This window comes from Pseudomonas sp. DF5, assembly GCF_058148225.1.
Window position 1 is genome coordinate 285,926 of record NZ_JBYVYM010000003.1, and the last position, 55,845, is coordinate 341,770.

Here is a 55,845-nt window from a genome sequence, read left to right on the forward strand (position 1 = left end):
GCCGTTGTTGTAGGCAACGTTATTGGTGAGCGTGAAGTCGTGGGTGCTGGTCACGATATTGAAACCGTGCCGGTCGTTGTCGTAGGCGACGTTGTTTTCGAAGGTGCTGTTGCTCAGGAAGTCAGCGACGAAACCGTCCAGGCCGTTGCCGTGGGACACGCTGTTCTTGATGACCATATTGACGGTCTGCTCATGGGGGTCGAAACCGTACCCGGAGCAATCCTTGATCTCGACGCTGTCGAGGGTGACGTTGGAGTCGTAGCCTGCTTGCCCGGGAATGTAGCCGTTGAACCAACCGTCGATCTTGCCCGTGGTGTTGTCACGGTTGCCGTCGATGGTGAGGTTGCTGACGCCAAAATCGTGGGTTTGCTCGCCATAGGCGGAGCGGATGACTCCGGTGATCTTGGTGTCGGAGCCGTCAGCCACCTTGACGGTGGTTGCCCCCATGCCGTCGCCGTACAGGTAGACGTTGCTCTTGAGCATCAGGCAACCGTCGGAAGGTTCCACTCCTCCCGAAACGATATAGGTCCCGGTCGGCACGTAAACCTGCCCCCCGCCTGCGGCGGCCGCCGCATCAATTGCACGTTGTATCGCCGCTGTGTCGTCAGTGATGCCATCTCCTTTGGCGCCAAAATTTTGTACATTGAAAATCATGAGCTTATCTCCGTATCAGGCAAGAACCTCGGAAGATGCCAATATTCCATCGACAGCCAACGGTTATGACCGAGCGGAGAGCAAAAGTGTGTGACCACATATCGGGGATGTGTCAAAAAACCGGACTAACTGATTAGCGGTTGAGAGGGTGTTTCAAAAAAGTAACAGATTGTTGACGCTCACTCTGGTAGCGAGCGATGCCTGTGTGGGAACGGTGGGCTGGCAGTAGACAATGCGCGCTCGAGAACCTGGGCGTTTTGTGGCTGACTGAGCGCAGCAATATAAGCGCAAAACATATCCGCCATCCCATTGGCACACACCGTAACTTCCACTTCGGTACGCGGATTTCCTGAAAAGTCTTTCCCCACTGAACTGAGCGTTCTACGGATCAGATCACAGGCCTGTGCGCGGATTGGCTCGCTCGCCTCGGGCAGCAATTCGAGCATAAAGGTTTCAAAGATTTGCTTCCCCGCCGCGCGCACTTCGTGGGCTTCGGGTGCATCGCGATAGAGCGGGGCGGCGTCATGCAGCGCACCGCGCATCTGCGCCTCTTCGCACTCCGAGCGGATAAAGGCATGCACCAAGGTGCGCAGACGATCCTGCGGCGGCTCTTCCAGATTTTCCAGAATCCGCCGCAGCATCCCGGTGGTCTGCTGCCACTCATCACTCTGCAACCGGAACAGAATCGCCGCCTTGTTGGGAAAGTACTGGTACAGCGAGCCGATACTCACGCCAGCCTTTTCCGTGACCCGCGCGGTGGTGAATCGGGTCGCGCCTTCCTTGGCCAAAACCTGAATAGCGGCCTCCAGAATTGCGCTCACCAGCTCAGTGGAGCGTGCCTGCTGCGGCTGTTTACGTGAGGAAATACGGGCAGTCTGGCGGTTGGTCATGGGCAGCTCGGGCGTCAGGGGAGAACGCGAATAGCGAAGGTTGCGAATCACTCGCATCATTTAAATGTGACGAATCAGTCGCATCTTAGCCCTCAACGGATGGAAAACAATCATGACAACCCTGACCACCGAGCCATTGGCAACCCTGATCGAACGCCTCTACACCCAGGCCAATGCGGCTACCAGCCCGGCTCTGGAAAACTTTTCTGGCGAAGAACGTGAACGCCTGATGCACAGCAAGACCGATTACCTGAAATTCTACGGGATGCTTAAAGACCTGTGGCTGCCGGTCTCCCGCGACACCGGCAAGCTGCTGTATATGCTGGTGCGCAGCACCAAGGCAAAGGCCATCGTCGAGTTCGGCACCTCGTTCGGCCTGTCCACCCTGCATCTGGCGGCAGCGCTGCGGGACAACGGCGGCGGTGTACTGATCGGCAGCGAATTCGAACCGTCGAAGATCGCCCTGGCGCGCGAACACTTCGTTGAAGGTGGCGTCAGCGACCTGGTGGACATTCGTGAAGGCGATGCGCTCGTCACCCTGGCAAGCGATCTCCCGGGGACTGTCGATCTGCTCCTGCTGGATGGCGCCAAGGCGCTGTATGGCGACGTGCTGAGTCTGGTTGAAAAACACCTGCGCCCGGGCGCTCTTGTCGTGGCGGACAACACGGATTACTGCCCTGAATACCTGGCTTATGTGCGCTCATCGGAGAACGGCTACCTGTCCGTGCCGTTCGCCGACGACATTGAAGTTTCAATGCGCATGGGCTAATGCAGACCTGTTGAGGGGCCACCGACTCCGGTGGCCCGATGTCGAAATCAGACTCGTACACCGCAGTGTTCGCCTTCTCATAGATACGGGAGAGGTGCAGGCCGGCAACCTGTCCTGCAACATGCGCCCATTCAGGTGCTTACGTTAACCCGCGATCTTTATTGCAAGCTCAGCGACGTGTTTACCCTGGAAACGCGCGATATCCAGTTCATTTTGTGACGGTTGCCGTTTACCGTCGGCGCCTGCCAGGGTGGTCGCGCCATAGGGTGTACCGCCAGTGATCTCGCTCATGTTGGTCAGCCCTGCGCAGGTGTAAGGCACACCCACGATGACCATTCCTTGATGCAGGAGTGTGCTGTGAAACGACGTAATCGTGGTTTCCTGGCCACCGTGCTGGGTGCCGGTCGATGCAAAGACACTGCCGATTTTCCCGACCAGCGCGCCGCTCATCCACAGTCCGCCGGTCTGGTCGAGAAACGTGCGCATCTGTCCCGCCATATTGCCGAAGCGCGTCGGTGTACCAAAGATGATTGCATCGTAATTGCCCAGCTCGTCAGGTGTCGCCACCGGTGCCTTCTGGTCAAGTTTGACGCCGATGGCTGCTGCCTGTTCGGCCGGGATGGTTTCAGCGACGCGCTTGAGCGTCACGTCTGCGCCGGGTACGGATCGTGCGCCTTCGGCCACTGCGCCGGCCATCGTTTCGAGGTGACCGTACATTGAGTAATAGAGAACCAGTACCTTCGCCATGATTTTTCTCCTGGATTAAGCGCCATTCGATGGATTAGGAAGATCTTGGGTTACACCACTGCCAACAAACTGCAGCGGCAGGCGTAGCACTCGGTCACGAACAAAACGGCGGCTCACACCCACCCGACTGCTGGGACTTTGACGGCATGCGGATTAACACTAGCAGCTCCGTATGCTGCCTGCCGGGCAGTCAGGGAAGCTATTCGATTGATGGCAGATGGCAGCACGTGTAGTGGGGAAGGGCGCGCAGCAAAGAGGGCATCTGTCATAGGTAATTCACTTCGCTCAATGCTCATGGGCATGTGACTGGATGGTCAGGGCACCCGGTACCCAGCCATTAAAAAAAGTACCCCTTACTCCCGGATATCATGATTTTTCACAAGCATGAGCTTTCCATATAGTCCTCCCAAGCCCACTTGGAACACGGTTGTGTTTCCCTTGATGCGAGAGAACTTTATGGAAAATAAGAAACGCGCCGTCCAGGCTTCAGAGGTTGGGATGGGGACTCGAGCCGTATGGGGAGGTGAGCAAGTTCAACATCCTTACAATGCGACCCAGACACCCATCGTGGTCAGTGCCGCCTATGGCTATGACGATATCGATAAGTGGTACGACGTGGCATTGGGAAAGGAGCCTGGCTTCATTTACAGCCGGATGAGCAATCCCACTGTCTGCGTCTTGGAAGATAAACTCTGTGAGCTAGAAAACGCGGAGTCGGCTGTAGCTTTCAGTACCGGAATGGCTGCAATTAGCGGTGTATTACACACCTTCCTGTCCTGTGGGCAGCGCGTGATATCTACGCGTGACAGCTACGGCGGTACGAACAAGATTTTCGAGGAGTTTCTTCCACGCATGGGTGTGGAGGTAACTCTTTGCGATACGCTCGACACTGTGGCACTTGAGCAGGAGATCGCTAAAGGCTGCAGCGTCCTGTATCTGGAAACACCCTCGAACCCAACGCTGAAAATCGTTGATATTCGGCGCCTTGTGGCAGCAGCGAAGCGAGTGGGCGCTTTGGTTGTTGCAGACAATACATTCGCGACACCTCTGAATCAGAACCCGCTCGCTTTAGGCGTTGATGTGGTTGTGCACAGCGCGACCAAATTCCTGTCCGGTCATGGTGATGTACTTGGCGGCGTGGTTTGTGGTGCCGAGCATTTGATGTCTCAAGTTCGCCACTACCGCGAAATCAATGGTGCCTCGCTGGATCCTTTTTCGGCGTATCTAATCATCCGAGGCATCAAGACACTGGCTCTGCGTCTTCGCCAGCAACAGGCGAGCGCGAAGCTTTTGGCCGAGTACCTCTGTACCGAACCGCTGGTTGAGTCGGTGAACTATCCGGGGCTGCCTCAACATCCAGGTCATGACATCGCTCGTTCGCAAATGAACGGATTCGGGGCCATCGTCAGCTTCGTGCTGAAAGGAGGCATGGACACAGTGACTCGTTTGCTACCGCTGCTCAGATATGCGCATCGGGCGGGTAATCTGGGCGCTGTCGAGACCATCTATGGGCCGGCTCGGACGACCAGTCACGTGGAAAATACCTTGGAAGAACGTCAGGCACTTGGAATCTCCGAAGGTTTGGTTCGAGTGTCCGTAGGTATTGAAGATTCAGCAGATTTACTGGCTGACCTAAAACAAGCTTTCGCTTTAGTGCGAGGTAAACATGGTGATACGAGCTTTAACGCTGATAGTGCCCAACGTTTCATTGAGGTAGAAACCTGAATACGGGCAGGACGCTCGAGATTCATCTTAAGCCCTTCATGAAGAATGAAAATAATAAAATCCAGCGACGACAAATTTGTACTGCCCAACAGCCAGTTATAAGGCGTTTGTCCGAACATTTCATGAGAATAAAACTATGTCCACGCATATTGAAGATCATCAGTCCGACCCAAACTCGCGTTTCAAAAAGGAAATGCAAACACGCCACATCGTTATGTTGGCACTGGGCGGTGTGATCGGTACGGGGTTATTCCTTACCTCCGGTTACACGGTTAATCAGGCAGGGCCGCTCGGTGCAGTGATTGCTTACATCATCGGGGCAGTGATGGTGTATTTAGTCATGGTCTGTCTCGGTGAGTTGGCTGTACAGATGCCAGAAACCGGATCTTTCAGTAGTTATGCAACGCGATACCTGGGCCCAGGCACAGGCTATACAGTGGCCTGGCTTTACTGGCTCACTTGGGCAGTAGCTATCGGTTCAGAGTTCACAGCTGCGGGCATACTGATGGTTCGGTGGTTTCCTGATACACCGGTCTGGATTTGGAGCGCGCTGTTTGCCATCGCCGTTTTCTTAAGCAATGTTGTTTCTGTTCGGTGGTTTGCGGAGACTGAATTTTGGCTTTCGCTGATTAAGGTGCTGACCGTTATCACATTCATTGCGATTGGCGGAGCGGCAATTTTCGGTCTTATTCAAGTACAGAGTTTGCAGGGGGCGGGACTTTCCAACTTCACACGTGAGGGGCTTTTTCCTACTGGGTTTTTACCCATTGCAATGACCCTCCTGGCTGTTTCATTCGCATTTTCCGGAACTGAGCTGATCGGGATTGCGGCAGGTGAAGCGCAAGATCCACAAACTAGCGTGCCCAAGGCAATCCGCACGACAGTGGTACGTTTGGCGCTGTTCTTCGTGGGGACCATTTTCGTCCTTGCGACGTTACTGCCACGAGAGCAAGCGGGGCTCGTAGAAAGCCCGTTCGTGATGGTGTTTGAGCTGATTGGCATCCCATACTCTGCCGACATTATGAACTTCGTCATTCTCACGGCACTGATTTCCGCCGCTAACTCGGGGCTGTATGCGGCGTCCCGAATGCTGTGGACATTGAGCGATCAAGGACATATGCCTAAGCGCTACGCCAGGCTCTCCAGTCGGGGTGCACCGGTGAACGCCATCGTGCTTAGTATGGCGGGTGCAGTGGCTTCTCTGCTCAGCAGTGTGTTTGCCCCTGATACGGTTTACTTGGCCTTGGTGTCCATTTCCGGTCTGGCGGTCGTGGTCGTGTGGATGAGCATTGCTGCAAGCCAGATCGCGTTCCGTCGTCAATATGTCGCTAATGGCGGACGAGTTGAAGACCTGCATTTCCGTGTACGCGGCTATCCATGGGTGCCTATCGGTGCATTATTGTGTTGTCTGCTGGCCTGTGTGGGTATCGCTTTTGATCCTGAGCAGCGAGTGGCGCTTTACTTCGGCCTTCCCTTTATCGCGTGGTGTTACTTCGTTTACTGGATCACTCGAAACAAGAGAGCAGAGCGGTTGGCTTTAGCCGCAGCAGTTCATTCCTCTGGCACCGCGTGAGTTTTTCAGGCAATGATCGAGCATAGATAAAGCCCTGATGAGGTTGCGCCGATGAGTCAAAAGTCACTACCACCCTTGAACTGGTTGAGGGCATTCGAAGTATCGGCGCGTTGTTTAAACTTTACCCACGCGGCGCAAGAGCTCCATTTGACTCAAGGGGCTGTGAGTCAGCAGATCCGTCAGTTAGAAAGTCACCTCGGTGTGGCGCTGTTCAAGCGCTTACCTCGAGGGCTTGGCTTGACCGAGGAAGGGCAGTCGTACCTGCCTGTCGTACAAGACGCGATCAGTCGCCTTGCAGTCGGCACGAACGAGATTTTCGGCCAGCGCAATCGAAGACATTTGAAGGTGCGTGGCAGCCTTTCCTTTCTTCACTATTGGTTGGCCCCCAGGCTCGCGGATTTTTCTCGGGAGTATCCCCAGATTGATATTCGATACATCAGCAATATTTGGGTGAAAGAACCGGACGGCGAAGATGACCTGGAGATTCGCTGGGGATGCGGTGAGTGGTCGGGTTTGCACGCTCAGCGGTTGACTTGGGACATCCTTCAGCCTGTTTGCTCCCCAAAGCTCATGGCCAGCTCACCCATACATGAGCCACGCGACTTGATGAACCATTCTCTGCTTCACGTGTTGGGGTACGAAGAGGGTTGGGGTTACTGGTTAAAACGAGTTGGTGCAGACGACGTCGACTACTCCCGTGGCCTTCAGTTTGACACGCTGATTTCCACGATCCGCATGGCCGAATTGGGGCAGGGCGTTGCGCTGGCACGGTCTTCCGTGGTCGAGGATTTGCTTAAGAGCGGGCAATTGGTTGCGCCATTCAATCACCGAATCGAGGCAAGCGAATCCTTTTATCTGGTGCACGAACAGAACGAAGTGCTATCGCCTGATGCCGCACATTTTTCTGCCTGGCTGGTGGCGCAAGCCCATCGCCTTTTATAAAACTGATTTGGAGTTGCCATGGATTATGTAAGCACTCGCGGCGGCGACATGCGTGCTGATTTTCGCAGTGTGGTTCTGTCTGGGCTCGCCGAAAATGGTGGTCTCTATGTCCCGGCCAGTTTGCCTGTCTTCACCGAGAAACAAATTGCCAGCTGGTCGTGGCTGCCGTTTGATGAGTTGGTTTGGCGAGTGATTTCGCCTTTTGTTGGTTCTTCCATAGACGAAAGCACCCTGCGTGCCTTGCTCAGTGACAGCTATCAACAATTCAAGCACCGCGCTGTTACGCCGCTTGAGCAGATCGGGCATAACGAGTGGATACTCCAGCTGTTTCATGGCCCGACCGGTTCTTCCAAGGATTTCGCCGCGCAATTGCAGTCGCGCCTGGTTGAGCATTTTCTGGAAGAGGTCGGTAGGGAAGCGTTGGTAGTCGGTGCAACTAACGGTGATACCGGCGTCGCGGCGCTTGAAGCCTTTGCTAACTGCCCAGCCGCCCGCATGGCGATACTGTATCCGCGCGACGGGCTTGCGCCTGAGCAACTCAGTGCCTTGCAGGCAGCCGACCCGCAGCGGGTTCAGCTGTTTCCGGTTGACGGTAATTTCGATGATTGCCAGACGCTGGTCTCCCGACTCTTGCGTGAGTGGCCGTTGGATGGAGTGTTGCCGGTCTGTTTCAACTCGACCAATTGGATCGGCGTCCTGGCCCAGATCGTTTTTTACTTCCACGCGGCCTTGCAACTGGGCGGTGGCTCGCGTCCCGTTGGCTTTAGCGTTCCAGCTGCCAGCTCGGCCGAAATCTACGCTGGTTACATTGCGCAGAAAATGGGATTACCGATCAATCAGGTGATCATTTCCACCAACAGCAATGATGCCCTGCACCAGTTTTTTCATTGCAATCGCTACTCCACCCGGATGACTAATCGAACCGTGTCGCCGGCGATGGATTTCTCGTTGTTTTCCAACCTGGAGCGGTTTATCTGGGAGATCTACGAGCACGATGGCTGCTCAACAAAAGCACTGATGGAGCATTTTGAAAGTTGCGGAGAAATGAGTATCGGCAACCAGCAATGGCTGCGCGCTCGAGTACTCTTCGACTCCTATGCCGTACACGAATCCCAGGTGCGTGATGAAGTAGTCGAACTGTTCCGAGAAACCGGCTCGGCCATCGATCCTCACACCGCTGTCGGTGTCCTGGCCGGCAGGCTTCATCGACGCAGCCTGGGCGCGCCGATGGTTACCTTCGGGCAAGTGGCGCCGACCAAGTCAGCGGCGCTGTTGGCCGAACTGGGTGTCTGGCAAACAAGCGTTCCGGGCACCATTGAGGTGCGCGCGCGACCACCGTACCTGGCCAAGGGCGATCTGGACGCTCTGTGCCAAGCTCTTCGTCTGGTGCAGTCGAGGCTTGCATGAAGCGCATTCTAGATCCGTTGGACGAACGCATACTGGCCGAGCTTACCGCCAATGCGCGAATTGCCCATATCGAACTGGGTGCCAAGATCAACTTGTCGCGCAATGCGGTGCGCCAGCGCATCGAGCGTCTTGAGCGTGACGGTGCGATCCAGGGCTATACGGTACTGCTCGGTGAGTCGCGGCGGCCTACATCACTTATCAGCGCGGTGATCTTTGTCTATCGCTACGACCGCATGCGTGGCGAAGAAGTACTGACTGCGCTGCGCTCCATTCCCGAAGTCGTGCAATGTGAAGTACTCAGTGGTGAGTTCGATTTAATGCTGCGTGTGAATGCCGCCACACCTGAACGTGTCCATCTCGTGTGGAAGGAAATCGCGGCCATGCCCGGGGTGGAAAACACCGTGACATCGTTCGTCCTTTCTGCGGTGTTTTGACAACATCGCGCTTGGGCAAAACGCTCAACTAATACAGCACTCTGCCATATTCAACTGCCAAAGCCCGCCTCTTAGGATGTTCCTATCGAACAACATCAATATAGGAACAGCGGTTATGACTGAGTACAAAATTGCCTTGGTAGGGTTTGGTGGCGTGAACCGTGGCTTCGCCCAATTGGTCGCCGATCGTAATGCCGAGTGGAAAGAGACCCTGGGCTTCACCATTAAAATTGTCGGGGTCACCGATCTGTTCCTCGGCTCAATCGTTGCCAAAGACGGTCTGGATGCAAAGCAGTTGGTGGCGCTGCCGGTTGAGAAGGGCGCATTCGCTCAACTGCCCGGCGGCAATGCTGAGGCCTTCAACGAAACCGTGATCAAGCATTCCGGTGCAGACATCATCGCTGAAGCCACTTTCACCAATCCGGTGGATGGCGAGCCCGCCACTACCTTTTGCCGCTGGGCCTTGGAAAGCGGCATTCATGTAGTGACCACCAATAAGGGGCCTATTGCGTTGCACGGTGCCGAGCTCAAGGCGTTGGCCCGTCGCAATCAGCTCGCTTTCGAATACGAGGGAGCGGTGATGAGTGGCACCCCCGTGATTCGTCTGGCCAAACAGGCCCTGGCGGGTGCCAACGTGCAAGGCTTCGAAGGCATCCTGAACGGCACTTCCAACTACGTGCTCACCCGGATGAAAGACGGCCTGGCGTTCAACGATGCCGTCGTCCAAGCGCAACAGCTCGGCTACGCCGAGGCAGATCCAACCGCCGATGTGGAAGGGTTTGACGTACGCCTCAAGGTGGTGATCCTGGCCAACGAACTGCTCAACGCACGACTGAATGTCAGCGATGTAGCGTGCTCGGGTATCAGCAATATCAGCGCGCAAGATATTGCCCAGGCAAGTGCCAATGGCGCGAGCTGGAAACTGATTGGCTCAGCCGATCGTGAAGCAGATGGCTCGGTTCGAGCGAGTGTGGAAGCTCGCTTACTGTCGAACTCACATCCTCTTGCCGGAATCAGCGGTGCTACGAATGCAGTGTCATTCAATACTGAACTGCTGGGAGCTGTCACGGTGTCCGGGCCTGGGGCAGGGCGCATCGAAACAGCCTTCGCATTGCTGTCGGACATCGTCGCCATCCACACCGCCCACGGCAAATAAAAGGAGATAGTCATGAGCGTATCCAGCATGGCCAGTATCCAGCTTGTTAATGCCAAAAAGATTGATGTGTTCAGTCCATTCGATGGTCGCCTGGTGGGAAGCGTCCCTTGCCTCGATGCCGCCGCCGTTCCCGGCTTGCTGGAACGTGCGCGAATTGGCGTGCGCGAGAGTGCAGCAATGCCTCGTCACCTGCGTGCACGCATTCTTGAGGAGGCGGCCCGGCGTGTAGAGCTTGAGGCTGAAGCGTTTGCCAAACTCATTGTTGCAGAGGCGGGGAAGACGCTGCGACAAGCAGAGAAGGAAGTAAAACGTTGTGTGAACACGCTGAAGCTATCGGCGGAAGAGGCTCGTCGTAACGCCGGGGAAGTGATTCCATTTGGGGCTTATGAAGGATCGGAGTCGCGTCAAGGTTGGTTCACGCGGGAACCGCTGGGGCTTATTGTCGCGATCACTCCCTACAACGACCCTCTGAACCTGGTCGCCCATAAACTTGGCCCGGCCATCGCCGGTGGTAATGCTGTGATCCTGAAGCCCTCGGAACTCGCGCCGTTGTCTGCTCTCAAGCTGGTTGAGTGCCTGGTGGAAGCGGGTCTTCCACCCACTGTGATTACCCCGGCAACTGGTGGCGTCGACTTGGGCAAAGCACTGGTCGAGGTTCGCGAAGTTCGGATGATTTCCTTTACGGGTGGTTTTGCCACGGGTGAGGCCATTGCTCGCAGTGCAGGATTGAAGAAGCTAGCGATGGATCTGGGAGGAAATGCCCCGGTTCTTGTGCTTGAAGATTGTGATATCGAACCGACCGTGGAGTCCTGTGTGTCTGGTGCTTTTTGGGCTGCTGGGCAGAATTGCATCGGCACTCAACGCATCCTTGTACATCGTTCAATTTATGAGGACTTCCGTGAGCGTTTTGTCAGCCAAACGCGTGCCTTGGTAGTGGGTGATCCTGACCAGCGAGCAACGGATGTAGGCCCGATGATTACGGAACAGGCGGCCCGTCGTACCGAGCAATTGGTCAATGAAGCGCTGGCCGAGGGGGCCGTTCTTCTGTGTGGGCACCATCGCCAAGCGGGAAGCTATGCGCCGACCGTGCTTCAGCACGTGAGGCATAGCAGCACGATTTGGAAGCAGGAAGTCTTCGCGCCGGTGGTTATCCTGGAGCCTTTCGACCATCTGGAAGACGCCATTGCGCTGGCCAATGCAACAGAGTACAGCTTGCACGCAGGCCTTTTCACACGTGATATTTCCAAAGCTTTGAAACTGGCACGTCAGATTGAAGCCGGTGGCGTGATGATCAATGACTCTTCCGATTATCGTTTCGATGCCATGCCTTTCGGTGGTTTTAAATACGGAAGTTTGGGGCGAGAAGGTGTTCGGTTTGCGTATGAGGACATGACGCAGCCTAAAGTGGTCTGCATCAGCGAATTGGATTAAACCTGCGAAGTGAATTCGTTATCGACTTACATCGGGTGGACGAATGTTTCTGACGCCCGATGTCCTCTGTGCTAAAAAATTGGACAGGGTAGACATTGGCACAGGACGGCTCTGACGCCGTGCGGAGCTTGAACTCAAGAATAGAAAGTTCCTAGCAGACACATCATTTAACATAATATACATTACACGTAACATCATATTTCAAGATTGCCCCGGTCATACGCAGTTTTTGTCGAAATTACTTGTTGCGACTCACGATTCACCGGACAAAACACAGCGTGACCAAAAAGTCACGAATCACCGGAAAATCCCCAGGTTTTTGTGCAGCTCTTATTGAACTGGTAATGGATGATTCAGCGCAAAAAAACGGAGTACTTCCGGATGATGGGCGTAGATCAGTTTGCGATGACGAAACCAGGTTCCATCTTCCTTCCCACAGCGCGAGGCGGGATCCGCGATTTAGCTTACCTAATGTCGTGGCAAGCTATCACACTGCTGGCGTTAGCCATGGTGGGCGCAGAAACTATGCCGCACTGTAATCAGTCGTCCCATCACCGTACGGTCCAAGCCAAATCAGCGCACCAGTGTATGGATTATTCGTCGATGATCGAGTCAGACGTGTCAATGATCAGCCTTTGGGATTTTGTGGTGCTACTGGCCAAAGGTTGGCTACGACCGATCCATTCGCCGGCAGTCGGTTGGCCGGCGCGGGAGATGCGCGCAACCAGTTGGACTTCGGGGAAGTTCGACAGTTTCAACTGGGGCATCATTGCATCCGCATCGCCCAGCTCGACGGTCGCTGGCAGGTCGGCAACGGTCAGACGCTTGGCCGCCAATGGTGCGGGCGGGCCTGCGGTGGCGCGGGCGAAGATGAACACGCTGTCGCCGGGCTGGACCTTGGCTTTCAATTCCGGTGCAAGATCGACATGCACCTTGAGCCGTGCTGCAGCTTTGACTGCAGGCGCCTGAGCCACCTTGCCACCGCTGGCTTCAAGCTTCTCGGCGGCCTTGGCGATGCCGCCTTGCAGCGCGACACGGGACTGATCATCCGGCGGCAGTTGCACCAACAGGCGATTCCAGTAGTCGATGGCGTCCTGGTAACGCTCGCCTTCGAAGGCTGCGATGCCCAGCAGACCGAGGCTGGTGACCTCCTTCGGATCGGCTTTCAGTGCTTCGTCCGTCAGGGCCTGGACCTTGTCCGACCACTTCTTGCCATCGGCGAAGTATTGAGCCTGAGCCCACTGCCCGAGCAGTTCCGGCTGGCGACCGGCCAGGTTCACGGTACGCTCGAAGATCTTCGCCGCATCGCCAGGGCGCTCCTGAGCCATGTAAGTGCGGCCGAGGAAGTACAGGCCTTCGGCTGAATCCGGTTGGGCCGCAACGGCACGTTCCAGGCGACGGGTCATGTCTTCCATCGACTGCGGTGCCTGGGCGAACTCGCGGGTCAGCTCGACTTTGTCACTGGCACCGAAATGCAGGTACAGCCCAAGGCCCAGCACGGGCACCAGAATTGCCGCCAGCAATGGCCATGGCTTGCCCAGACGCGACACTCGCGGTGCCTCGACGCCTTCGGTGTCGGCCAGCAGTTCACGGGCGGCTTCGGCGCGGCCGGCATTCATTTGCTCGGCGTTGAGCACGCCCTCTTCCTGCTGAGTCTGCAACTCAGCCACGCGCTCCTGATACAGCGCGACGTTCAGCGCCGTACGATCCTCTTCAAGCTGGGCGCGACGACCGCGCAGAACGGGGATCAGCAAAAAACTCAGGGCTACCAGAAGCAGCAGGCCTGCAGCGAGCCAGAAATCAATCATGCTTGGTTTTATCCAACAGGTGGGTCACGGACGTCCAGTTGATACGGGTTGTGGAACTCGGCCAGCCACTTCAAGGCGTCTGCATTGGTGTCCTTGTAGTTGATGCCGTAGATCACCACGCCCTTCTCGGCCAGTTTGTTCAACACCGGGTGCTCGACCCGGCAGGAAATGCACCAGGTGCCCCAGACGTTGACCAGCGCCGGTTTACCCATAATGTCCGCTTTGGTCAGGGTTTTGTCGCCCTGCACCGAGGGCAGGGAAAACTCCGGGAACGGCTTGTCGATCATCGCCGAGGGCAACTCGGCCGGGTTCAGGTACAGCCCCCGATACAGAAAAACAGCAACCACCAGAAAAATCGCCAGCGGCAACAGCATCAACCAACGTCTCATGCGGTGGCTCCCGTCATGCCGAGCGCTTCACGCACGCGGCTTTTTACCTTGACTCGATAACGGCGATCCAGCGCCGCCAACAACCCGCCTACACCGGTGAGCAGCCCACCGAACCAGATCCAGCGCACGAACGGTTTGACGTGCACGCGAACCGCCCAGGCGCCCTCGCCCAACGGCTCGCCCAGTGCGACGTACAGGTCACGGGTGAAACCGGCGTCGATCCCGGCCTCGGTCATCATCGAGTTCTGCACCGTGTACAGACGTTTTTCCGGGTGCAGCACGCTGACTTCCTTACCGTCGCGGATCACCCGTATGGTGCCCTTGTCGGAGGTGAAATTCGGGCCTTCGAAGTGCTTGGCGCCTTCGAACACAAACTGGTAACCGGCCAGGCTCATGGACTCACCCGGTGCCAGGCGCAGATCACGCTCGGCGCTGTTCTGGCTCGACAACACGACACCCAGCGCGCACACGGCAATGCCCAAGAAGGTCCAGCCGCCGAGAATCAACGCCCACAGCAGCAACGAACCTTCGTGAGCGCCCCACACGGCGCTGAACTTGTAGTACCACGGCAGCGCGCTGTTGGAGTTGCTGGCCACGTAGGCGACGGAGAAGTCGTCCGCCATGAACGCATAGGTCAGGCAACCGAAGGCGAACAGCAAAAACGCGAACTGCCCCCACGCGGCCGGCTGGGCCAGGCTCATCCACAAACGGTCGCCGCGCCAGGCACCGAGCAACGGCACCACGGCCTGCACCAACGCAAAACACAACGCCAGGATCATGGCCAGATGGCCGAGCTCCGGGATGAACAGCCCTGAACTGTAAAGTGCGGAAGTCATCCGTTAGCCCTCCTTGGCTGGCGTAGGTGCCGACTGACCACTGTCTTTCAACGCCTTGGTCACTTCCGGTGGCATGTACTTCTCGTCGTGCTTGGCCAGCACTTCGTCGGCCACCACCACGCCATCAGCGTTGAGCTTGCCGAGGGCAACGATGCCCTGCCCTTCGCGGAACAGGTCCGGCAGGATGCCGCGATAGCTGATGGTCACGGATTTGTTGAAGTCGGTGACGATGAATTTCACGTCCAGGGAATCGCCGGAACGTTGCAGCGAGCCTTTTTCGACCATGCCGCCCGCACGGATGCGCGTGTCTTGCGGCGCTTCGCCATTGGCGATCTGGGTCGGGGTGTAAAACAGATTGATGTTCTGCTGCAGGGCGCTCAGGGCCAGGCCGACGGCAGCGCCGACACCGACCAGGATCGCGAGAATGATGACAAGACGCTTTTTACGCAGCGGATTCACTGGCCGTTCTCCCGGCGCAAACGACGCGCCTCTTGTTGCAGATACCGCTTGCGGGCCAGGATCGGCGCCGCCACGTTGAGGGCCAGCACCGCCAGGCAAATGCCATAGGCTGACCAGACATACAGGCCGTGATGGCCCATGGCGAGAAAGTCGCCGAATGAAGCGAAACTCATCGAGCGGCCTCCAGACTGTTCTGCACTTCGGATTTCACCCAGCTCGCCCGGGCTTCGCGCTTGAGCACTTCAAGGCGCATGCGCAGCAACAGCACCGCGCCGAAGAAACAGTAGAAACCCAGCACCGTCAGCAGCAGTGGCAGCCACATCTCGGCAGGCATCGCCGGTTTTTCGGTGAGGGTGAACGTCGCGCCCTGGTGCAGGGTGTTCCACCACTCCACCGAGTATTTGATGATCGGGATGTTGATCACGCCGACAATCGCCAGCACCGCGCAGGCCTTGGCCGCGCTGTCACGATTGCTGATGGCGTTGCCCAGCGCAATAAGACCGAAGTACAGAAACAGCAGAATCAACATGGACGTAAGTCGCGCATCCCAGACCCACCACGAACCCCAGGTCGGTTTGCCCCAGATCGCGCCGGTGACCAGCGCTACGGCGGTCATCCAGGCACCGATCGGGGCCGCGCATTGCAGGGCGACATCGGCCAGTTTCATTTTCCACACCAGCCCGACAACGCCGCACACAGCCAGCATCACGTAAATGGACTGCGCCAGCATGGCGGCGGGAACATGGATATAGATGATTCGAAAGCTGTTGCCTTGCTGGTAGTCCGGTGGCGCGAAGGCCAGGCCCCAGACCACGCCGACGCTAATCAGCAGCAACGCCGCGACGCTCAGCCAGGGCAGCATTTTGCCGCTGATGCCGTAAAACCATTTTGGCGAGCCGAGCTTATGAAACCAGGTCCAGTTCATTGCTGTTTCCATCACGGGTACTCTTTGCAATGAAGAGTCAGGGAACGAAATTCCCGAAGCAGTAAGAGAAAGTTTAATAATCCTGCGTTGTACTCTATCGGTTCGCTCAGGCTGCACACTAACGCGTCTCCTATTGCTCCGTGCAGAGCAAAACCTACGAGTGCCGCGATCAGGGCGCATGGAAATGCGGCCAACAATGAAATTAACGTTGCCCCCGCTATACCAAACAACAGATACGTTGTACTCCAGGAAAGTACCGCGATATAGCGGCGACCAGCACCCCTCATGCGCCTCGCAACCGGTCCAAAGGCACGCCGTAACTACCGCCAAGTTCAGACCGTGACAAAGAGTAGTTCTCGAATCAGCCGAGATCGCCACCACCTACTGGCAAGATCACGCCAGTAATATAGGAGGCGTCATCCGAAGCAAGGAACAGGATCGCTCCGACCTGCTCGTCGAGGTTGCCGTAGCGTTTCATCAGGCTGCTATTGATGGTCTGGTCGACGATCTGCTGGTACCAGACTTTCTCTTCGGCGCTCTGCTCGGCACTATTACGCGGCACCCGCCGTGGAGGTGCCTCGGTCCCGCCCGGCGCAGTGGCATTGACACGTACGCCGCGACCGGCCGTTTCGAAGGCCAAGCAGGCCGTCAGCGCGTTCACCCCGCCCTTGGCTGCGCCGTAAGGGACGCGGTTGATACTACGGGTGGCGATGGAAGAAACATTGACGATGGAGCCACTGCCCTGATCGAGCATGTATGGCAGCGCTGCATGGCAGCACCATAGCGTCGGGAAAAGCGAACGGCGTACTTCAGCCTCGATCTGCGCAACTTCGTAGTGCTCGAAGGGTTTGGCCCAGATAGTCCCGCCGACATTGTTGATAAGCACATCCAGGCGTTCGAAACGCTCGACCGCTGCAGCCATCACCCGGCTACATTCACTGTGCTGCTCAAGGTCAGCGGTCAGGGTGAGCACGCCCTCGCCCGCCAGCTCGTGGACCAGTTCGGAACGATCAACCGCCACCAAGCGAGCGCCTTCGGCCAGCAACCGTTCGCACACCTGACGTCCAATGCCCTGCGCCGCGCCGGTGACCAGCGCGACCTTGTTTTCGAATCTGTTGTTCATGACAACCTCGAATAAATAAGGGATCGGCCTTACCGACACGATGCGGTCGACCCCGTAAACGGATTCAGGCTACGGCTGCTGCGAACTTCTCGTAGTAGAAGTTCGCAGGCGTGATGCCCTGTTCGCGGATGTAGTGACTGACCGCTTCGACCATCGGGGGCGGACCACACAAATACACATCGACGTCGCCTTCATTGAGGTGGCGTGGCTCGATGTGCTGGGTGACGTAGCCTTTGAGCGGATATAGGCTTTCCGGGTTGGCCACACAGGCACTGAAGGTGAAATTGGGGATGCGCACAACGAAGGCCTTAAGGCGATCCAGTTCAACCAAGTCGAAATCGTTGGTCACGCCGTAGATCAGGTGTACCGGATGCTTGCTACCCTCTTCGGCGATCTTCTCCAGCATTGCTGTGAACGGCGCCAGCCCCGTGCCACCTGCTAACAACAACAGTGGACGTTGGATCTCACGCAGATAGAAACTGCCCAGCGGACCTGCCAGGGTCATGCTGTCACCGGTCTTGGCCAGACCAGTAAGGAAGCTACTCATCAACCCGCCCGGCACGTTGCGGATCAGGAAGCTGACCTCGCCGTTTTTCTGCAGAGAGCTAAAGGAATAGGCGCGAGACTGCTCGCTACCGGGCACGCCGAGGTTGACGTACTGCCCAGGGAGGAATGACAGGTTGCCGAGTGCCTCGCCCTTGATTGACAGCGCAATAGTACTGTCGGATAGCTGGCATACCTTGCTGATGCTGGCCTGATAGCTGGCCTGTTCGGTCTTGCAGACCTGCGACGAGGTCGGCACCCGCACCACGCAGTCGCTCTCTGCACGCATCTGGCAAGTCAGCACATAACCCAGCTGAGCCTCTTCCTCGCTCAGCGCGTCTTCGATGTATTCCTGGCCCAGGTCGTAACGGCCGGCCTCGGCAAAGCACTTACAGGTACCGCAGGCGCCGTCGCGGCAGTCCAGAGGAATGTTGATGCCCTGGCGGTAGGCGGCATCGGCCACAGTTTCGTCAGCGGTGGCGTCAATGAAGCGGGTGACCCCGTCCTCAAAATTCAAAGCGATTTTGTGCATGACGCACCTCGTGCATAGCTGCAATCAGATGTGGTAGACATCGATAACCTGACGGACGTAGTCGTTCTTGAGGACCACTTTCTTGGCCTTTATCAGCGGGCGCTCGCCGCGCACATCAAGGGTGTAGAAGCTGGTGCCAAAGTAACTGTCGACGGTCTTGTAGCGAAAGCTCAGGGTGTGCCAGTTGAAGCGCAGGAGACACAGTTCGTCGCCCTGCTCGAGCAGTTCCAGGTTGCTGATGTTATGTGAGGTACGCGTATCGGGCATGGTCGCGCTGGATCGCTCGGTCTTGATCCGGAATACCCGGTCTTCCAGGCCGCCACGGTTGCCGTACCAGATCAGCGAGATTTCCCGCTGTGGATCTTCGGTGAGCTGGTCGTTGTCATCCCACGCCGGCATCCAGAAGGTTGCGTCGGTGGCATAGCACTCCAACCAATTGTCCCACTGGCTGTCGTCCAGGTAGCGCGCCTCTTCGTAGAGAAAGTCACGCACTTGCTCAAAGGAAATACTCATTAAACGGTCTCCACTGGAATCAACTGCTGGTCGGTAGTGAGTGCTTTGAGCATGGTTTCCTGCCAGTACTTGTGCTGCAGTACGAACAGGCCTTCATCTTCGGTACGCACACCGCTGAGCAGTGGGTGCAGATCGATTTCCTGGGCGGCGGCATCGGCACCTTCGACCCAGTGCGCGGCACCACGGGACATGTCGTTCCAACCACGGCCACCCTGGTAGCCCATCTGGCAAGAGCGGAATTCTTCGAGGTCATCCGGTGTAGCCATGCCACTGACATTGAAGAAGTCTTCGTACTGACGAATGCGTTGCGAGCGCGCTTCAGCACTCTCCCCTTTTGGGGCGATGCAGTAGATGGTGATCTCGGTCTTGTCCACGGCGAGTGGCCGTGCAATGCGGATCTGCGAGCTGAACTGATCCATCAGATAGACGTTGGGGTACAAGCACAGGTTTCGAGAGTTCTCAATCATCCAGTTGGCGCGGGCCTGGCCGAAGTCGGCGGCCAGTTCGTCGCGGCGTTCGAACAGTGGACGGTCCTCTGGGTTGGCCCAGCGGGTCCATAGCAGCAGATGCCCCTTGTCGAAGGAATAAAAACCGCCACCATTCTTGGCCCACCCACCGGCACTCATGGTTTTTACTTCATCGCCGGCCTCGCGCAGCTTGCGCTGGGCTTGGGTGGCAGCATAGTTCCAGTGCACGGCGCTGACATGGTAACCGTCAGCACCGTTTTCAGCGGTCAGCTTCCAGTTGCCTTCATAGATGTACGAGGAAGAGCCACGCAGCACTTCCAAGCCTTCGGTCGACTGGTCGACGATCATGTCGATGATCTTCGCCGATTCACCCAAGTGCTCCACTAGCGGTACCACGTCAGGATTGAGGCTGCCGAACAGAAAACCGCGATAGGACTCGAAGCGAGCGACCTTTGTCAGGTCATGGGAACCTTCGCAATTGAAGCTCGGCGGGTAACCGGCATCAACAGGATCCTTGACCTTTAGCAATTTACCGGAGTTATTGAAAGTCCAGCCATGAAAGGGACAAGTGTAGGACGATTTATTGCCGGTCTTGTGTCGGCAGAGCATGGCGCCACGATGGCTGCAGGCGTTGAGGAAAGCGTTGAGCACCCCATCCTTGTTGCGAGCAATGAAGATCGACTGACGCCCCATAGTAGTAGTGAGGAAGTCATTTTTCTCGGGAATTTGGCTTTCGTGGGCAAGGTATAGCCAGTTACCTTCGAAGATATGTTTCATTTCGAGGTCAAACAGGCGCGGGTCAGTGAACATCTCGCGTTTGCAGCGGTAGACGCCCTTATCACGATCTTCTTCAAGCAAAGAGTTAAGGTATTCGAATCCCAAGGACATAGCCGTAGCCTCCGTTGTTATTGTTCAGGCCTACATAAACTAGCGTTCACCATCGCAGATGGATATCCGATTACTGCCGACCACCATCCGTTTCTTGCTACACTAAAGTAAAGCCAGTTTTTACATCCTAAAAAACAATCATGTCGAGCCGGCCAAATCAAGCTCGACGAATTAAAGTTTCAGATGGCAACTCCCCAAATCGCTCCTTATAAAAATTAGCAAATCTCCCCATATGAAAAAAGCCATAATCAAACGCCAATTCAGTGATGCTTTTAATATTGCAATCAGAATCAATCAGGCATTCTCGAACCCTGTCCAATCTTCTCCCCCTGATATACTTCTTTGGAGAAACACCTACATACCGCTCAAACATCGCATAAAAAACACGCACACTTACACCTGCTAAATCAGCGAGTTCTTCGATCCGTACATCAATATTCCCATCAATATACGAATCAATTTTTTCGAGCATCACAAAGACTGCATCATGGTTCGTGCGAAGCACATTAGACTTCAACAAGCTAAGCATCTTAACTGCAAAAATATACTGATAGCTTTTATCAACCTTATAAGCTCTACCCTCTGATTCAGCCTCCCTGCATATCATGGTTAGCAAGGCGACCAAGCCTTCAACATCGGCTAAATGATAGAGCGTATCTATAAAGCGAATACCGTGCTTGGGGTAGGCCCATCGTTGCTCAGTACAGACATCCTCCAGTACCTTCAATGGCACTTTCAGGATGAACTTCTCACAATCTTCAGAATACGTAAAGTCTACTGGATCATCTGGATTAATTACTATTAACTCACCCGGACGAAGGCAAAGGCTGCGCCCCTTGACACGCCACAAACAACTCCCACGCAATAATATCTGGATATGATAAACATCATTCAAGGCAGGTGAACTTACCCCGACATTCCCCCCATAGGTGATTCGACACAGATCGAGATCTGCCAAAGCACGGTGATTCAAGCTAGCTCGCACACCTCGATACCCGGTTAAAATGATACAATGTTGACCAATGTACTTATTAACATAGTCCGAAACATCTTGCGGCTCAGCAAATTCAAATATTAGGCTCTGCTCGGTAAGAAATAATACACTCATCGCGACGCCTTCTTGTAATTAGACAGCTCTATTGCAATATGCCAACTCACAAGAACTTTAAACAGCAAGAGGTATGCCATACACAAAATCAGCGTCGCAGACAATCTCAAAGCCTGCGTCATGTTCAAACATTGAACACTTCAGATAACTCCATGAACACTATGGAACACATAAATAGTAAGGAGCACATCGAAACGCTCGGTCGCTTGGCTTAGCCACCACGACCGAGATCTTTCAAGCGACCAAGCAATAGGTGTGGGCATTGGAGTGCCAGCGCCCGGTGTTAGTGGTCATGAATCAGCCGTTTATCGGTGGGCGATGGGCGATGGGCGATACATCGGCAGCGCACAAGGTGCCTGGCGCAATGGTGCAGCATTAAAAACCCGGACCTGCTCACAGCTAAAATCTGGGAGGCTGATGTGCACAACCCCCGATATGTTCGATACAGCCGAAAGAAAAAACGCCTTTGAACAGGTAGCCAGCCAGGTGCAGTTAGTCCTTTTTTGGCGGTGACTGTTATACCGCAGGTGGCCGAATGACGGCTTGGAATGGAAGTACGGCGCAAAACGGCGGCACCGTCGTGGCCTGCGGAGATCCCACGATGCATGCCCAACTGATTCAGCTTCTACAGCATGCCAGCTAAGTAAAACGCAGGCTCGCCCGGGGAGTCACCGGGCACCATAGACTCAGGCTGTTGCGAACAACTGCTTTCGAATGTCCATTCGATCAAAATGCGCCCGTTTCTCGATGATTTTTCCATCGGCAATCGTGAGGAGCATCATCAGGGAAAATCGCACTTCTAGTCCCTTTCGGCTCAATCCCATCAAACACTCCGGTTTGCAGCCCATCGAACAACATGTAAGCCGCAACCTGATCCCCCTCGGCAAACAGAGCCTCGATCGTAAAACTGAAACCTTCAAAAGCATCGAAATTCTTTTTCTCCGACTGGATGAAACCTGCAGAGCCAAGAAGATGAACAGTCGGTCGGTCATACCCTTTTGCACAGAGAACTCACGAAGCTCCTTGCGGGTAAGCACGGCATGGTTCACCGACTCCATATGGGTGGCAATTAGCGTTGCTTGGGGTGCAGCAAGGAAAATTTCGTAGACGTCCTGCTTGCCCATGATGATGGAGCCGAGCCCGATCACTTGCGCATCGCCAGCATTGAGGATGACAACCTCGGGTTGAAACTGCTGCAGACTGTCCTGGACGTATTGGTTCCAGATCGTGTCGCCGGCCAGGTAGAGGGTTTTCTCATCCGGATGGCGGAATACCACCCCACACAGCCGCACATCGCTGAAACCTTGAGACAGAATCAACTCGCGGTCTTGCTCATTCTGAGTAAATATCGGCAGGTACTTGGGAACCAACGCCTTGGCTGTTTCATCCCAATGATCTGGGTGGGTATGGGTAACAATAACGGCGTCAACATTCAAAATCTCGTCCATCGGAACTGGTAAAGCCACCGTAGGGTTGAATAAATGGCCTCTAGTAATTACGAACCGATGGGGCCAGTTTGTTTTTATACACTTCATCAGAAGTCAGCGTCAGCAAATACCAGCTCTCAGCCTCTCCTCTAAACCCGAAACAGCTCCATCAATCCTTGTTGGTGATTGGCTAACTTATTCAACGACTGACTGATCTGCGCGGACTTTTTCGACTGATCGGACAACGACTCAGTGACATCACGTATAGATGCCACATTCCGATTCACCTCTTCAGCGACAGCACTCTGCTCCTCGGCCGCACTGGCGATTTGCAGGTTCATGTTATTGATGATCGAAACCGCGCCGCTGATACGCTGCAATGCCGCCACTGCTTGTACGACCTGCCCTGCACTGCCTTGGGCCTGTTGGTGACTGTTGTTCATTGCGTTCACTACCTCATGAGTTCCACGCTGCAGCGTCTCGATCACCAAACGCACCTCCTCGACGGAGTCTTGTGTTCGCTTTGCCAACCCTCGCACTTCATCGGCAACAACCGCGAACCCCCTACCGGCATCCCCGGCCCGCGCGGCCTCGATGGCGGCGTTCAACGCTAATAGATTGGTTTGCTCGGCAATCGCACGTATGACGTCCAGTACAGAACCTATTTGACCGCTACTAGCCGCCAAACCTTCGACTTCTCTTACCGCAAGACTCATGTCTTTAGCCAAACCATCTATCATGTGCGTGGTTTGCTCTATCACTGCAAGACCATCTGAGGTCGCCTGCTCCGCACCACGGGCGGCTTGTGCAGCCTGGGCCGCGCTATTGGCCACGTCGTGAGCTGTGGCACTCATTTCCTGCGACGCCGTGGCCACCTGTTCGATTTCCCTGAACTGATGCTCCATGCCTGTACTGGTTTGCTCGGACAGTGTCGCTGATTGGTCTGCCGTCGAACGTGCATCATGCACCGATGCCTTCACGTCACGGATTATTGGTTGAAGTTTGTCGAGGAAGCGATTAAACCAACCTGCTAACTGACCCAATTCATCGCTGCCTTGATAGCTTAAACGCTTGGTTAAATCGCCCTCACCGCTAGCGATGTCGCGAAGCATGCTCGCCACACCCAAGATCGGCTTACTGACGCCACGGGCGGTCAACCACAGCACAGCCAAACCTAATAAAGCCACGCATCCGGCAAGGCCTGTTTCCCATAGAGCTCCGGTCAGACTTCGTTCATCCAATTCTTGATGCAGCGCAAGCGCAGGTTCCAACAAAATTGCTCGCGGAACCTCTATGAGCAGTCCCCAGGATTTGCCTTCAGGAATCACACTCAGCGGCTCCAAAATGCGCAAGCTGGCCACCGTATCAACGGCCTGAGACTTACCGGAGGTCAGCTTCGTCAGTAAGCTGGTTCCGTCTTCCTGAACCTTATCCAATGTCTGACCGAGGGAACCTGGATTATGACTGTCGCCAGCGATCAGTCCTGCAGAGCTGACTATTTGCAACGTTCCCCTACCGTCATACAACTGCTTGCTGCCATTCAGACTGAGCTGTTGCAAGCGGCTCAAACTGATATCCGCGCCGATGATTGCTACGACTTTGCCTTTTTCGATCAATGGAAAAGCAAGGGTGGTCATCAGCAAAGGCTGGCCAGACGTGTCGTCGAAATAAGGATTCAGCACGCATGGTCTGAATGTTTGCTGTGGGCAGCTATACCATGTGTTGAATGGAGTTCCATCCAACATTGGCGTGGTATCCGCAATTATTTTCTCGGGCACTGCCATGTAACTGTCCGTCAAATCCTTTTGACTCCAGTAAGAAGCAAATCGCCCTTTTTCATTACTTCCAGCGATTGATTCATCCCTAAAACGCGCATCCTGGCCATCCAACGCGTCAGGTGCGAACACCACGTACAAGCTCAGTAACGAGGGATTGGCTTTGAGGCCGTCATGTACTAACTGATTCAGATCCTTGCGCAACTCTCGAGGATCGGCTCCGTGCTTGATAGCTTGCTCGCGCAACTGTTGGACTTGTCGACTGAATTGATTGCCGTAATGATAAATATCTGAAAAAAATCGCTCAGTAGTCTCAGCTTGCTGTTCTCCACGAGCCTCCATACGCGCACGCGCAGCAGCCTCAAGCATCTGCGAATTAGCAGATTTTACGAGCTCCAGACTGGTATCCATGCGATACAGGGAAGTACCAACCAACAGCACGACGGTGCAAAGTAAACAAAATCCCGCTAGTAAAGTGATTTTCCACTTGATGGAGACACGCGAAAAACGCATAGATACCTCCCCGTGCCCGGGACATTTTTATGGGAGCAAGCCAATCACATAATGTGAATACACTCTGATTAATATTTCTGCGCGAGCAAAATGCTCATGAGCTAACGCGTCTTTCAACTCCAAAGTAATCGCAACGCTGTCCCATTAAGGATAGGGCTTCCTTGAACTCTAGAGAGCGCCCTTCCTCCATGAGGATCCTGGCCAGATACCCGGCTACGCGAGCGGCACCCAAGCTGGCTCCTGCCATTCCCGTTCCGCCATGTTCGGGAGAGTTACTCCAGGCTCCGAACAGACGAGGCCCCAAGCGCGAAAGTTGCTCCCATTGACATCTCGCGTCGCCGGTACCACCAATCACGTTATCGTAACCAGCCGGATAACAAGCGATCCCTCGAGCCGGACTGGCCGCAACAAGAAGCAACTTCTGCGTACTAGCCCTATGGATTACCTCGCGTAACGAAGCACGATCGGCAGTTAATCCCAAACTCATGCAGATAATGTCCATCCGATAAGGCGCTGGTTGTGAAACAAACCAGTCGATGGCCATGGCGACCTGAAGAGCGGAGGTAACTGGCCGTTCGTGAAACACTTGTGCATGAGTGATTACAACATCACTGCAGCTGTTGCGGATCACCTGGGCAACTTTCGTTCCATGCCCTAGGCGATCCGGCACGCAAGGCTCGACGACGCCATCGGCTCGAAAAGCCAGAGACCCTTCAATTTCTGTCGAAGGTCCTCCGCTATCAATTACGCCAATACGAACGATCATCAGTGAACCGTGAACAAACGCAGGGCAGAGGCGTTTGACATATTTGCATTCTCAGGGAGTTTCATTTCTCCTACTTTCTCCAATGTTTCACCGTCATAGACAAGTAAATCGCCTCCCGCGCCACCGATCCAAATATATTTATTATCAGAACTAACGACTACAGAATAGAACGTATGAGGAAGATTTACCTGCTTGAGAGGTTTACCACCATTGGCCAAATCAAACGATTGGAGCACATTGTAAACGGCATATGCGCGTTTGTGATCCGGGCTAGCAGCCATAGAAAAATAAATAGTCTGGGTAGGCTCAATATCGTTCATTTGTATCTTCCCTTGTTTCAAATCAAGGGTGAGCAGACCGGTTTGGAAGGCCTCCGGGGAAGCCGGATCTTTATCACGAAGTTTCACATAATACGGCGCGACCATGAGCTGGGAATTATCATACTGATACCAGACATTCAACAGATCCGGAGGAAAGTGATCTTTTTGGGACCATTTCTGAATGGGTAATTCATCCAGTTGCTTTCCAGACTCAGCATCGAAAACATACAAGTCTTTACCCAGAGCAAAGATTTTTTTACCGTCCTCCGAGTACATCAACATCGTAACTTGACGAGGTGCAGGAGCCGTAAATTTTAACGTCAACGTTTCCGCATCGTATAACGCGATACGTGTAGGCTGGACCTTGAATTCGTTACGAAGGTGTTTAACAGGGTTCTGATATACGGCAATGGTTTTGCCGTCAGGCGAGAGATTCATGCCCCAGGTAGCCCACACGCGCTCATCGGCTTTACTCATATCCAACCGGAGCAGATTTTTTCCCGTTTCCATGTCCATCTTGACAACACTTTGACCTCCGTTAGCCAGTACATATACAAATTTGGCATCAGGGCTTACAGCAGAAACCATCGGCGTAGCGCCGCTGTTTTCCACCACAAAATTTTTCAAGATCTGCCGATTATCCATATCAACAACGAAAACTTTGTCAGGATGTGCAACAACGGATAAAAAATCTTTCGCCATCACTGGGGTGGCTTCCAGTGCACCGACAATCGTTAGTACAGCGAAGCATATTGACTTTATCATTATTATTAGCCCTTAGATTCGGGGAAAACGGAATTCAAGTTACGCCAGTCCTGAGTGGGGTCCGCAGTATCCTTACCCCAGTTAGGATAAGTGGACATCGTGTCAGGTACTTGTGCTGGCCACCAGCAAGGATCGGAACAAGCGTATAGATCTGCTTCCATCGGTTGACACAAGTTGGAAACACCACCAAATCCGTCGATCTCCCATCCTGGGTCAAAAGAAGTTGAACAGCCGACCAAGGCATTCATTGCCACAACTTCTTCCTCACGACCTTCGGCGTGGGCTTCGACAAAAATCTTGGCCTTGGCATTGGCTGGGATGAGATGTTTCATGCTTTGGCGCTCCGTGGTTCGATATGATTACGGAAAAAACTAGGATTACTTTTCATGATTCGCACGTAAGATTCGATTCCGAAATCAACCCAGTCGCGCAGCAAATCGCAGTAGTGATAAACAGGAGCAAACGGGTCACCTTGTTTCGCATAAGATTCGTGATAACACCCCCCTGCACAAATTGAGCGAATTCGACAGGTTTTACAGCCGAAACTACTACGATCTTGAGCGCCCTCAATGAACGCAGCTAATTTTGGAACATCGATACCGCGATCCACGTTGCCATAAGTCGGTTGATCAGACCCAACGAAGCGATGGCATAAATGGAGGTCGCCATCCTTGTCGACAGCCAGCAGTCCTAAACCGGCACCACAGGGCACTACTTTTTTAGTGCCTTGAGCAATATCCGTTAACAACTGGTGCATATTTGAGAAACCGATATTTTCACCACGACAGGCCGCCTCGACATACCGCCGACCCAAAGTTTTCATATCGTTGAAAACCTGCTTCAACGCATCATTATCCAGATTGAAAGATGCGATGGGACCTGAAGTAGCTGGCCCAAATCCAACTTCAGCAAAGCCCAAATCATTTTTCAGATGATTATGGATACCGAGCACATCTGTAACTCCCTTGGTAAGCGTCACGCGGACACCTACAGCGCGCGCGGTATATCGCGAGAGCAACATCCGTACCTTGCGCGCCACCACGTCATAAGTTCCGTTGCCGCCCACCGTAATACGGTTTGCATCATGCATCGCTTTTGGACCATCCATCGATACCGTCAGGCCAAAGCGATGCTCGTTGAGCCAATCAACCATCGGCTCCGTTAAAAGCGTGCCATTAGTGGTTAGCGAAAAATCAATTTTCTTGCCCTCTTCCGCCGCCCGAGCTTCGGCATAAGGAACCATTTCGCGTATAAGCGCATAGTTGGAGAGCGGTTCACCACCAAAAAAAACCAGATTGACCTGGTCCCGATTTTTGGCCTGTTTAAGCAACATTTCGAACGAAGCCTTGGCTATATCGAAGCTCATCTTGACGCCCTTAGAAGGGGTCGTAAGGTCTTCTTTGTAGCAATAAGTACAGGAAAGGTTGCAGCCTGTATTCACATTGAGAACGATTGTCGAAAGCGGAATTTCTTCGACTTTAGCGACGACGCGAGGTAATTCTGGGGAACCAGACTCACGCAAAATATCAAGATCGATAAAACTGCTGACACACTCCGCAAGACTCTCGGGGGAATGCCGTGAGCCGAGTTCGGTACGCATAACATCGCCGTCGACGCGATCGATACGACTGAATAAGTTGTATACATCGCGCCCCACATCATCAAGCTCGAAAAGGCTGCTGCTGGGGACATGCATCATCATGGAATGGCCATCCACATTGATCTGATGCGCGTTATGTCGAATAAGAGTAAGCGCTGTCATAGGAGCCTCAACGAATAGGGGTGTCGACGAAGCGTTGGACGGTCACATAGAGGTGCGCCTCGCCCGGCAGAGGTTTGCCGTTATCATCAACTGTGGCGATTACCTTGAGATTGCCAAGGTTGTTGGTGGACATCGGCCGCTCTGGATTAGGACCTGCTTGCGCTGGAGTGAAGCGGCCGCTCTGCTCGATGGAGCCTGCGTACTTGGCGTCCTGCATCTTGGCAGCGCCTTCATCCCAGTTATTTACGGCCCACGAAGCGCTAAATACACCGACACGAATGTCGTCATCCGTACCTGGTTTCCGGTCCGCTCCATTCAGGAAACCCACGGCCTCAAATTGCGCAGGAACCTTTGCGATAGGGCCGCCATTCCCCCCGACCCGGGCGATAGTTTGATCAGGCTCTACGCGAACACCGTCAAGCTTGGAAAAAACTACGAGCGGCGCACTTGCCTTGCCGACGCTGACCTTCACAACCCCCAGAGCTTTTTCTGCGGAAAGCTTCATCACGACTTTGGTATCACTCTGAGAGACAACTGCTCCTGCGACACCTTTAGGCAGAACCGGCTTACCGGATAAGCCTACGCCGACAAGCGTGATCTCACTCTCGTCTCCAGTTCTTAGGTAAGAAGGACTAACAGAAAGAATGCGAGCCGGTGCCGTTACTGGAGAAGCTATAAGACGCCCGCCAATAACTTCATTGGATTTTTCAAACCAACGACCAGAGAGTGATCCGTCGGCATTCAAAGCAAATACCTGACGAATTTCCTGCTTACCGTCGCTTAATGTAGCGCGCCACTCGCCCTCCCCCAGCAGCACCCCCCGTCCTTGATAGGTCGCAGAGCCATCCTTGTTATCAATTGTCATTGAAACATCGTAGCCCTCCTGCGCAGCCTTCAATGACAGCGTTCCAGAATAATCACCGCTACCTGGCTGGTGGCCTGCGACAATCCAACTCTCGCCCAATTTGGCACTTGCGGCCTTAGGCGCCTGACCTAGCGGATAGTTTTTTGCGAGAAATGGCAGGACCTCGCCATTGACATATGTCCACCAGTCTCGATCACGCGCCATCGCCTGAAGTTCTAGCGTCGGAAATTGCCCGAGGTGGAAGTTGAGCAATTTTTCCCAGTCTGCAGGAGTTCGCCGTTGCAATGCGACTCGAGCATAGGAGTGACATCTGGAGCAGGTTTCGGTCATCATTTGATTGGGTGCCACGTCTACCGCTACCGGTTCCTTTTCCAGGATGTAACGACGCCCCTCTGTTTCCTTCACGCTCAATCCACGCGTCTGGGCCAGATACCTCACTACCGCCGTACGATCGTCCTGGCTTAGCGGAACCTGATGATTGCGCATCATCCGCACTACAGTCATATCCCAAGCTTCTGGCGTTTTTCGTACAGCGTCTATGCGCTCCAAACTACCGTCTGCCGCGATATGGCAAGCAGCACACATGGTCTTTACAACCTGTTCCCCTGTCTGCGCTGCTGCGAACGGGGCAATAGTGAGCGCCAGAACGGTACTACACGAGATGAACGCAAGTCGGCGGAGTGGTTTCATCGATCAGAATTCCTCTGGCTCTTCACAAGGGACGGAGCCCATGCTGGCTATTTTCTTATGTTGGTGACTTAAGTTTTTGTAGTTATGGCATCCAAAACCAAGGCAGGCTGCGGGCGCTCGATCGGTTAAATACATATTTCGTGCCAGAACTCGTAACTATATGTTTTATATGAATAAATATGAATTTTATCTGACTGCAGCAAATGAGAGTGATCGATTTCTGAACACAGTGTTCAATCTTCCAGACACACAGATACAGCCCAATAAAGCGCATATGGGACATATAACAAAAGGCGGAAAAGTCGCGATAGGGAGAAGAACTGGTTGCATACCATGTCTTGGCTTTGCGGGGCTGGGTAGATGGCTTGACCGGACGGTCACTTAGAGCGGTGTTAATCGTGAGTCTGTTCCGAATCCACAGGGGCAGAACGTTTTGAGCTCAGCAACACGAACTGACCAGCAGAGCCGAGCTGATAGCAATACGGAACTCGGGGCTAAAATCTGTCCAAGTGAGCTTAGGGAATACCTAGCCATCGGTACTCTCTATTTCGGTTGATCAATAATACAGCGGGGAATTTCGAAGGTTGCAAACGTGACCTTTAAGCTGCCTGACGTATTTAAGAATATGTCAGGCAAGCCTATTGTCAGGTTTATTTAAACCTGAGCGCGCAGCAACTAAAGGAGGATCGTAGCCAGGTGAAAACGAAAACAACGCCTATACCCAGCTGTTTGTCGCAACGGTATTCTAACAATGGCAAGCTCAGCATTAAAAGTACCAACTTCGCGCCGCCCTTATAACCGCACTATTCGAGCCTTAATTTACGATATACAGTGCCGCGTGCAATACCTAGTTGCTGCGCTGTAGCTTTCACATTGCCATGATTGGCATCCAGTGCGTCTTGAATTTTCTTTCTTTCAAATTCTTTCAACGATTTTTCACTTCGTTTCAAGTCAGGCTGCTCCAAACCAGGAAAGTGCTCAGGAAGGATCAGGAGCCGTTCGCCAGCCAAAGCCACTGCCAGACGAATAGCTTGTTCCAACTGCCTGATATTTCCTCGCCACTCCTGATGTTTAATAAGCCCCCACGCATCAGGATGTATTGCACCTCCTTGATAACGTTGAATCAATTTGACGATGATGCCATCTAAATCCTGACGCTGGCGGAGCGCTGGAATACTAACGTGCATGCCATTAAGGCGGTAAAAAAGGTCTTCTCTGAAACGATGTTCTTGAATGAATTTTTTTATGTCGCAGTGTGTCGCGCTAATCACCCTTACATCAACCGGATGGCGCTCGGAACTGCCAAGACGGGTGACCTCCCTTTCCTGCAATACACGAAGCAACCTAGTCTGCAGATTGAATGGCATGTCACCTATTTCATCAAGCAACAGTGTTCCACCATTCGCTTCTTCAATACGTCCTCTGGTACCTCCTCTACGCGCACCGGTAAACGTTCCCTCGACGTAACCGAATAGCTCGGACTCAATGAGGTGTTCAGGTATCGCCGAGCAGTTAATGGCTATAAACGGAGCATCAGGGTTCAATGAGTCATGAAGCGCCCTGGCGAACACTTCCTTTCCGGTACCCGTTTCTCCCTGCAAAAGTATAGGAATGCTTGCTGCAAAAGCTTTCGAAGCCATACTGAACTGCTGGTTGAGCGCAGAGTCCTGCCCGATTTCAGGAGCCGAATGGCGTGCACGAACAGGCGCTTTGGGGGAACCGGGGAAAGATAAGGACTGAGCATAAACTGAAGAGCCATCATTTAATGCTATGAGGCTTGGCGCATTTACAATTACAGACTGAGGTCCACGTTCGAAAAAATTTTCCCAATTCAATGAAGATTCGAGTATCGCTGACGTATCAATGCCCAGTATTTTTTTTGCGACTTTATTAGCCGCGCAAAATTTTCCATTTTCATCAAATGCGACCAGACCTTGAAATGGCGTTCCAATCAATCTCGCATCAAATTGGAGAGCTACGATCTGGCAGTCTAACAAACCCGAATACAATCTACTTTCGATAGCCATCGCCGCGATTTTAAGCTGCTCTAAAACAGCAGACGCATTCCGCTGACCAATACCCGTAATATCAATCGCGCCAACCAACTCCCCGTGCACCCCAAAAACCGGAACTGAGACACAGAAAAAATTCTCAAACTCTTTTAGATAGTGCATGCCTCCGCAGACGATAAAGGGTTGCTGCTCATAAAGCGTACAACTTGGAGCAGTTGTTCCAATATCTATTTCATTGACACGTTTTCCTACTTTCAGCGGATCTACACCGTCTGGCGCGGACGCGTGTTTGGCATACACGATGACACCTTCGGGATTGACACAAAAAAGTGCCCAATCTTGCCCTCCAAATATTCCCCATAATCTGTCTAACTCGGGCTGAGCGCAGGCGGCTAGGCGTGAATCCACGCTGCTTAATTCATGGGCACGCAAGCGTCTGGTCAACCGCTTATCCCAAGGTGACAAACCTGCTTTTCTGGAACGTTCCCAAGAATTGGCTATGGCTGGCGGCAATAAATCCGCTGGCAGCGAATGCCCATCCAGAAAGCGACGCCGAACCTCATCAAGGCCATGCATATCTCTAATATTCATGTGCTGACCACTCGTAATCTTTCATAACACTCTCAGGTGTTTTTATCATCAATGGCAACAATTCACATATAATTACATCACATAAAAAATCGCCCGCTTAGAACGGGCGATTTTTTTTGATATTACCTCGATCTACTTGAGATCCCCTCTCATCTATAAGACATAAGGAGTTGCTTCGTCCTTGATGGTCAGCCACTGCCATTGCGTGAATTCCTCCCAATTCGCAGCACCACCAACACTCGTACCATTTCCAGACGCGCCCCAGCCACCGAACGGATTTACTACTTCGTCATTAACCGTCTGATCGTTAATATGGAGCATACCGGTACGGAGCCTGTCACCGATTTTGAGCGCCCGTCCAACATTCGAACTGATAATGCCAGCGGCCAGGCCATATTCAGTGTCGTTAGCGAGCCGTATGGCATCTTCATCAGAGTCGAAGGGCACAACAACTGCTACAGGCCCAAAAATTTCTTCACGAAACGCCGGGTTATCCGACATGACATTGCTGAGCACAGTAGGCTGGAAGAACAGTTCCTCGTAGCGTCCTCCAACCTCGAGTTTCGCACCCGCCTGTTGAGCCTGATTTACGATTTTAGCAACCTGATCGCGTTGGTGCGCATTAATGAGGGGCCCTAAAGAAACCTTTGTTGTAGCAGGATTACCCACGGTGAGCTTACCAGCCTTGGAGATCAGCGCTTTGAGGAACTGCGGATAAAGGTTGCGCTGAACCAGGATTCGGCCGGTGGCCATGCAGATTTGTCCTTGATGCAGGAATGCCCCCCAAATGGCATTGGCAACCGCGAGGTCTATGTTTGCGTCATCCAGAATAATTAACGAGTTCTTGCCGCCCAATTCCAATGACACTTTTTTCAGATTGCGACCTGCAGCTTCGCCAACCTTTCGCCCAGCTGCGGTTGAACCGGTAAATTGGATCATCGCGACATCTGGTGAATCAACCAAAGCAGCGCCCGCGTCGCCTGCACCAGGTAGTACATGCAGAACCCCTTTTGGCAGCCCTGCAAGCTCAAACAACCGACCAATGAGCAGTCCACCGCAAACAGCAGTTCGGGGATCCGGCTTTAGCACAACACTGTTTCCAACGGCCAGAGCAGGCGCGACCGAACGCATCGCCAAATAGAGCGGGAAGTTGAATGGTGAGATGACCCCTACGACACCCAGCGGCCGACGCCTGGCTATACTGAGGCGACCGGCTCCTGGGGCATTAGGCAATACATCACCCTGACTCTTGCCTGGCATCATGGCGCTTTCATGCAACGCTTTGATCGTCACATTAGCTTCAAACCCAGCCTTCAATTGAGTCGAACCACTTTCTTTAACCAACCATTCGACAATTTCACCAAAGTGCAATTCTGCAATATCAGCCGCCTTGCGCATGATTGCAGAACGCTCTTCATGAGAGGTACCAAACCATTCCGCCTGTGCTTCACGGGCTGCATGGGCAGCAGCAGAAGCCGCCGCGGCGTCAGCCATACCTATCCAACCCAACGACGCACCTGTTGCAGGCTCTATAACCTGACTTACATTAGGAGAAATATTTCTCCAAGTACCGTCGAAAACACAGTTATTCCAGAGTTCGTCTGGCAGAAACCTTGAAATTTGATTCATAACGTTACCTATAAAATTGTTCTTGGATAGTGCTATGCGCCTGCAACTCCTTCCGTAACAGCATAAGGCGTGCCAATTTGATTTCATGGATAAACATCAAAGAATCTGTCTAATACTTGCACACCACCCAAAAAACGTGTTTCACAATTGAACACTCGATATTCACAAAAAAAAGTCTAACTCCTTCGGCAGATAATGAGTATTCGAGGATGATATTTGGACATGAACAAGTATTACCCAACGAATAAAAGTTATTCAGGATGAGATTAACTAGCGTCGAACAGAAACACTGAACATGATTCAGCGAAAGAGACGAGCAAGCACAATTAGACGGGCTTGTACCCTTGAGCCAATAGCCAGCTTCGAACCATGCGGCCCTGTTCTGCCGTCAAGCTCGCAAGCACTCGTTCGTGGGGTTCCGAGCGTAAACGTCGCACAAGTGGCGCCAGCTCGACCCCCTGCACACACCAAGCGCCCAATGGTTGATCTGGCGTGATGACCACCTCTGCCTCAACGACAAAACCGTCGTGCAGTACGGGCGCCCTTACTATTTTTAAAGCACTAAAGTCTGCTTCTGCGTGAGCCACTTCGGCGTCTGGCCACTGTCGACGCACAAACCAGAATGGTTGTTCTTGCCAACGCAGCTCATCAAGGTAGAAATCCCGGCCGATCCTGGCGAACCGCAAAAACAGCTGCTCTACCCGTTGCTGGTGAAAACGCTGGGCCAACACCGCTCGTTCAGGTTTACGCAGCAACGTATTAATCACTGTCGGTGCCTGCAACGCCGACGATAACGATTGAAATATCCCGTTGCCCGACAGCGGATCGACCGCCATCGCAGCGTCACCTACCCGTATCCAATTAGTGCCACACACCTGAGGACTTAAAATTGCGGTACTGCTGCGCGCATGGAACTGCACGTCGACTTGCTGATCCGGGCCAAAAAATGCTCTCGCCGCGATCGAGGCTTTACGCCGCTGATGACAATATTCGAGCAGGTGCTGTTTGCCAGGGAGGTCAGCACTGGCAACATCGATTGTCCACTGCCAATAGCATTGACCATCAGCACGCCTAGCCATCCATACCCAACCGTCTTCCAGGCTTTCCACCGCGCTGGCTGTAGATCCCGGCCGGCCTTGCCAATGATTGAGCAGACTGACCGTCTCCGGTCCGCGCATGGCTCTACCGAGCGATGGCGCCTGACGTCCGCGCGCCTCCACCAAAAAATCCACATGCATTGCATTTTGGCCTTCGACATCGACGCGATATCCGACTGCGGAAGTTTGAACGCTTAACACCCGCCCCTCGATCAAATCGACGCCAGCAAGGCGCAAATCTTCGCGCAACCCTTCATCGAAGGCTTGGCGGTCCAATAAAAATTCCACGTTCTGTGCGTGATGCTGACCGTTCCATGTCACCTGCCGTTGAGACGGCAATGTCGCGTCCCCCAAAGCATGATGCAGTCCTGCGCCGCGCAAGGCCTCCAGCACACGCACAGAGACACCCTCCAACGCTTTAAATCGCCGCCACTCGCTGACCATCGAAACCGGATAACCTAGCCGCCGCAACCCCAACGCCACTGCAGCGCCTGCCGGCCCAGCTCCCAAGATCAGAATTCTGCATCCGGTCATCGGAATAAAGCCTCGCTTCTCAATCGGATGAATAGACACGGGAAAGTGCTGGTGAGTACTACGCCTAGTCCCATTCAGATTTCATGCATAACTGTTTTCGATATCAACAGACCATCAACCATTTCGAAATGTAGATCTGCGTGGGCCAAGGTAGATGGGCGGTGACTTATCAATATTCGGGTTCTCCCAGCAAACAGTCGGTCAATGGCTTCGATGACTTCTCGTTCGGTGGCTTCATCTACCGCAGAAGTCGCCTCATCAAGCACCAGAATCATTGGGTTCTGCAGCAGCGCTCGGGCAATGGCGATTCGTTGTTTTTGCCCGCCAGATAGCTGTTGACCGCGTTCACCCAACGGGGTGTCGAGGCCTTCAGGTAGTGAAGCGATCAAGCTCTCGAGTTGTGCGAGTTGTGCAACCGCGGTTATGGCATCCCGGTTGGCATCCGGTGCGGCGTAGGCCAGGTTATCGGCGAGACTGCCACGGAACAAGACGATATCTTGACTGACAACAGCAACCCGTTGCCGTAGCTCAAACAAGTTTAACTCGCGTAGATCAACGCCCCCCAATAGCACCCGCCCCGTCCGCGGATCAAGATGTCGCTGCAGAAGGTCTATCAATGTTGATTTGCCGACACCGGAACCGCCGCTCAATGCAACTTTCAATCCGTAAGGAATTCGCGCATTGATGCCGCGTAACGTACTCAAACGACCGGGATGGCTGAAATGCACATCGTCGAAACGCAAATCGCCTTGAGCCGGTATCGGCTTGGGGATAGTTGGACTAACAACAGTAGGCTCCTCACCGCGCAGCTCCATGACGCGTCCGAGGCTGACCGTCATCCGTTGTATGGCGACGTATAGACCCAGCAAACTCTGGACCGGCCCTACTGCCATTCCCAAGTATGTGGAAAATGCTATCAGAGCACCCAGCTGCCATGTCCCCTGAACAACCCAATAGCCCCCCGCCAGGAAGGCGCAGGCGCGGGCCAATGAAGTTAGCGTGCCGGGTACGGCCTGGGTAAAGAACTCAGTAACCTGCAGGCGCAGCAATTGATGCATGTAGCCCTGCCCCAAGGCCTCTAGGCGGCGAGATTCTTTTTGCTGCTGGCCAGCTGCCTGAATGAACTTCATTACTGGCAGCGTCTCGACCATAAACGAAGACACATCTGCGGAACGCTCGCGCAGTTGCCGTACATCACGCTCAACCTTTCGCCGCATCCAGCGCAACCAAAGGATGTCGAGGGGAATCAGCACCAATACCAGCAATGACAGCTTCCACGATAGGGTCAGTAACATCGACACCGCGCAGATCAGCCCGACCACACTCGATACAGCTGAGAACAATGAGTCTACGGCGAAGCGCTGAATCTCGGCGACATCGCCATCGAGCCGTGACATCAAATCACCGATGCGCCGCTGGGTATAAAAGCTCGGAGACAAGGTCTGCAGGTGTCGATAAAGATCGTCACGTAACGAGAACAAAATCCGTCCAGACAAGCGCGTGTGCAGGTAACGATTGATTCCCGAAAGAGCCGTACCCAATAGGCCGGCAAAGATCATCAGGCAAGCGATTTTTACCAGCGCTGGAAAGTCGCGTGCCAGCAGTCCATCGTCGATTAGAAGTTTGGTTAACCATGGCTGTAACAACACCAAAAGGGAGGCACAAATTGACAAGCCAAGCAGCCCGATGATTGCCAGCCGATGCGGACGTACGAAGCCGTACAGCCAACGCAATGCCGCCAACAACGAATCTGGGTGTTCGCTGTCGATCACTCTGAGAATCAAGCGCCGCATCGAACGGCTTCGCCTAGCACAACACAAATATTATTTTTGATCATGGTACAAAAAGCCCCGCGCGAATTTCGCATGTAGATCTGCACCATTGCGTCCAGTGCGTATTACGTCGCGTGCAATTTCTGCTCCAACCTAGAAACTCGATAGCGCGGCCGCCCGCTTACTTGCGCTTCTTAGCCCTCCAAAACTTAAATCCAGGTCGCATACCAGACGAGTCGCCTCCGCCCACCCTCAACAAACACTGCCGCTCTGGCTGGCACGCCCCATGCTTATCGAATCGCGTCGACCGCTATCAACACAAGCGGCCCTGAGCGGGGTGACTCATCGAAGGTGCAAAAGCCCAATGGGGCTGCTGTATCAAACAGTCGGTTGGACCGCATGACTACCGCCTGGGAAAACACACGTGTTCAGGATCTGAACACAACTCATGATTGCTCAGCACAGCTGATTGAGTGGCGACCATGACGGTAGAACCTCAATACACATTTATAGGGTGAAAATTGAAAAAAATTATAATCTCTGCCTGCTTGGCTTTTTTTGCTTCCGCGGTGGCCGCTCAAGAGCCCGAAGCCGTGTTCAATCGTAGCTGCATGATGTGCCACAACGGCCAATTACCGGCCGCTCCCAGGAAAGGTGATCAATCCGCCTGGAAGCCTCGCTTGGATAAAGGAATGGACACATTGGTGAAGCACGCTACAGAGGGCTTCGCAGCCATGCCCCCGCGCGGTCTCTGCAAGGACTGCAGTGATGAAGATTACCGAACTGTTATCGTCTGGATGTCCAAGTAACTAAATTTTGTTTCTCAAGAAAACGCCGACTTCAACAAAGCATCAGGTGAAAAAAGGTGGAGTGAATCACTGCACTTTTTGATGTGTTCAGGGCGGGGTACCGCCCTATTTTTCTGAGTTCTGCGCGGCCACGCCCCGTCCGGAGCACGTTCAAGATGGCTTGGCATACCTGCCCTCCGGTCAGCTTGCTTTTGATGGCCTCCTTAATAACACTCTCAACGGCTTCAACTAATTGGCTGTCGCCTTTTTTCGGCCTCTTTTGCTCTGAAGCAGAGCAGCCGACCCAGTGCCTTCATCGTATTTATGAAGCAGCCTATAAAACGTAGTGTTCGAACAATGCACTTTTACAAGCTATCTTTTTATCTATGCATATTTGAATTACGTCATTTCTACGCCAGGCCTATTTAAGCTCCTCAAATTCCACTTCATCGCACCGCGCCCCCCTGTTTTTCATATTTCTCATCAGCTCATCTTGTCAATATTGAGCGCCAACAATAAGCATTGTTTCGCGCCCCCCCACCGGTACATGCTGTGGAGATTCTTTTTGGGCCGAGCGCTATAAACTTTTTATAATAATGAACTTAACTTTTGAAAGAGAGGAAAGCGGCGGTCGCCGAGGGATTTAAAATATTTCCCGCACGGGGGTTCATAAATGTAAAAAAATTCAGAGGCTTAGGTGGTTTTTGACATTTGGAATACCTCTGAATTCAGAAAGTTTGGCAGCACACCAACACATGTTGGACAAGAAGCCATACCGCCGTCCATGACAGTATGGCCAATGACATTGACCGTCGCAGGCTTATTGGTGCTGAACCTGAAACAGCGACGTCACCTGCACCCGCGCCAGCATCGACTCAGCTCCGCCTCCGCGACGCATGCCACGCACCGGGCAGGCGTCGAGGTAGTCCAGGCCCACCGCCAGTTTCAGATGGCGTTCGGGCCGGGTCAGTCGGTTGGTGACGTCGAAGCTGTACCAGCCATCGTCGAGCCAAGCTTCGGCCCAGGCATGACTGGCCAGGTGGTTTTCATCTTCGGTGCACAGATAACCGGAGACGTAACGCGCAGGAATCCCCAGGCTGCGGGCACAGGCCAGGAAAGCGTGGGTGTGGTCCTGACAGACCCCGCCTCCGCCCGCAAAAGCCTCGGCGGCCGTGGTGTCCACGGTGGTCGCGCCCGGGTTGTAGACCATATGGTCGGCCAGGCCATGCATCAAGTCGGTCAGCGCCATCCGGTCACGCCGCCCGCCGCACTGCTGCACGGCGAAGGTATTCAGGGCATCGTCGGCTTTTGTCAGGTGACTGGTGCGCAAAAACGGCAAGGGCGACTGGCTGTCGCGTTCCAGCTCACGGTCCGGGTCGATTTCCACCTGACCATAAGCTGTCAGCACCAAGGCGCCGTGGGGCTCGTCCATCGTCAACACATGCAGGATGTTGCCGTAAGGATCGAACTGGCTGCGCACCAGGCGCGGCAGTTCCAGGTGCCATTCCAGAATGCGCTGGCGGTCGTTGTTCTGTGGTGTCAGACGCAGGAACTGAATGCTGGTGCAGACTTCATCGGCGTAGCTGTAGGTGGTGTCGTGACGTATGGACAGTTTCATACGGCCTCCAGATAGGACTCGTGAACGGTCTGGCCGAGATGGCGAACCTGGGAGATGAAGTCAGTCAGCCACAGGTGCAGACCGAAGCCGAGAATCTCGTCGATACCGGTGTAGCGCAGCCGAGCATTCAACTCGGCGGCCAACCGCTGGGCGGCCCGCCCGTTGCTGCCCGGCAGGCTGGCGAGGATATGGTCCAGTTCCTCGATACAGGCGTGCAACGAACGCGGGACGTCGCTGCGCAACAACAGCATCTCGGAGACCTGCTCGGCGCCCGGCGCATTGCGGTAGATCTCGTTGAACGCCTCGAAGGACGACAAGGCCCGCAGCAAGGCACTCCACTGGTAGTAGCCGCGCGCGGAGTTGTCACTCACCTCCTCCGACTCCTCGCCGAACATTTCGTAGCGTGCATCCAGCAGGCGCAGCGTGTTGTCCGCCCGCTCAAGGAAAGTCCCCAGGCGAATGAAACAGTAGGCATCGTTGCGCATGATGGTGCCCGAGGTCGCCCCGCGGAACAGGTGCGAACGCTCCTTGACCCACTCGCAGAAATGGCTGATGCCATAACGCGCCAGACCATTACTGGCGATGTTGCGCATCTCCAGCCAGGTGGCGTTGATGTTCTCCCACATATCGGCGGTGATGCGTCCGCGCACGGCATGAGCATTGGCCCGCGCGGCTTGCAAACAGCAATAGATACTCCCGGGGTTGGTTTCATCCAGCGCGAAGAAGTGCAGCATGCGCTCGGTGTTGAGCTCACCATAACGCTCGTTGTAATCGTCCAGCGTACCGGCGGCGAGCAGCGACATTGCCAGTTCGGCGCGGCCATCGGTGCGCCCCGCCTGAGGCATCAGCGACAACGAGTAACTGACTTCAAGCATGCGCGCCAGGTTTTCGGCGCGCTCCAGGTAACGGGACATCCAGTAGAGGTCCGAAGCGGTTCTTGAAAGCATGTCTTAGTCCTCCACTACCCAAGTGTCTTTGGTGCCGCCGCCCTGAGACGAGTTCACCACCAGCGAGCCTTCGCGCAATGCCACGCGGGTCAGGCCACCGGGCACCAGACGGGTTTCTCTGCCCGACAGCACAAACGGGCGCAGGTCAATGTGGCGTGGGGCGATGCCGTTTTCGACAAAGGTCGGGCACGTCGACAGGCACAGGGTTGGTTGGGCGATATAAGCTTCGGGGCGTGCCTTGAGGCGCGCGCGGAAGTCTTCGATTTCCGCTGCCGTGGCCGCCGGGCCGACCAGCATGCCGTAGCCACCGGAGCCCTGGGTTTCCTTGACCACCAGCTCAGGCAGATTCGCCAGCACATGGGACAGTTCTTCCGGCTTGCGGCATTGCCAGGTCGGTACGTTCTTGAGGATCGGTTCCTCGGCGAGGTAGAAGCGGATCATGTCGCCGACGTAGGGATAGATCGACTTGTCGTCCGCCACGCCGGTGCCGACGGCGTTCGCGAGCACCACGTTGCCTGAGCGGTAAGCGGCAATCAGGCCCGGTACGCCGAGCATGGAGTCCGGGTTGAACGACAGTGGATCGAGATACGCATCGTCGAGACGGCGGTAAATGACGTCCACCTGTCTGGGGCCTGCGGTGGTGCGCATATAGACGTGATCGTCGCGGACAAACAGATCGGCGCCTTCAACCAGTTCCACGCCCATTTCACGGGCCAGGAACGCATGCTCGAAGTAAGCGCTGTTGAAGCGGCCCGGGGTCAGCACCACGGTGGTGGGATTATCCAGCGGACTGGAGCTCCTCAGGGTGTCCAGCAGCAGGTTCGGGTAGTGATCGATGGGCGCCACACGCTGGGCGGCGAAGAGCTCGGGGAACAAACGCATCATCATCTTGCGGTCTTCAAGCATGTAGCTGACGCCGCTGGGAGTGCGCAGATTGTCTTCCAGTACGTAGTAGCTGCCATCGCCGTCGCGGACCAGATCGACCCCGGCGATGTGGGCGTAGATGCCCCGGTGCAGATTCAGGCCCTGCATGGCGACCTGATAACCCTCGTTGGCCAACACCTGTTCGGCCGGGATGATGCCCTCTTTGAGAATACGTTGCCCGTGGTAGATGTCGTCCAGGAACATGTTCAACGCCTGGACCCGCTGAATGCAGCCACGCTCGACCATTTGCCATTCGCTGGCCTTGATGCTGCGTGGAATGATGTCGAACGGAATCAACCGCTCGGTGCCCTGCTCGTCCCCGTATAAAGTGAAGGTGATGCCGGCTCGGTGGAACAACAGGTCGGCTTCGCGACGACGTTGATCCAGCAACTCCAGAGGTGTGTCCGCCAACCAACGTGCGAACTCCTGGTAATGTGGGCGGCAGCCACCACTCGCATCATACATTTCGTTAAAAAAAGCTCGGGACATACCCTACTCCTTGCCGCGATACAGACGGCATTTTTTTTATAACTTCGCTATTTCAATAAAATCAGGCCTTACGTTGTTTTAGTGAGTACTGTTTCTGTTGAGCACCTCAGTGTGCGTCGTTAACTTCCTGTCTCATTCGGAAACAAATTCCTCATGATTTCGGCAATCGCCTGACGCGTTCCGACGCCAGAGATTTGGCCTTTCCGGTTTGATTTCTGGCGCCCCATTTATAACGCTCCCCCACTACTTTTTTCGTTGAAAACCACACTTGCGGTGGTTTGAAAGTACTTTTGCAAGGGCTGTGCCCAAGTATTGTCACGACCGATAAAAGCCGGAAAAACCCTCAGGCAAGACGCCATGGCGACATTTTGTTTCATCCATGAGACGAAAAACGATAGCCCCACTGAAACGTTTTTTCCAGTTGTAACTTGCACAACTCTGGTTCGTACGAAAATGGTGCATTTGGCAACTGATTTGAGCTTTATGCCCCACAAGCGGGAAATTCCTACTCACTGTTTTTATTCTCCACGTAATACAAGGCGTCCAACGCGGCGCCTCGATAAATACCGATGCACTGTTAATGTTCAATAAAATGCACCCAGAGATGACCCTGAAACGAAAAATGCCAAGCCGTGATGCATAGAGAGGACGGCCCGATACCGAACCTTGCCATCCGTAACCCTGCCCACGATGTCCTTGCGACCAAGTCGATCGATGCCAGATAACGTCGTCCTCGTCGCCAAGGCTGCGATGGGCTTAAAGGTGTCGCCCCTCCTCATCAGTCTACGAACCCGCTAAAACCAAAGCCAAGCAAGCTCGATAACCAACCAAAACTTCTATTTAGTGGTCAAGCCCCAAATCACGTCTAAGATTATTCAGTGTTCTGGTACTACCTCGATACTGAGGAGCGGTGTATGAATAGGCAGTGTTGGCACATACTTAATTACACACTATGCCTTGATACGGAGTTTTCAGTTACTTGGGAGGGTATCCAGTCGTGGACCATTTATTTGACGCGATCATCCTTGGACTGCTGGCATTATTGCCATTGATCAACCCCCCTACGACAGTGGCACTTTTTCTAGCCCTCTCTCAAGGGCTTAATCGAGAACAAAAAAACAAACAGGCATTCCTGACAGCGTTATACGTCTTTATTATCATGACGCTCACCTACTACATAGGTGAATTTATCATGGGGATTTTTAGTATATCCATACCGGGATTGCGGATTGCCGGCGGGGGAATTCTTATAATCATCGGCTCAAGAATGTTATTTCCTCAGCCCCGCCTGCCCTCCTCCTGTGCTGCCGAGGCAGAACGAACCAATTTTGCGTTCATTCCATTGGCCATGCCTAGCACTGCAGGCCCAGGCACGATTGCAATGATTATTAGTGCTTCTGCCACCATTAAAAACAACACAACTTTTCCGTCCTGGGTATTGCTGACAGCGCCGCCATTGATTTTCCTTTCAACCGCTTTGATTCTTTGGGGTTGTTTACGCGCCTCGGATTTAATTATGAAAGCCACTGGAGAGTCTGGAATTGATGCCATCTCGCGCTTGATGGGTTTTTTACTCGTTTGCATGGGCGTTCAGTTCGCCATCAACGGTTCAGTAGAGATCATACAAACCATCATCAACAATAACGCTCAACTCCTCCGCTCTCAGTAGATCCCTCCTTTGAGAGCACCGACAGGCATTGAGCCAGGCAGTTGCTCTCCGACGCACGGTATTAGGTCGCGGAAAAACGGGCCAGATGAGTTGATCCTGATCAATAGTTTGCCGGTTGATCGAGTACACGCTAGTAGATGCGCAACGACGCAACGCCATGGATTGCTTACCGCCAGCGTACTCAGAAGGCAAGGATGAGCCTGCACACGTCAGGATGATCGGTCCCTGCACTTTTGGAGCGCCTTCAATGAAGATTTATGTTGAAAAAGACCCGGCACAGAATTGCTGGTGGGTTCACATGGATCTGTGGATGGCGAGCTTTCGCAGCCTTGATGGAGCCGAGTCTTTTGCCGAGAGATTGAACTCGCGAATCAATGCCCCGCACTCTCTGGAAATGATTACAAATCGTCCTTTATGGTCGGGGACGATTTCTGACAGTCCGCCTCTCGATCCATACGATGGACCTCTCTCGGTGAAGCCTCATTCTCAGGCCTGACACACAAGGCTTTTCGGGGCTGTGAAGAAAAAAAGCCGATTGGCCAATATGTGTCTATACCCAGTATTACCAATGCTTTGAATCAGGCTTTTTTGGAGTGGCCCATAAGGTCTATGTGGTCAGACATCAACGTTTAACCCCTTGCCCGACGACAAGCAATCAAACGCCGGCCCCAGAGTCAATGCGTTGAGCAAATCAAGGAGTTTCCGATGGCCGACTCAAGCAAGAAAATGAGCCTCACGGGGCTCACCACTCTGGTGACAGTGAACATGATGGGGTCGGGCATCATCATGTTGCCGACGAGCATGGCTCAACTGGGGGCCGTCTCATTGTTGTCATGGATCGTCACCGCCATAGGCTCCATGGCCATCGCCTATTGCTTTTCCCAGTGCGGCATCTACTGCCTGCGTCCAGGCGGATTGTCCGCCTACACCGAAGAGGCACACGCCAAATCAGGGTTCTTCGTCTGTTCGTACCTTTACTTCCTTTCGCTGGCCATCGCTAACGTGGCGGTGGCCATCTCAGCAGTGGGATACATGACATCGTTCTTGCCATGGTTGGGAAGTGGCGCCATTCCGTTGTTCATAGGGACGGTCGGCCTGCTCTGGTTGACCACGGTGGCTAACTTCGGTGGCCCCGGCATCACTGGCAAGATCGGTGCGATTACCGTATGGGGTGTAATCATCCCCGTGGCCGGTTTGAGCATCATCGGTTGGTTCTGGTTCAAGCCCGATGTGCTGACGGCCGCCTGGAACCCGAACAACCTGCCAATCTCCGAAGCCATCGGCAAGGCAATTCCCTTGACCCTGTGGGCCTTCCTCGGCATGGAGTCGGCGGCGCAAGCTTCCGATGCGGTAGAAAACCCCAAACGCACCGTGCCGCTGGCCTGCCTGCTCGGCACGCTGGGGGCGGCAGTGATCTATGTGCTGTCGACTACGGTTATTCAGGGCATCATTCCCAATGCCGAACTGGCCAACGCATCGGCCCCTTTCGCCCTCGTCTATGCGCACATGTTCAACCCTGTTGTTGGCAACATCATCATGGCGCTGGCGGTGATGGCCTGTGTTGGTTCGCTGCTGGGTTGGCAATTCACCCTGGCACAAACAGCCAAGACGACGGCTGACCAGGGAATGTTCCCAAAACTCTTCTGCAAGATCAGCGCGCGAGATGCCCCCATTGCCGGCATGCTCGTCTGCGGTGTGGTGCAAACCTTGATGGCGCTGTCGACCATTTCACCCAATGCCAGCGCCCAGTTCGGAAAGCTCGTCAGCCTCGCGGCAGTGACCAACCTGATCCCTTACGTGACGGCGGCCACCGGTCTGCTGGTCATGATGTACAAAGCCAAAGTCAGTGCCGGCATTTACACCCGCAACACGATATTTCTGCTGATCGGCGTGGCCTATTCCTTATACGCCCTGTATGCCTGCGGCAGAGACGCCGTGTTCGGCGGCACCCTCGTCCTTGCATTCGGCTACCTGCTTTATGGCTTCCTCGCCAAGCGTTTCGTCGATGAGTCTCCAATCGTTCAGACCAGGGCCGGCAACCCTTAGCCATTGTCTTCAGGGCTGCACAGACATCTGAATTCGAGGAACCTGGACATGAACGTAAAACTGACTAAAGCCAACAACCTGCTGCTCGTCGGCCTGCTCTCGCTGGTGCCGCTACTGGCCGATGCCAGTACCCTTGAGCGCGTGCGGGCGAACAATAGCTTCACCCTCGGTTACCTTCCGAGCTTCGCGCCCTTTAGTGCCCAGGCAGGCGATAAAGCCAACGGTTATGCCATCGATCTTTGTCTGAAAATCGCCGACAAGGTCAAGACAGAGTTGGGTTTGTCCGGTTTGCAAATACGTTACCAGCCCGTCACAGCCAACGACGAGATGAAAGCCGTCAGCTCGGGGCAGGTCGACATTCTTTGTACGCCGACACCGCCCACACTGGAGCGGCGCAAGGCGGTGAGCTACTCGGTGCCGATCTACACCGCCGGCCTGTCGGCAGTGGTGCGCCGGGAAGCACCGGAAACGTTGCTCAATGTGCTGAACGGAAAAGTAGCCCATACCGGGCCAACATGGCGAGCGACCATCAACCATGGGCTGGTCAACCAAACCTTTGCCGCGACGGCTGGCGGAGTCACTGAGGCGTGGATACGTCAGCAAATGCAATTGCTCGGTGTGGTGGCTACGCTGGTCACGGTCGAGAACACTGACGCAGGCCTTAAACTGGTTGCCGAAGGCAAAGCCGATGTGTTCTTCGCTGAACGCATGATGCTCACGAACCTCCTCAGCACAGATCACTACGCAGGAAAGCTGGTGCTGCTGGAGCGTATTTTCGAGTACGCGCCGACTGCAATGGCGCTGGATCGAGACGATGAAAATTTCCGTTTGCTGGTCGACACCACGCTGAGTGAAATGTACCGATCAGGCGAGATTGAGCAGGCATACGATCATTACCTGGGAGGCGCCAGCGACGCGGCCAGGAAGCTGTTCAAGGTCTATGCGATACCTTAGACACGTGCGGGATCACTTGGGCATACACTGCAATGCAGTAATGGCAAAAATTATATGTTTGCTACCCTTAGGGAGCGGCATCGAAGCTGAGGTCTGTGGCTTGTACAGTCGGTTGTCATCTCCCTGGCATTGATCCACTCATTTCAAGCCTGCCTGATCACATGGGGGGTGCAATGCACATTCCATTATTTTACGCGGTCTCAGCTGCACTGTTTTTGAGTGGAGCTTCCTGCCTGGCGCAGTCGTTGGATGCGACCGCAACCGGGACAGCAAGCGCTGCCGACACAGCGCCCGTCACAGCCGCGGCCAAAGATGCCGTGTTTAACCAGGAACAGCTGGATCAAATGCTGGCGCCCATTGCGCTCTATCCGGACCCACTGCTGGCTCAGGTGCTGATGGCCACCACGTACCCCGGTGAAGTCGCCGAGGCGGCCACCTGGTCAAAAGCACACCCGGACGCCAAGGGCGATGATGCGGTCAAACAAGTGGCGAGCCAGCCCTGGGATCCGAGTGTGCAGGCGCTGGTCGCCTTCCCCCAGGTACTGGCAACGCTGGGACAGGATCCCGTCTGGGTACAACGCCTGGGTGATGCCTTCCTGGCGCAACCCGACGATGTCATGGGGGGCGTGCAACGCTTGCGTCATCAGGCGCAAGCAGCAGGCAACCTGCAGAGCAACCAGTATCAGAACGTGACAGTTCAAGCTGTTACGGCCCCGGCATCCGCCCCCTCGACTTCAGCCCCTGCTCCTGCCCCTGCCAGCAGCACCTCCACCATCATTATTCAGCCTGCCGATCCGCAGGTGGTTTACGTACCCAGCTATAACCCGACGACAACCTACGGCACCTGGCCCTATCCGGCGTCGCCTCCCGTGTACTATCCACCGCCACCGGCCTATTACCCCGGTTCGGCATTGATGGCCGGGCTGGCGTTTGGTACCGGTGTGGCTATCATCGGTTCGTTATGGGGGGAATGTGACTGGGGCAATAACGACATCGACATCGACGTTGATCGCTACAACAACATCAACCACAACAACCAAATCACCCGTAATCAGAACAAATGGCAGCACAACGCCGTGCATCGCGATGGCGTTCCTTATCGAGACACCAAGAGCCGCGAACAGTATGGCCGCCAACTGGACGGTGCCCGTCAGCGTGAGGCCTATCGAGGGGACACCGCCGAGCGAGCGCAGGCTCGTGAAAAAGCCCGTGGTTCAATGGACAAGCACGGTATCGAACGACCTGCCACCAGCAACCGCGAAGCCCGTGATACAGCGCGCAAAGCCCAGTCCGGAACCTCGGCCAGCAATCGGATGCAAGCAGGAACAGACCGAGCGAAGTCGTCCGACAGGAGCCAGGCCGCGGCCAGAAACACTCGGGAGAGTCAGCAGCCCAGGAAACAAACCGCTCAGGTGAATCAGCGTGGGCAAGACAGCTCACAAGCGCGCCAGGGGTTGCAAAAACAACCGTCCGCCAACACGGGCAGTGCCCGCAACAATGCCTTCGCTGGCGCACGCTCACCCTCACAGACCAACGCGCAAGCCAGTCGCGGTCGGGCCAGCCAGACCTACGCCCAGCGCCCCGCTGCCTCGCGACCAACCGGCCATCAGATCAGTCGGCCGTCCAATCCACCCGCGCGTCAAAGGGGGGGCCGTCGTTGAAAAACAATCCTCGAGTGAAGACACTCATGAGCTTGCTTCCTCAAGCCTTGGCGATAGTGGGTAGCTTGGCGTGGTCGTGCACTGTCAACGCACAGCAGGCATTTCCAACGCCAGAAAAAGCCGCTCAAGCGTTCGTCGAAGCACTGGGTACCGAACACGCCGATCAGGCACGCCTGACAGACTTGCTGGGTAATGAATGGCGCAGTTTCATCCCGCGCGAAGGCGTGCAGCGCAGTGATGTGGATGCGTTTCTGGAGCAGTACCGCGAGCAACACCACATTGAAAAGACCGGTGACCAAAAGGCGATCCTGTCAGTTGGCGGTGACAACTGGACACTGCCTATACCCATGATAAAGGGCGCGAATGGTTGGCGCTTCGACCTCAACGCCGGTAGTGCCGAAATCCGTGCACGTCGAATTGGCCGCAACGAACTCACTGCGTTGCAATCGGTGCTGACCTATCATGACGCCCAGATGGACTATGCGTCTTTGGATCGTGACGGTGACGGCGCACTCGAGTATGCGCAGAAAATCTTCAGCACCACCGGCAAGCACGACGGGCTCTATTGGGCGGACGACGATAGCGGTCAGATCAGCCCGTTGGGTCCCGAGTTCGGTAAAGCCATTGCGGGCGAAGACTGGCATGGTTACCACTTCCGCATCCTTGATGGCCAAGGTCCTTCGGCACCCGGTGGCGCCTACAGCTACCACATCGGTGACAAGATGAGCCGAGGCTTTGCACTGATTGCCTGGCCGGCGAAATACAATGACACGGGGGTGATGAGTTTTATGATCAGTCACGAAGGACAGGTGTTCGAAAAAGACTTGGGGCCAGGAGGTGACAAAGTAGCGCAGTCGATGAAGCGCTTTGATCCAGATGACAGTTGGAAGGTGGTTTCCGTAGATCGAGAATAGCCAGACTTACCTGGCCACCTCAAGTCAAATGGGCATCGGCACAACATAGTTGCCAAATGCAGGGCTCATAAAGCTACTTCAGAGCCCTTTAAATGGCTGGTGTCCTTGATGACGCTTCACCTCCCCCGCTACGGCAATCACACCGTACTCACGCTAACAACACGTGCCGTGCGGATAAACAACGCATGCACCTTGTCCCAGAAATTCCCCCCCAGTACGAAAAAGCTGCCGATCAACATGGCATCGCCCAGCGCCTGGACCTGCCAGAGGTTCGGTCTCAATCCCGGCCACAGCGTGTCCACATAGGGTTCGAGAAATGATGAGATCAGCGGCAGGCAAAACATCACCAGGCCAATTCGATGGCGTGCCGGGCCTACTTCCAGATCCGCCGGTGCGAGCGTGGAGACGTAGCCAAACACGCTGCGCTTGAGTTGCTGGAAGCCGGACTTGCCCATGACGGCAATGGCGAGGATCAACATGATCTTGTTACTGATAAACAGGATGCCGGTCAGCGCCGCAATTTTTGGGCCGGGCACATCCGCGGCGGCGGCGAGTGGCACCAACAGCCAGGATCCCAGTATCAAACAGATAATCACGATGCCCAGTTTGAAGCGCCAACCGGCAGAGTTGGGTGCAGTGTCGTCCTGGGGGCTGCTCATGTTTTTCGTACCCTCCTTTTTAGGCTCGAATGAAAAGATTTCAGAAGCGTAGCCGTTGGTTGATCCCGCTATTTGATGAAGGCTTGCAAATCAGTGCTCAGCTTGTCGATCGCCACTTTGAAATCCTTGGTGGTGATCTTTTGGCTGGTGTTGGACAGCGTACTGCCAAAGACTTTGCGCACCACTTTGGCCACCGTCTGATTGTTACTGGCATCGATAAACTCTGCCTCGATGAACAGTGTGGTCTCTTGATCGCGATGGCCGCTGGCAGCAGAAACACCCCCGACGACGGCGGCGACCGGCACCACTTCATACCATTTCATACCTTCGTTTTCGGCATTCACCCCGGTGATCGCCGCGCGCATGATCAAGGTTTTTGAACCTGGGGGCGCTGATTTTGCGCTCGACACAACCTTATATTTCTGGCCCAGAACGCTTTTGGTCTTGCTGGTCATGTAGCTCTGCAATTCCTCCAGGGTTTGTCGGTTAACCCGCTCGTTGGGTTGTGGCGCCGGGTAGAGCTCAAGCTTGTTGAAGGCCACGGTGTTATAGGCATTCGGATTCCACGACGGGCTCACCCAGCGCATGGCTGTTTCGCCGCTGGTGGTGGTGACCTGCTGCAAATTGTTGTAGTTGGAAAGGAAGCCGGAATACTGCTCACGCTCAGTGACCTTAGAAGTGCAGCCTCCGACCAGCAAGCTGGCCAGCGCAGCGCCTATAAACAGTTTTCGGGACAGGTTCATAATGGTGTGTGCTCCTTGGATCAAGCCGATTTTTAGCAAGGCATCAGAAACGCAGGTCATGTTTCCGGTCGCGGTTTGAGTCCACGCATTGTCGAACTAACAAAAAGTTCGTATGCCTGACGATATCGTGACCTTGTTCAGAGCATAGGCGGCTCCGGCGACAATGCACCAGAATTCGCCCATGGGCACGGTGAAAGCGCCGGTGTCGCCTCCATTTAACCCATTAGCCCCATGCAGTAAGGGTCATAAGGAAACTTGCGCGCCTGGAACAACTAAAGATAAAAAGTCTAAACATATAGCCAATCGCACTACCGATCGCCATCGGTAATAGCCATTTCATCTACGTTTTTCAATGGGTTAGTTCGATTTTCTCATTAAGTAATTAAAATTTGCCAAACCGAAAAAACATACTAGCGTCAATCTACGTACTTGTTTTTCGTGTCTTTCAAGGCTGGTCTCGGCAGCTTGTCTGGGCGAATCGTTTATGGCGACTTTATCGCCAAGGAATAAGTATGACTTGAACAAAATTGGTTATTGCATAGCTAACGAAATTAATTTCGTTATCCCCTCTATTGGATTGGAGTCATGCAATGTCTGAATCCCCCGGAAAACTGAAACTCGGCGCGCTCGTGGCATTAGTGGTCGGTTCAATGATTGGTGGCGGGATCTTCTCTTTGCCCCAGAACATGGCCGCCAGTGCTGATGTCGGTGCTGTTCTTATTGGTTGGGCAATCACCGCAGTGGGCATGTTGACCCTCGCTTTCGTCTTTCAAACCCTGGCCAATCGCAAGCCTGAACTGGATGGCGGTGTTTATGCCTACGCCAAGGCCGGTTTCGGCGACTACATGGGTTTTTCGTCGGCCTGGGGATACTGGATCAGTGCCTGGCTGGGCAACGTGGGTTATTTCGTTCTGCTGTTCAGCACCCTCGGTTACTTCTTTCCGATCTTCGGCGAAGGCAACACCGTGGCCGCCGTCATCGGCGCCTCGCTGCTGCTCTGGGCGGTGCACTTTCTGGTTTTACGGGGAATCAAGGAAGCGGCGTTCATCAACCTGGTGACCACCATCGCCAAGGTTGTACCGCTGCTGCTGTTCGTGTTGATCACCTTGTTCGCGTTCAAACTGGAGATCTTCACCGCCGACATCTGGGGCCTGAAAAATCCGGACCTGGGCAGCGTGATGAACCAGGTGCGCAAGATGATGCTGGTCACCGTGTGGGTGTTCATCGGCATCGAAGGCGCGAGCATCTTCTCGGCCCGTGCCGAAGTCCGCAGCGACGTGGGTAAAGCCACGGTCATCGGTTTCATCACCGTGCTGTTGTTCCTGGTGCTGGTCAACGTGCTGTCCCTGGGGATCATGACCCAACCTGCGCTGGCAAAACTGCAGAACCCGTCGATGGCCGCGGTGCTCGAACACGTGGTCGGTCACTGGGGCGCGGTGCTGATCAGCGTCGGCCTGATCATTTCCTTGCTCGGGGCGTTGCTGTCATGGGTGTTGCTGTGCGCGGAGATCATGTTCGCCGCCGCCAAGGACCACACCATGCCGGCGTTTTTGCGCCGTGAAAACGCCAACCTCGTACCGGCCAACGCGCTGTGGCTGACCAACGCGATGGTGCAGCTGTTTCTGATCATCACGCTGTTTTCGGCCAGCACTTACCTGTCGCTGATCTACCTCGCCACCTCGATGATTCTGGTGCCGTACCTGTGGTCGGCAGCCTATGCCCTGCTGCTGGCAGTGCGCGGCGAGAGCTACGAAGGCTTCGCAGCCGAACGGCGCAAGGATCTGATCATCGGCGCCATCGCCCTGGCCTACGCGGTCTGGCTGCTGTACGCCGGCGGCGTCAAGTACCTGCTGCTCTCCGCCCTGCTGTATGCCCCCGGTGTGATCCTCTTCGCCAAGGCCAAGCGTGAAGTCGACAAACCGGTTTTCACCAATGTCGAGAAGCTGATTTTCGTCGTCGTCGTCGTGGGTGCCCTGGTGGCGGCCTACGGGCTGTATGCCGGCTTCCTGACCCTGTGACCCCTCACTCGGAGAATTACTGCAATGACCACCGAAAAAGTTAAGTACGGCGTCCATTCCGAAGCCGGCAAACTGCGCAAAGTCATGGTTTGCTCCCCCGGCCTGGCCCACCAGCGGCTGACCCCGAACAACTGCGATGAACTGCTGTTCGACGATGTGCTGTGGGTCGCCCAGGCCAAACGCGACCACTTCGACTTCGTCACCAAAATGCGCGAACGCAACGTCGACGTGCTGGAAATGCACAACCTGCTGACCGATATCGTCGCCATCCCTGAAGCGCTGGACTGGATTCTGCAACGCAAGATCACCGCCAACTCGGTCGGCCTGGGCCTGGTCAATGAGGTGAGTTCCTGGCTGCGCAGCCTGGAGCCACGCAAGACTGCCGAATTCCTGATCGGCGGGGTTTCCGCCGACGACCTGCCGGACAGTTTCGGTGGCAAGACCATCCAAATGTTCCGCGATTTTCTCGGCCACTCCAGCTTCATACTGCCGCCGCTGCCCAACACCCAGTTCACCCGCGACACCACCTGCTGGATCTACGGCGGCGTGACCCTGAACCCGATGTACTGGCCGGCGCGCCGCCAGGAAACCCTGCTGACCACCGCCATCTACAAGTTCCACCCGCAGTTCACCAACGCCGACTTTCAGATCTGGTACGGCGACCCCGACCAGGATCACGGCAGCGCCACCCTTGAGGGTGGCGACGTGATGCCGATCGGTAACAGTGTGGTGTTGATCGGCATGGGCGAGCGCTCGTCCCGCCAGGCCATCGGCCAATTGGCGGTCAACCTGTTCAAGAACAAAGCGGTGGAACGGGTCATTGTTGCCGGCCTGCCGAAATCCCGTGCCGCGATGCACCTGGACACCGTGTTCAGCTTCTGCGACCGCGACCTGGTGACCATTTTCCCCGAAGTGGTGAACCAGATCGTCGCCTTCACCCTGCGCCCTGACGAAAGCAAACCGGGTGGTATCGACATCCGCCGCGAAGAAACCCACTTCCTTGATGCCGTGGCCAAGGCTCTCAACCTCAAGGCGCTGCGCGTCGTCGAAACCGGTGGCAACGCTTTCGCCGCCGAGCGCGAGCAATGGGACGATGGCAATAACGTGGTGGCCATGGAACCGGGCGTGGTCATCGGTTACGACCGCAATACCTACACCAACACCTTGCTGCGCAAGGCCGGCGTGGAAGTCATCACCATCACGGCCGGCGAACTTGGTCGTGGGCGTGGCGGCGGCCATTGCATGACTTGCCCGATCATTCGCGACCCCATCGATTATTGATTTGCTCATCCCGGCCTGTGTTCATCGAGCACAGGCCTCAGGACAACCGACATTCAAGGGAGACCCGACATGGCCTTTAATATTCACAACCGTAATTTGCTGAGCCTTGAGCACCACACCGCGCGCGAATTGCGTTATCTGCTGGACCTGTCCCGCGACCTCAAGCGCGCCAAATACACCGGTACCGAGCAGCAACACCTCAAAGGCAACAACATCGCGCTGATCTTCGAAAAAACCTCGACCCGCACCCGGTGCGCCTTCGAAGTTGCAGCCTATGACCAGGGCGCCAACGTCACCTACATCGACCCGGGCTCTTCACAAATAGGCCATAAGGAAAGCATGAAGGACACCGCCCGCGTCCTCGGGCGCATGTACGACGCCATCGAGTACCGTGGCTTCAAGCAGGAAATCGTCGAAGAACTGGCCAAGTACGCCGGCGTACCGGTGTTCAACGGACTGACGGATGAGTATCACCCGACACAAATGATCGCCGATGTACTGACGATGCGTGAGAACAGCGATAAACCGCTGCACGACATCAGCTACGCCTACCTGGGCGACGCCCGCAATAACATGGGCAACTCGCTGCTGCTGATCGGCGCAAAACTCGGCATGGACGTGCGCATCTGCGCGCCAAAAGCCCTGTGGCCGGCAGATGATCTGGTGGCTCGCTGTAAAAAATATGCGGAGGAAAGCGGTGCTCGCATCACACTGACCGAAGACCCCAAGGCTGCCGTCAAAGGCGTGGACTTCATCCACACCGATGTCTGGGTGTCGATGGGTGAGCCCGTTGAAGCCTGGGCCGAACGCATCAAACAGTTGCTGCCGTACCAGGTCAACGCGGAACTGATGAAAGCCACCGGCAACCCGCGAACCAAGTTCATGCACTGCCTGCCGGCGTTCCACAACAGCGATACCAAGATCGGCAAACAGATCGCCGAGCAGTATCCAAACCTGAGCAACGGTATCGAAGTGACCGATGACGTGTTCGAGTCGCCAGCCTGCATCGCCTTCGAGCAAGCGGAAAACCGCATGCACACCATCAAGGCGATTCTGGTGTCGACCCTGGCTGATTTGTAAAACGACGCAGCTCCCACTGACGCACACGGTCAATGTGGGAGCGGGCTTGCTCTCGAAGGCAGTGTGTCAGTCGACATCAATGTTGTCTGTTACACCGTCTTCGCGAGCAAGCCCGCTCCCACACTTGATCCGGTTTTCACAGGGGACCGAGTTGCACGCACCCTCTTTGTTTAGAAGGATCTGCACTATGCGTATCGTCATTGCTCTGGGCGGTAAC

46 protein-coding genes and 5 pseudogenes (1 of these 51 running past the window's edge) are annotated in these 55,845 nt (G+C 54.6%); 19 read left to right on the top strand and 32 right to left on the bottom strand.

Going from position 1 to position 55,845, the window contains the following annotated elements:
- Both AC30D7_RS04645 and AC30D7_RS04650 read right to left on the bottom strand, forming a co-directional pair.
- Positions 1 to 654 carry the start of a M10 family metallopeptidase C-terminal domain-containing protein gene (locus tag AC30D7_RS04645; protein ID WP_490133240.1) on the bottom strand. It extends 4,161 nt beyond the left edge of the window, so 654 of the gene's 4,815 nt are visible here — the first part of the coding sequence; the start codon lies at positions 652 to 654; its stop codon lies beyond the left edge, outside the window.
- Positions 655 to 833: 179 nt separating this feature from the next.
- Positions 834 to 1,544, bottom strand: a complete 711-nt coding sequence (locus AC30D7_RS04650) for a TetR/AcrR family transcriptional regulator (RefSeq protein WP_490133241.1) — start codon at positions 1,542 to 1,544, stop codon at positions 834 to 836.
- 112 nt (positions 1,545 to 1,656) lie between these two features.
- Here AC30D7_RS04650 and AC30D7_RS04655 point away from each other — a divergent pair, with 112 nt between their 5' ends.
- The gene (locus AC30D7_RS04655; RefSeq protein ID WP_490133242.1) at positions 1,657 to 2,313 is read left to right on the top strand and encodes an O-methyltransferase; all 657 of its coding nucleotides are present in this window, start codon (positions 1,657 to 1,659) and stop codon (positions 2,311 to 2,313) included.
- Between the two features lie 144 nt (positions 2,314 to 2,457).
- Here AC30D7_RS04655 and wrbA read toward each other — a convergent pair whose 3' ends face one another.
- Entirely contained in the window at positions 2,458 to 3,060 is a 603-nt protein-coding gene (wrbA, locus tag AC30D7_RS04660; protein ID WP_007938311.1) for an NAD(P)H:quinone oxidoreductase, read from the bottom strand.
- Positions 3,061 to 3,516: 456 nt separating this feature from the next.
- On the opposite strand from wrbA, the gene AC30D7_RS04665 reads away from it, so the two are divergent.
- The 7 genes from AC30D7_RS04665 to AC30D7_RS04695 all read left to right on the top strand — a co-directional run bounded on the left by AC30D7_RS04665 (position 3,517) and on the right by AC30D7_RS04695 (position 11,728).
- On the top strand, positions 3,517 to 4,785 hold the full coding sequence (locus AC30D7_RS04665; protein ID WP_490133243.1) for a cystathionine gamma-synthase family protein: 1,269 nt from the start codon (positions 3,517 to 3,519) through the stop codon (positions 4,783 to 4,785).
- Between the two features lie 136 nt (positions 4,786 to 4,921).
- Entirely contained in the window at positions 4,922 to 6,358 is a 1,437-nt protein-coding gene (locus AC30D7_RS04670) for an amino acid permease (RefSeq protein WP_019578958.1), read from the top strand.
- Between the two features lie 51 nt (positions 6,359 to 6,409).
- Positions 6,410 to 7,300 (top strand): LysR substrate-binding domain-containing protein, encoded by an 891-nt coding sequence (locus AC30D7_RS04675; RefSeq protein ID WP_490133244.1) that lies wholly within the window; start codon positions 6,410 to 6,412, stop codon positions 7,298 to 7,300.
- 18 nt (positions 7,301 to 7,318) lie between these two features.
- Positions 7,319 to 8,707: a threonine synthase gene (thrC, locus tag AC30D7_RS04680; protein ID WP_490133245.1), complete on the top strand. Its 1,389-nt coding sequence runs from the start codon at positions 7,319 to 7,321 to the stop codon at positions 8,705 to 8,707.
- Positions 8,704 to 9,141 (top strand): Lrp/AsnC family transcriptional regulator, encoded by a 438-nt coding sequence (locus AC30D7_RS04685; protein WP_018925939.1) that lies wholly within the window; start codon positions 8,704 to 8,706, stop codon positions 9,139 to 9,141. The genes thrC and AC30D7_RS04685 overlap by 4 nt, the downstream gene beginning before the upstream one ends.
- A 115-nt stretch (positions 9,142 to 9,256) precedes the next feature.
- The gene (locus AC30D7_RS04690; protein ID WP_490133280.1) at positions 9,257 to 10,297 is read left to right on the top strand and encodes a homoserine dehydrogenase; all 1,041 of its coding nucleotides are present in this window, start codon (positions 9,257 to 9,259) and stop codon (positions 10,295 to 10,297) included.
- Between the two features lie 12 nt (positions 10,298 to 10,309).
- Positions 10,310 to 11,728, top strand: a complete 1,419-nt coding sequence (locus AC30D7_RS04695) for an aldehyde dehydrogenase family protein (protein WP_490133246.1) — start codon at positions 10,310 to 10,312, stop codon at positions 11,726 to 11,728.
- A 593-nt stretch (positions 11,729 to 12,321) separates the two neighbouring features.
- Here AC30D7_RS04695 and ccmI read toward each other — a convergent pair.
- The 12 genes and pseudogenes from ccmI to AC30D7_RS04755 all read right to left on the bottom strand — a co-directional run bounded on the left by ccmI (position 12,322) and on the right by AC30D7_RS04755 (position 21,319).
- Positions 12,322 to 13,536: a c-type cytochrome biogenesis protein CcmI gene (ccmI, locus tag AC30D7_RS04700; RefSeq protein ID WP_490133247.1), complete on the bottom strand. Its 1,215-nt coding sequence runs from the start codon at positions 13,534 to 13,536 to the stop codon at positions 12,322 to 12,324.
- Between the two features lie 23 nt (positions 13,537 to 13,559).
- Positions 13,560 to 13,925 (bottom strand): annotated as a pseudogene (locus tag AC30D7_RS04705) (redoxin domain-containing protein); the annotation flags it as partial.
- Positions 13,922 to 14,410, bottom strand: a pseudogene (locus AC30D7_RS04710) (cytochrome c-type biogenesis CcmF C-terminal domain-containing protein); the annotation flags it as partial. The pseudogenes AC30D7_RS04710 and AC30D7_RS04705, both read right to left, overlap by 4 nt.
- A gap of 354 nt (positions 14,411 to 14,764) precedes the next feature.
- Positions 14,765 to 15,220, bottom strand: coding sequence for a cytochrome c maturation protein CcmE (gene ccmE / locus AC30D7_RS04715; RefSeq protein ID WP_007939191.1), 456 nt, complete (start codon positions 15,218 to 15,220; stop codon positions 14,765 to 14,767).
- Entirely contained in the window at positions 15,217 to 15,393 is a 177-nt protein-coding gene (gene ccmD / locus AC30D7_RS04720) for a heme exporter protein CcmD (RefSeq protein WP_007939192.1), read from the bottom strand. Before ccmD ends, ccmE begins: the two co-directional genes overlap by 4 nt.
- On the bottom strand, positions 15,390 to 16,145 hold the full coding sequence (locus AC30D7_RS04725) for a heme ABC transporter permease (RefSeq protein ID WP_028940003.1): 756 nt from the start codon (positions 16,143 to 16,145) through the stop codon (positions 15,390 to 15,392). Before AC30D7_RS04725 ends, ccmD begins: the two co-directional genes overlap by 4 nt.
- A gap of 42 nt (positions 16,146 to 16,187) precedes the next feature.
- A pseudogene (locus tag AC30D7_RS04730) lies at positions 16,188 to 16,490 on the bottom strand (benzoate/H(+) symporter BenE family transporter); the annotation flags it as partial.
- Between the two features lie 16 nt (positions 16,491 to 16,506).
- Positions 16,507 to 17,268 carry a 1,6-dihydroxycyclohexa-2,4-diene-1-carboxylate dehydrogenase gene (locus AC30D7_RS04735; RefSeq protein WP_490133248.1) on the bottom strand — a complete coding sequence of 254 codons (762 nt, stop codon included), beginning with the start codon at positions 17,266 to 17,268 and terminating at the stop codon, positions 16,507 to 16,509.
- A 64-nt stretch (positions 17,269 to 17,332) separates the two neighbouring features.
- Entirely contained in the window at positions 17,333 to 18,343 is a 1,011-nt protein-coding gene (benC, locus tag AC30D7_RS04740; RefSeq protein ID WP_490133249.1) for a benzoate 1,2-dioxygenase electron transfer component BenC, read from the bottom strand.
- 24 nt (positions 18,344 to 18,367) lie between these two features.
- On the bottom strand, positions 18,368 to 18,856 hold the full coding sequence (benB, locus tag AC30D7_RS04745; RefSeq protein ID WP_490133250.1) for a benzoate 1,2-dioxygenase small subunit: 489 nt from the start codon (positions 18,854 to 18,856) through the stop codon (positions 18,368 to 18,370).
- A complete protein-coding gene (gene benA, locus AC30D7_RS04750; RefSeq protein WP_490133251.1) occupies positions 18,856 to 20,211 on the bottom strand; it encodes a benzoate 1,2-dioxygenase large subunit in 1,356 nt (451 codons plus the stop codon). The genes benB and benA overlap by 1 nt, the downstream gene beginning before the upstream one ends.
- Before the next feature lie 157 nt (positions 20,212 to 20,368).
- The gene (locus AC30D7_RS04755) at positions 20,369 to 21,319 is read right to left on the bottom strand and encodes an AraC family transcriptional regulator (protein ID WP_490133252.1); all 951 of its coding nucleotides are present in this window, start codon (positions 21,317 to 21,319) and stop codon (positions 20,369 to 20,371) included.
- Between the two features lie 274 nt (positions 21,320 to 21,593).
- Here AC30D7_RS04755 and AC30D7_RS04760 point away from each other — a divergent pair.
- A pseudogene (locus AC30D7_RS04760) lies at positions 21,594 to 21,962 on the top strand (FIG domain-containing protein); the annotation flags it as partial.
- A 43-nt stretch (positions 21,963 to 22,005) separates the two neighbouring features.
- On the opposite strand, the gene AC30D7_RS04765 reads toward AC30D7_RS04760, so the two are convergent.
- The 12 genes and pseudogenes from AC30D7_RS04765 to AC30D7_RS04820 all read right to left on the bottom strand — a co-directional run bounded on the left by AC30D7_RS04765 (position 22,006) and on the right by AC30D7_RS04820 (position 37,858).
- A complete protein-coding gene (locus tag AC30D7_RS04765) occupies positions 22,006 to 22,767 on the bottom strand; it encodes an MBL fold metallo-hydrolase (RefSeq protein ID WP_490133253.1) in 762 nt (253 codons plus the stop codon).
- Between the two features lie 128 nt (positions 22,768 to 22,895).
- Complete coding sequence (locus tag AC30D7_RS04770) at positions 22,896 to 23,651, bottom strand: methyl-accepting chemotaxis protein (protein WP_490133281.1); 756 nt, start codon at positions 23,649 to 23,651, stop codon at positions 22,896 to 22,898.
- 102 nt (positions 23,652 to 23,753) lie between these two features.
- Positions 23,754 to 25,034: pseudogene (locus AC30D7_RS04775) on the bottom strand (PDC sensor domain-containing protein); the annotation flags it as partial.
- Between the two features lie 94 nt (positions 25,035 to 25,128).
- Positions 25,129 to 25,800, bottom strand: coding sequence for a subtilisin-like serine protease QhpE (gene qhpE, locus AC30D7_RS04780; RefSeq protein ID WP_490133254.1), 672 nt, complete (start codon positions 25,798 to 25,800; stop codon positions 25,129 to 25,131).
- Entirely contained in the window at positions 25,800 to 26,885 is a 1,086-nt protein-coding gene (peaD, locus tag AC30D7_RS04785; protein ID WP_490133255.1) for a quinohemoprotein amine dehydrogenase subunit beta, read from the bottom strand. Before peaD ends, qhpE begins: the two co-directional genes overlap by 1 nt.
- A gap of 5 nt (positions 26,886 to 26,890) precedes the next feature.
- On the bottom strand, positions 26,891 to 27,217 hold the full coding sequence (qhpC, locus tag AC30D7_RS04790) for a quinohemoprotein amine dehydrogenase subunit gamma (RefSeq protein ID WP_490133256.1): 327 nt from the start codon (positions 27,215 to 27,217) through the stop codon (positions 26,891 to 26,893).
- A complete protein-coding gene (gene peaB / locus AC30D7_RS04795) occupies positions 27,214 to 28,647 on the bottom strand; it encodes a quinohemoprotein amine dehydrogenase maturation protein (RefSeq protein WP_490133257.1) in 1,434 nt (477 codons plus the stop codon). Before peaB ends, qhpC begins: the two co-directional genes overlap by 4 nt.
- A gap of 7 nt (positions 28,648 to 28,654) precedes the next feature.
- Complete coding sequence (gene peaA / locus AC30D7_RS04800; RefSeq protein WP_490133258.1) at positions 28,655 to 30,202, bottom strand: quinohemoprotein amine dehydrogenase subunit alpha; 1,548 nt, start codon at positions 30,200 to 30,202, stop codon at positions 28,655 to 28,657.
- 803 nt (positions 30,203 to 31,005) lie between these two features.
- A complete protein-coding gene (locus AC30D7_RS04805; RefSeq protein ID WP_490133259.1) occupies positions 31,006 to 32,805 on the bottom strand; it encodes a sigma-54-dependent Fis family transcriptional regulator in 1,800 nt (599 codons plus the stop codon).
- A gap of 153 nt (positions 32,806 to 32,958) precedes the next feature.
- Positions 32,959 to 34,434, bottom strand: coding sequence for a benzaldehyde dehydrogenase (locus AC30D7_RS04810; RefSeq protein ID WP_490133260.1), 1,476 nt, complete (start codon positions 34,432 to 34,434; stop codon positions 32,959 to 32,961).
- A gap of 326 nt (positions 34,435 to 34,760) precedes the next feature.
- The gene (gene qhpG, locus AC30D7_RS04815) at positions 34,761 to 36,065 is read right to left on the bottom strand and encodes a flavin-dependent monooxygenase QhpG (protein WP_490133282.1); all 1,305 of its coding nucleotides are present in this window, start codon (positions 36,063 to 36,065) and stop codon (positions 34,761 to 34,763) included.
- A gap of 74 nt (positions 36,066 to 36,139) precedes the next feature.
- Positions 36,140 to 37,858 (bottom strand): ABC transporter ATP-binding protein, encoded by a 1,719-nt coding sequence (locus AC30D7_RS04820; RefSeq protein WP_490133261.1) that lies wholly within the window; start codon positions 37,856 to 37,858, stop codon positions 36,140 to 36,142.
- Positions 37,859 to 38,358: 500 nt separating this feature from the next.
- Between AC30D7_RS04820 and AC30D7_RS04825 the strand changes: the two genes are divergently transcribed.
- Complete coding sequence (locus tag AC30D7_RS04825; RefSeq protein WP_490133262.1) at positions 38,359 to 38,646, top strand: c-type cytochrome; 288 nt, start codon at positions 38,359 to 38,361, stop codon at positions 38,644 to 38,646.
- A 799-nt stretch (positions 38,647 to 39,445) separates the two neighbouring features.
- Here AC30D7_RS04825 and AC30D7_RS04830 read toward each other — a convergent pair.
- Genes AC30D7_RS04830 through AC30D7_RS04840 form a run of 3 tightly spaced genes read right to left on the bottom strand, consistent with a single transcriptional unit; the run spans position 39,446 to position 42,603 of the window.
- A complete protein-coding gene (locus tag AC30D7_RS04830; protein WP_490133263.1) occupies positions 39,446 to 40,243 on the bottom strand; it encodes a transglutaminase family protein in 798 nt (265 codons plus the stop codon).
- The gene (locus AC30D7_RS04835; RefSeq protein ID WP_019578892.1) at positions 40,240 to 41,190 is read right to left on the bottom strand and encodes an alpha-E domain-containing protein; all 951 of its coding nucleotides are present in this window, start codon (positions 41,188 to 41,190) and stop codon (positions 40,240 to 40,242) included. Before AC30D7_RS04835 ends, AC30D7_RS04830 begins: the two co-directional genes overlap by 4 nt.
- A 3-nt stretch (positions 41,191 to 41,193) precedes the next feature.
- Positions 41,194 to 42,603: a circularly permuted type 2 ATP-grasp protein gene (locus AC30D7_RS04840; RefSeq protein ID WP_007938225.1), complete on the bottom strand. Its 1,410-nt coding sequence runs from the start codon at positions 42,601 to 42,603 to the stop codon at positions 41,194 to 41,196.
- A 997-nt stretch (positions 42,604 to 43,600) separates the two neighbouring features.
- On the opposite strand from AC30D7_RS04840, the gene AC30D7_RS04845 reads away from it, so the two are divergent.
- The 6 genes from AC30D7_RS04845 (at position 43,601) to AC30D7_RS04870 (ending at position 49,847) form a co-directional block, all read left to right on the top strand.
- Positions 43,601 to 44,272, top strand: coding sequence for a MarC family NAAT transporter (locus AC30D7_RS04845; RefSeq protein ID WP_490133264.1), 672 nt, complete (start codon positions 43,601 to 43,603; stop codon positions 44,270 to 44,272).
- Positions 44,273 to 44,519: 247 nt separating this feature from the next.
- The gene (locus AC30D7_RS04850) at positions 44,520 to 44,768 is read left to right on the top strand and encodes a hypothetical protein (RefSeq protein WP_490133265.1); all 249 of its coding nucleotides are present in this window, start codon (positions 44,520 to 44,522) and stop codon (positions 44,766 to 44,768) included.
- A gap of 209 nt (positions 44,769 to 44,977) precedes the next feature.
- Positions 44,978 to 46,318, top strand: a complete 1,341-nt coding sequence (potE, locus tag AC30D7_RS04855) for a putrescine-ornithine antiporter (RefSeq protein ID WP_490133266.1) — start codon at positions 44,978 to 44,980, stop codon at positions 46,316 to 46,318.
- 48 nt (positions 46,319 to 46,366) lie between these two features.
- Positions 46,367 to 47,272: an amino acid ABC transporter substrate-binding protein gene (locus AC30D7_RS04860; protein WP_490133267.1), complete on the top strand. Its 906-nt coding sequence runs from the start codon at positions 46,367 to 46,369 to the stop codon at positions 47,270 to 47,272.
- 173 nt (positions 47,273 to 47,445) lie between these two features.
- A complete protein-coding gene (locus tag AC30D7_RS04865) occupies positions 47,446 to 48,933 on the top strand; it encodes a DUF3300 domain-containing protein (RefSeq protein ID WP_490133268.1) in 1,488 nt (495 codons plus the stop codon).
- Between the two features lie 26 nt (positions 48,934 to 48,959).
- Positions 48,960 to 49,847 (top strand): DUF2950 domain-containing protein, encoded by an 888-nt coding sequence (locus AC30D7_RS04870; protein ID WP_490133269.1) that lies wholly within the window; start codon positions 48,960 to 48,962, stop codon positions 49,845 to 49,847.
- Positions 49,848 to 49,984: 137 nt separating this feature from the next.
- On the opposite strand, the gene AC30D7_RS04875 is transcribed toward AC30D7_RS04870, so the two are convergent.
- Both AC30D7_RS04875 and AC30D7_RS04880 read right to left on the bottom strand, forming a co-directional pair.
- Positions 49,985 to 50,506 carry a transporter suffix domain-containing protein gene (locus tag AC30D7_RS04875; RefSeq protein ID WP_490133270.1) on the bottom strand — a complete coding sequence of 174 codons (522 nt, stop codon included), beginning with the start codon at positions 50,504 to 50,506 and terminating at the stop codon, positions 49,985 to 49,987.
- A gap of 68 nt (positions 50,507 to 50,574) precedes the next feature.
- Complete coding sequence (locus AC30D7_RS04880; protein WP_490133283.1) at positions 50,575 to 51,249, bottom strand: DUF3313 domain-containing protein; 675 nt, start codon at positions 51,247 to 51,249, stop codon at positions 50,575 to 50,577.
- Positions 51,250 to 51,839: 590 nt separating this feature from the next.
- Here AC30D7_RS04880 and arcD point away from each other — a divergent pair.
- The 3 genes from arcD (at position 51,840) to AC30D7_RS04895 (ending at position 55,628) form a co-directional block, all read left to right on the top strand.
- Positions 51,840 to 53,267 (top strand): arginine-ornithine antiporter, encoded by a 1,428-nt coding sequence (gene arcD / locus AC30D7_RS04885; protein ID WP_490133271.1) that lies wholly within the window; start codon positions 51,840 to 51,842, stop codon positions 53,265 to 53,267.
- A gap of 24 nt (positions 53,268 to 53,291) precedes the next feature.
- Positions 53,292 to 54,548 carry an arginine deiminase gene (gene arcA / locus AC30D7_RS04890; protein WP_490133272.1) on the top strand — a complete coding sequence of 419 codons (1,257 nt, stop codon included), beginning with the start codon at positions 53,292 to 53,294 and terminating at the stop codon, positions 54,546 to 54,548.
- A 69-nt stretch (positions 54,549 to 54,617) separates the two neighbouring features.
- Entirely contained in the window at positions 54,618 to 55,628 is a 1,011-nt protein-coding gene (locus AC30D7_RS04895) for an ornithine carbamoyltransferase (protein ID WP_490133273.1), read from the top strand.
- Positions 55,629 to 55,845 lie beyond the last annotated feature (217 nt).

Coding starts and splice junctions, on each gene's coding strand:
- peaB (WP_490133257.1), bottom strand. CDS start 28,647: ATGACAGCGCTTACTCTTATTCGACATAACGCGCATCAGATCAATGTG.
- AC30D7_RS04870 (WP_490133269.1), top strand. CDS start 48,960: ATGAGCTTGCTTCCTCAAGCCTTGGCGATAGTGGGTAGCTTGGCGTGG.
- benA (WP_490133251.1), bottom strand. CDS start 20,211: ATGTCCTTGGGATTCGAATACCTTAACTCTTTGCTTGAAGAAGATCGT.
- wrbA (WP_007938311.1), bottom strand. CDS start 3,060: ATGGCGAAGGTACTGGTTCTCTATTACTCAATGTACGGTCACCTCGAA.
- arcA (WP_490133272.1), top strand. CDS start 53,292: ATGACCACCGAAAAAGTTAAGTACGGCGTCCATTCCGAAGCCGGCAAA.
- AC30D7_RS04835 (WP_019578892.1), bottom strand. CDS start 41,190: ATGCTTTCAAGAACCGCTTCGGACCTCTACTGGATGTCCCGTTACCTG.
- AC30D7_RS04735 (WP_490133248.1), bottom strand. CDS start 17,268: ATGAACAACAGATTCGAAAACAAGGTCGCGCTGGTCACCGGCGCGGCG.
- qhpE (WP_490133254.1), bottom strand. CDS start 25,800: ATGATCGTTCGTATTGGCGTAATTGATAGCGGAGGACCTTCGACAGAA.
- AC30D7_RS04850 (WP_490133265.1), top strand. CDS start 44,520: ATGAAGATTTATGTTGAAAAAGACCCGGCACAGAATTGCTGGTGGGTT.
- AC30D7_RS04655 (WP_490133242.1), top strand. CDS start 1,657: ATGACAACCCTGACCACCGAGCCATTGGCAACCCTGATCGAACGCCTC.
- AC30D7_RS04725 (WP_028940003.1), bottom strand. CDS start 16,145: ATGAACTGGACCTGGTTTCATAAGCTCGGCTCGCCAAAATGGTTTTAC.
- AC30D7_RS04675 (WP_490133244.1), top strand. CDS start 6,410: ATGAGTCAAAAGTCACTACCACCCTTGAACTGGTTGAGGGCATTCGAA.
- AC30D7_RS04895 (WP_490133273.1), top strand. CDS start 54,618: ATGGCCTTTAATATTCACAACCGTAATTTGCTGAGCCTTGAGCACCAC.
- AC30D7_RS04670 (WP_019578958.1), top strand. CDS start 4,922: ATGTCCACGCATATTGAAGATCATCAGTCCGACCCAAACTCGCGTTTC.
- AC30D7_RS04880 (WP_490133283.1), bottom strand. CDS start 51,249: ATGAACCTGTCCCGAAAACTGTTTATAGGCGCTGCGCTGGCCAGCTTG.
- AC30D7_RS04805 (WP_490133259.1), bottom strand. CDS start 32,805: ATGAATATTAGAGATATGCATGGCCTTGATGAGGTTCGGCGTCGCTTT.
- AC30D7_RS04650 (WP_490133241.1), bottom strand. CDS start 1,544: ATGACCAACCGCCAGACTGCCCGTATTTCCTCACGTAAACAGCCGCAG.
- AC30D7_RS04810 (WP_490133260.1), bottom strand. CDS start 34,434: ATGAATCAAATTTCAAGGTTTCTGCCAGACGAACTCTGGAATAACTGT.
- AC30D7_RS04820 (WP_490133261.1), bottom strand. CDS start 37,858: ATGCGGCGCTTGATTCTCAGAGTGATCGACAGCGAACACCCAGATTCG.
- peaA (WP_490133258.1), bottom strand. CDS start 30,202: ATGAAACCACTCCGCCGACTTGCGTTCATCTCGTGTAGTACCGTTCTG.
- potE (WP_490133266.1), top strand. CDS start 44,978: ATGGCCGACTCAAGCAAGAAAATGAGCCTCACGGGGCTCACCACTCTG.
- AC30D7_RS04765 (WP_490133253.1), bottom strand. CDS start 22,767: ATGGACGAGATTTTGAATGTTGACGCCGTTATTGTTACCCATACCCAC.
- AC30D7_RS04665 (WP_490133243.1), top strand. CDS start 3,517: ATGGAAAATAAGAAACGCGCCGTCCAGGCTTCAGAGGTTGGGATGGGG.
- AC30D7_RS04755 (WP_490133252.1), bottom strand. CDS start 21,319: ATGAGTGTATTATTTCTTACCGAGCAGAGCCTAATATTTGAATTTGCT.
- AC30D7_RS04860 (WP_490133267.1), top strand. CDS start 46,367: ATGAACGTAAAACTGACTAAAGCCAACAACCTGCTGCTCGTCGGCCTG.
- AC30D7_RS04690 (WP_490133280.1), top strand. CDS start 9,257: ATGACTGAGTACAAAATTGCCTTGGTAGGGTTTGGTGGCGTGAACCGT.
- AC30D7_RS04830 (WP_490133263.1), bottom strand. CDS start 40,243: ATGAAACTGTCCATACGTCACGACACCACCTACAGCTACGCCGATGAA.
- benB (WP_490133250.1), bottom strand. CDS start 18,856: ATGAGTATTTCCTTTGAGCAAGTGCGTGACTTTCTCTACGAAGAGGCG.
- ccmI (WP_490133247.1), bottom strand. CDS start 13,536: ATGATTGATTTCTGGCTCGCTGCAGGCCTGCTGCTTCTGGTAGCCCTG.
- qhpC (WP_490133256.1), bottom strand. CDS start 27,217: ATGAAACATCTCATCCCAGCCAATGCCAAGGCCAAGATTTTTGTCGAA.
- arcD (WP_490133271.1), top strand. CDS start 51,840: ATGTCTGAATCCCCCGGAAAACTGAAACTCGGCGCGCTCGTGGCATTA.
- AC30D7_RS04840 (WP_007938225.1), bottom strand. CDS start 42,603: ATGTCCCGAGCTTTTTTTAACGAAATGTATGATGCGAGTGGTGGCTGC.
- benC (WP_490133249.1), bottom strand. CDS start 18,343: ATGCACAAAATCGCTTTGAATTTTGAGGACGGGGTCACCCGCTTCATT.
- AC30D7_RS04770 (WP_490133281.1), bottom strand. CDS start 23,651: ATGGAGCATCAGTTCAGGGAAATCGAACAGGTGGCCACGGCGTCGCAG.
- AC30D7_RS04865 (WP_490133268.1), top strand. CDS start 47,446: ATGCACATTCCATTATTTTACGCGGTCTCAGCTGCACTGTTTTTGAGT.
- AC30D7_RS04875 (WP_490133270.1), bottom strand. CDS start 50,506: ATGAGCAGCCCCCAGGACGACACTGCACCCAACTCTGCCGGTTGGCGC.
- AC30D7_RS04695 (WP_490133246.1), top strand. CDS start 10,310: ATGAGCGTATCCAGCATGGCCAGTATCCAGCTTGTTAATGCCAAAAAG.
- qhpG (WP_490133282.1), bottom strand. CDS start 36,065: ATGACCGGATGCAGAATTCTGATCTTGGGAGCTGGGCCGGCAGGCGCT.
- thrC (WP_490133245.1), top strand. CDS start 7,319: ATGGATTATGTAAGCACTCGCGGCGGCGACATGCGTGCTGATTTTCGC.
- peaD (WP_490133255.1), bottom strand. CDS start 26,885: ATGATAAAGTCAATATGCTTCGCTGTACTAACGATTGTCGGTGCACTG.
- ccmD (WP_007939192.1), bottom strand. CDS start 15,393: ATGAGTTTCGCTTCATTCGGCGACTTTCTCGCCATGGGCCATCACGGC.
- AC30D7_RS04685 (WP_018925939.1), top strand. CDS start 8,704: ATGAAGCGCATTCTAGATCCGTTGGACGAACGCATACTGGCCGAGCTT.